At 60.0% G+C, this 57,671-nt stretch carries 53 protein-coding genes and 2 pseudogenes; 23 read left to right on the forward strand and 32 right to left on the reverse strand.

Translation table 11 applies throughout. The annotated features are described in order from the left end of the window. A pseudogene (locus tag P3T21_RS27275) lies at positions 1-239 on the forward strand (tyrosine-type recombinase/integrase); the annotation flags it as partial. Between the two features lie 312 nt (positions 240-551). Next, positions 552-1,019, forward strand: a complete 468-nt coding sequence (locus tag P3T21_RS27280; protein ID WP_429259071.1) for a hypothetical protein — start codon at positions 552-554, stop codon at positions 1,017-1,019. 34 nt (positions 1,020-1,053) lie between these two features. Here P3T21_RS27280 and P3T21_RS27285 read toward each other — a convergent pair whose 3' ends face one another. Then, entirely contained in the window at positions 1,054-1,245 is a 192-nt protein-coding gene (locus tag P3T21_RS27285; RefSeq protein WP_429259072.1) for a DUF4337 family protein, read from the reverse strand. Between the two features lie 1,240 nt (positions 1,246-2,485). Next, complete coding sequence (locus P3T21_RS27290) at positions 2,486-2,857, reverse strand: hypothetical protein (RefSeq protein WP_429259073.1); 372 nt, start codon at positions 2,855-2,857, stop codon at positions 2,486-2,488. A gap of 173 nt (positions 2,858-3,030) precedes the next feature. Here P3T21_RS27290 and P3T21_RS27295 point away from each other — a divergent pair, with 173 nt between their 5' ends. Further along, positions 3,031-3,288, forward strand: a complete 258-nt coding sequence (locus tag P3T21_RS27295; RefSeq protein ID WP_429259074.1) for a hypothetical protein — start codon at positions 3,031-3,033, stop codon at positions 3,286-3,288. Positions 3,289-3,406: 118 nt separating this feature from the next. Here P3T21_RS27295 and P3T21_RS27300 read toward each other — a convergent pair whose 3' ends face one another. From P3T21_RS27300 to P3T21_RS27310, 3 genes are all read right to left on the reverse strand, one after another. Further along, the gene (locus P3T21_RS27300) at positions 3,407-3,802 is read right to left on the reverse strand and encodes a PIN domain-containing protein (protein ID WP_429259075.1); all 396 of its coding nucleotides are present in this window, start codon (positions 3,800-3,802) and stop codon (positions 3,407-3,409) included. Continuing rightward, entirely contained in the window at positions 3,799-4,044 is a 246-nt protein-coding gene (locus P3T21_RS27305; RefSeq protein WP_429259076.1) for an AbrB/MazE/SpoVT family DNA-binding domain-containing protein, read from the reverse strand. The genes P3T21_RS27300 and P3T21_RS27305 overlap by 4 nt, the downstream gene beginning before the upstream one ends. Before the next feature lie 186 nt (positions 4,045-4,230). Further along, a complete protein-coding gene (locus P3T21_RS27310; protein ID WP_429259077.1) occupies positions 4,231-4,593 on the reverse strand; it encodes an SOS response-associated peptidase family protein in 363 nt (120 codons plus the stop codon). An 872-nt stretch (positions 4,594-5,465) separates the two neighbouring features. Here P3T21_RS27310 and P3T21_RS27315 point away from each other — a divergent pair. Then, positions 5,466-7,772, forward strand: coding sequence for a hypothetical protein (locus P3T21_RS27315; RefSeq protein ID WP_429259078.1), 2,307 nt, complete (start codon positions 5,466-5,468; stop codon positions 7,770-7,772). Positions 7,773-7,969: 197 nt separating this feature from the next. On the opposite strand, the gene P3T21_RS27320 is transcribed toward P3T21_RS27315, so the two are convergent. Beyond that, complete coding sequence (locus P3T21_RS27320; protein ID WP_429259079.1) at positions 7,970-8,740, reverse strand: SDR family oxidoreductase; 771 nt, start codon at positions 8,738-8,740, stop codon at positions 7,970-7,972. Positions 8,741-9,317: 577 nt separating this feature from the next. Between P3T21_RS27320 and P3T21_RS27325 the strand changes: the two genes are divergently transcribed. Beyond that, a complete protein-coding gene (locus P3T21_RS27325) occupies positions 9,318-9,992 on the forward strand; it encodes a hypothetical protein (RefSeq protein WP_429259080.1) in 675 nt (224 codons plus the stop codon). Between the two features lie 448 nt (positions 9,993-10,440). Here P3T21_RS27325 and P3T21_RS27330 read toward each other — a convergent pair whose 3' ends face one another. Further along, on the reverse strand, positions 10,441-11,403 hold the full coding sequence (locus P3T21_RS27330) for a LysR family transcriptional regulator (RefSeq protein WP_429259081.1): 963 nt from the start codon (positions 11,401-11,403) through the stop codon (positions 10,441-10,443). 160 nt (positions 11,404-11,563) lie between these two features. Here P3T21_RS27330 and hmgA point away from each other — a divergent pair, with 160 nt between their 5' ends. The 3 genes from hmgA to maiA are packed head-to-tail and all read left to right on the forward strand — an operon-like array spanning position 11,564 to position 14,844. Further along, positions 11,564-12,880: a homogentisate 1,2-dioxygenase gene (gene hmgA, locus P3T21_RS27335; RefSeq protein ID WP_429259082.1), complete on the forward strand. Its 1,317-nt coding sequence runs from the start codon at positions 11,564-11,566 to the stop codon at positions 12,878-12,880. After that, entirely contained in the window at positions 12,877-14,154 is a 1,278-nt protein-coding gene (gene fahA / locus P3T21_RS27340; protein ID WP_429259083.1) for a fumarylacetoacetase, read from the forward strand. Before hmgA ends, fahA begins: the two co-directional genes overlap by 4 nt. A 3-nt stretch (positions 14,155-14,157) precedes the next feature. Continuing rightward, positions 14,158-14,844 carry a maleylacetoacetate isomerase gene (gene maiA, locus P3T21_RS27345; protein WP_429259084.1) on the forward strand — a complete coding sequence of 229 codons (687 nt, stop codon included), beginning with the start codon at positions 14,158-14,160 and terminating at the stop codon, positions 14,842-14,844. Between the two features lie 432 nt (positions 14,845-15,276). Here maiA and P3T21_RS27350 read toward each other — a convergent pair whose 3' ends face one another. The 7 genes from P3T21_RS27350 to P3T21_RS27380 form a co-directional block, all read right to left on the reverse strand. Then, positions 15,277-16,203, reverse strand: coding sequence for a LysR family transcriptional regulator (locus P3T21_RS27350; protein ID WP_429259085.1), 927 nt, complete (start codon positions 16,201-16,203; stop codon positions 15,277-15,279). A gap of 174 nt (positions 16,204-16,377) precedes the next feature. Beyond that, positions 16,378-17,010, reverse strand: a complete 633-nt coding sequence (locus P3T21_RS27355; protein ID WP_429259086.1) for a hypothetical protein — start codon at positions 17,008-17,010, stop codon at positions 16,378-16,380. Between the two features lie 175 nt (positions 17,011-17,185). Continuing rightward, positions 17,186-17,623 (reverse strand): MarR family winged helix-turn-helix transcriptional regulator, encoded by a 438-nt coding sequence (locus P3T21_RS27360; protein ID WP_429259087.1) that lies wholly within the window; start codon positions 17,621-17,623, stop codon positions 17,186-17,188. A gap of 25 nt (positions 17,624-17,648) precedes the next feature. Next, positions 17,649-18,305 carry a TetR family transcriptional regulator gene (locus P3T21_RS27365; RefSeq protein WP_429259088.1) on the reverse strand — a complete coding sequence of 219 codons (657 nt, stop codon included), beginning with the start codon at positions 18,303-18,305 and terminating at the stop codon, positions 17,649-17,651. Positions 18,306-18,317: 12 nt separating this feature from the next. Next, entirely contained in the window at positions 18,318-21,584 is a 3,267-nt protein-coding gene (locus P3T21_RS27370; RefSeq protein ID WP_429259089.1) for an efflux RND transporter permease subunit, read from the reverse strand. A 9-nt stretch (positions 21,585-21,593) separates the two neighbouring features. Next, positions 21,594-22,703 (reverse strand): efflux RND transporter periplasmic adaptor subunit, encoded by a 1,110-nt coding sequence (locus P3T21_RS27375; RefSeq protein WP_429259090.1) that lies wholly within the window; start codon positions 22,701-22,703, stop codon positions 21,594-21,596. 177 nt (positions 22,704-22,880) lie between these two features. Then, positions 22,881-24,314: an efflux transporter outer membrane subunit gene (locus P3T21_RS27380; protein WP_429259091.1), complete on the reverse strand. Its 1,434-nt coding sequence runs from the start codon at positions 24,312-24,314 to the stop codon at positions 22,881-22,883. A 363-nt stretch (positions 24,315-24,677) separates the two neighbouring features. On the opposite strand from P3T21_RS27380, the gene P3T21_RS27385 reads away from it, so the two are divergent. Next, a complete protein-coding gene (locus P3T21_RS27385; RefSeq protein WP_429259189.1) occupies positions 24,678-24,914 on the forward strand; it encodes a LysR family transcriptional regulator in 237 nt (78 codons plus the stop codon). A 350-nt stretch (positions 24,915-25,264) separates the two neighbouring features. Here P3T21_RS27385 and P3T21_RS27390 read toward each other — a convergent pair whose 3' ends face one another. Beyond that, on the reverse strand, positions 25,265-25,801 hold the full coding sequence (locus tag P3T21_RS27390; RefSeq protein ID WP_429259092.1) for a MarR family winged helix-turn-helix transcriptional regulator: 537 nt from the start codon (positions 25,799-25,801) through the stop codon (positions 25,265-25,267). 210 nt (positions 25,802-26,011) lie between these two features. On the opposite strand from P3T21_RS27390, the gene P3T21_RS27395 reads away from it, so the two are divergent. The 3 genes from P3T21_RS27395 to P3T21_RS27405 are packed head-to-tail and all read left to right on the forward strand — an operon-like array spanning position 26,012 to position 30,243. After that, positions 26,012-27,100 (forward strand): HlyD family secretion protein, encoded by a 1,089-nt coding sequence (locus P3T21_RS27395; protein WP_429259093.1) that lies wholly within the window; start codon positions 26,012-26,014, stop codon positions 27,098-27,100. After that, positions 27,097-28,677, forward strand: a complete 1,581-nt coding sequence (locus P3T21_RS27400; protein ID WP_429259094.1) for a DHA2 family efflux MFS transporter permease subunit — start codon at positions 27,097-27,099, stop codon at positions 28,675-28,677. Before P3T21_RS27395 ends, P3T21_RS27400 begins: the two co-directional genes overlap by 4 nt. A 30-nt stretch (positions 28,678-28,707) precedes the next feature. Then, positions 28,708-30,243, forward strand: a complete 1,536-nt coding sequence (locus P3T21_RS27405; protein ID WP_429259095.1) for an efflux transporter outer membrane subunit — start codon at positions 28,708-28,710, stop codon at positions 30,241-30,243. A gap of 11 nt (positions 30,244-30,254) precedes the next feature. On the opposite strand, the gene P3T21_RS27410 is transcribed toward P3T21_RS27405, so the two are convergent. The 9 genes from P3T21_RS27410 to cyoA form a co-directional block, all read right to left on the reverse strand. Continuing rightward, positions 30,255-31,808 (reverse strand): efflux transporter outer membrane subunit, encoded by a 1,554-nt coding sequence (locus P3T21_RS27410; RefSeq protein WP_429259096.1) that lies wholly within the window; start codon positions 31,806-31,808, stop codon positions 30,255-30,257. Next, positions 31,805-32,749: an efflux RND transporter periplasmic adaptor subunit gene (locus tag P3T21_RS27415; RefSeq protein WP_429259097.1), complete on the reverse strand. Its 945-nt coding sequence runs from the start codon at positions 32,747-32,749 to the stop codon at positions 31,805-31,807. Before P3T21_RS27415 ends, P3T21_RS27410 begins: the two co-directional genes overlap by 4 nt. A 144-nt stretch (positions 32,750-32,893) precedes the next feature. Further along, entirely contained in the window at positions 32,894-34,402 is a 1,509-nt protein-coding gene (locus P3T21_RS27420; RefSeq protein WP_429259098.1) for an MFS transporter, read from the reverse strand. Between the two features lie 277 nt (positions 34,403-34,679). Continuing rightward, positions 34,680-35,615 (reverse strand): LysR family transcriptional regulator, encoded by a 936-nt coding sequence (locus P3T21_RS27425; protein WP_429259190.1) that lies wholly within the window; start codon positions 35,613-35,615, stop codon positions 34,680-34,682. A gap of 61 nt (positions 35,616-35,676) precedes the next feature. Then, complete coding sequence (locus tag P3T21_RS27430; protein ID WP_429259099.1) at positions 35,677-36,135, reverse strand: MarR family winged helix-turn-helix transcriptional regulator; 459 nt, start codon at positions 36,133-36,135, stop codon at positions 35,677-35,679. Positions 36,136-36,209: 74 nt separating this feature from the next. After that, positions 36,210-36,542 carry a cytochrome o ubiquinol oxidase subunit IV gene (cyoD, locus tag P3T21_RS27435; RefSeq protein WP_429259100.1) on the reverse strand — a complete coding sequence of 111 codons (333 nt, stop codon included), beginning with the start codon at positions 36,540-36,542 and terminating at the stop codon, positions 36,210-36,212. Next, positions 36,543-37,139, reverse strand: a complete 597-nt coding sequence (gene cyoC / locus P3T21_RS27440) for a cytochrome o ubiquinol oxidase subunit III (protein WP_429259101.1) — start codon at positions 37,137-37,139, stop codon at positions 36,543-36,545. Continuing rightward, entirely contained in the window at positions 37,139-39,145 is a 2,007-nt protein-coding gene (gene cyoB, locus P3T21_RS27445) for a cytochrome o ubiquinol oxidase subunit I (protein WP_429259102.1), read from the reverse strand. Before cyoB ends, cyoC begins: the two co-directional genes overlap by 1 nt. 3 nt (positions 39,146-39,148) lie before the next feature. Further along, positions 39,149-39,994 (reverse strand): ubiquinol oxidase subunit II, encoded by an 846-nt coding sequence (gene cyoA / locus P3T21_RS27450; RefSeq protein ID WP_429259191.1) that lies wholly within the window; start codon positions 39,992-39,994, stop codon positions 39,149-39,151. 166 nt (positions 39,995-40,160) lie between these two features. Between cyoA and P3T21_RS27455 the strand changes: the two genes are divergently transcribed. Beyond that, a complete protein-coding gene (locus tag P3T21_RS27455; protein WP_429259103.1) occupies positions 40,161-41,081 on the forward strand; it encodes a LysR substrate-binding domain-containing protein in 921 nt (306 codons plus the stop codon). On the opposite strand, the gene P3T21_RS27460 is transcribed toward P3T21_RS27455, so the two are convergent. From P3T21_RS27460 to P3T21_RS27475, 4 genes are all read right to left on the reverse strand, one after another. Next, positions 41,075-41,668: an HD domain-containing protein gene (locus P3T21_RS27460; RefSeq protein WP_429259104.1), complete on the reverse strand. Its 594-nt coding sequence runs from the start codon at positions 41,666-41,668 to the stop codon at positions 41,075-41,077. The two genes, P3T21_RS27455 and P3T21_RS27460, sit on opposite strands and share 7 nt — an antisense overlap. Continuing rightward, entirely contained in the window at positions 41,665-42,579 is a 915-nt protein-coding gene (locus P3T21_RS27465) for an NAD(P)-dependent oxidoreductase (protein ID WP_429259105.1), read from the reverse strand. The genes P3T21_RS27460 and P3T21_RS27465 overlap by 4 nt, the downstream gene beginning before the upstream one ends. An 11-nt stretch (positions 42,580-42,590) precedes the next feature. After that, positions 42,591-43,247: a hypothetical protein gene (locus tag P3T21_RS27470; RefSeq protein ID WP_429259106.1), complete on the reverse strand. Its 657-nt coding sequence runs from the start codon at positions 43,245-43,247 to the stop codon at positions 42,591-42,593. 102 nt (positions 43,248-43,349) lie between these two features. Then, positions 43,350-45,725: a cytochrome P450/oxidoreductase gene (locus P3T21_RS27475; protein ID WP_429259107.1), complete on the reverse strand. Its 2,376-nt coding sequence runs from the start codon at positions 45,723-45,725 to the stop codon at positions 43,350-43,352. 90 nt (positions 45,726-45,815) lie between these two features. Between P3T21_RS27475 and P3T21_RS27480 the strand changes: the two genes are divergently transcribed. Then, on the forward strand, positions 45,816-46,661 hold the full coding sequence (locus P3T21_RS27480; protein ID WP_429259108.1) for an IclR family transcriptional regulator: 846 nt from the start codon (positions 45,816-45,818) through the stop codon (positions 46,659-46,661). A gap of 79 nt (positions 46,662-46,740) precedes the next feature. Here the strand turns inward: P3T21_RS27480 and P3T21_RS27485 are convergent, their stop codons facing one another. Further along, entirely contained in the window at positions 46,741-48,192 is a 1,452-nt protein-coding gene (locus tag P3T21_RS27485; RefSeq protein ID WP_429259109.1) for a YncE family protein, read from the reverse strand. Positions 48,193-48,194: 2 nt separating this feature from the next. Beyond that, a pseudogene (locus tag P3T21_RS27490) lies at positions 48,195-48,722 on the reverse strand (DUF305 domain-containing protein). Between the two features lie 542 nt (positions 48,723-49,264). Here P3T21_RS27490 and P3T21_RS27495 point away from each other — a divergent pair. From P3T21_RS27495 to P3T21_RS27530, 8 genes are all read left to right on the forward strand, one after another. Beyond that, complete coding sequence (locus P3T21_RS27495; RefSeq protein ID WP_429259192.1) at positions 49,265-50,047, forward strand: HpcH/HpaI aldolase family protein; 783 nt, start codon at positions 49,265-49,267, stop codon at positions 50,045-50,047. A gap of 52 nt (positions 50,048-50,099) precedes the next feature. After that, positions 50,100-50,648: a cupin domain-containing protein gene (locus P3T21_RS27500; RefSeq protein ID WP_429259110.1), complete on the forward strand. Its 549-nt coding sequence runs from the start codon at positions 50,100-50,102 to the stop codon at positions 50,646-50,648. A 150-nt stretch (positions 50,649-50,798) separates the two neighbouring features. Continuing rightward, positions 50,799-51,731 (forward strand): SphA family protein, encoded by a 933-nt coding sequence (locus P3T21_RS27505; RefSeq protein WP_429259111.1) that lies wholly within the window; start codon positions 50,799-50,801, stop codon positions 51,729-51,731. Between the two features lie 38 nt (positions 51,732-51,769). Continuing rightward, the gene (locus P3T21_RS27510) at positions 51,770-53,173 is read left to right on the forward strand and encodes an MFS transporter (RefSeq protein WP_429259112.1); all 1,404 of its coding nucleotides are present in this window, start codon (positions 51,770-51,772) and stop codon (positions 53,171-53,173) included. A 29-nt stretch (positions 53,174-53,202) separates the two neighbouring features. Continuing rightward, a complete protein-coding gene (locus P3T21_RS27515; RefSeq protein WP_429259113.1) occupies positions 53,203-53,634 on the forward strand; it encodes a GlcG/HbpS family heme-binding protein in 432 nt (143 codons plus the stop codon). Between the two features lie 220 nt (positions 53,635-53,854). Further along, the gene (locus P3T21_RS27520) at positions 53,855-54,760 is read left to right on the forward strand and encodes a hypothetical protein (RefSeq protein ID WP_429259114.1); all 906 of its coding nucleotides are present in this window, start codon (positions 53,855-53,857) and stop codon (positions 54,758-54,760) included. A 63-nt stretch (positions 54,761-54,823) separates the two neighbouring features. Then, positions 54,824-55,006, forward strand: coding sequence for a GlcG/HbpS family heme-binding protein (locus tag P3T21_RS27525; protein ID WP_429259115.1), 183 nt, complete (start codon positions 54,824-54,826; stop codon positions 55,004-55,006). 71 nt (positions 55,007-55,077) lie between these two features. Next, positions 55,078-55,242 carry a heme-binding protein gene (locus P3T21_RS27530; protein WP_429259193.1) on the forward strand — a complete coding sequence of 55 codons (165 nt, stop codon included), beginning with the start codon at positions 55,078-55,080 and terminating at the stop codon, positions 55,240-55,242. Positions 55,243-55,281: 39 nt separating this feature from the next. Here P3T21_RS27530 and P3T21_RS27535 read toward each other — a convergent pair whose 3' ends face one another. Continuing rightward, positions 55,282-55,710, reverse strand: a complete 429-nt coding sequence (locus P3T21_RS27535; protein WP_429259116.1) for a nuclear transport factor 2 family protein — start codon at positions 55,708-55,710, stop codon at positions 55,282-55,284. Positions 55,711-55,801: 91 nt separating this feature from the next. Between P3T21_RS27535 and P3T21_RS27540 the strand changes: the two genes are divergently transcribed. Next, the gene (locus P3T21_RS27540) at positions 55,802-56,602 is read left to right on the forward strand and encodes a FadR/GntR family transcriptional regulator (RefSeq protein ID WP_429259117.1); all 801 of its coding nucleotides are present in this window, start codon (positions 55,802-55,804) and stop codon (positions 56,600-56,602) included. A gap of 152 nt (positions 56,603-56,754) precedes the next feature. Here the strand turns inward: P3T21_RS27540 and P3T21_RS27545 are convergent, their stop codons facing one another. Next, positions 56,755-57,648, reverse strand: coding sequence for a LysR family transcriptional regulator (locus P3T21_RS27545; RefSeq protein WP_429259118.1), 894 nt, complete (start codon positions 57,646-57,648; stop codon positions 56,755-56,757). Positions 57,649-57,671: the final 23 nt, after the last annotated feature.

Consider the following 57,671-nt stretch of genomic DNA (forward strand, 5'->3'; position numbering starts at 1 on the left):
TTGCGCTGCTGTTGGGCACGGGCATCGCTGCGGGCGAGATCCGCGTAGCACGCGTTGGCCACCTCGTGATCGACGCAGTACGGCCGCACATCCTCATTCCGAAGCGCGGTGCGAGAGCGGAGCGCAAGGTGACGTTGCAGGGATTCGCGATCGCCGCGCTGGAGCGCTGGTTGCTAGTGTCCCAATGCGACGAGGCGGAGCAACTGCTGTTTCCGCTCCGAAGGCCGGAAAGCCGATGAATGACATGCTTTTAGGGATCATCGTCCGCGAGGCATTGGAGGCCGTCGACTTCCGCGCGCCTGACATGAGTCCGCGCATATTGCGGAATACGTACGCGCGTCGACAGTTACTCAGCGGCCGCAGCAATGAAGACGTGAGTCGACTGCTCGGTCTTGTCAGCCAGCGCACGATGGTTCGGCTGCGAGCGACCATCCAACCCGTCGCGATCGAAAGTTCGGATACCTCTCTATCGACTTGACTTCTCGTACCGCTCCGTAGGCTGGTTTTGCCGGTTCGACCGAATCGGCATCATCAACCACTCAGGAGCGTTTATGTCGTTTCGAAGCCCATTTGCGGATGTCGTCTATCCCGACGAATCCGGCCTGCCTTGCGCACTACAATACCGGGGCGCAATCACCGACACACCTGACCGGCTGGCGGTGATTCATCTGCGTCACACGGATCAGACGTTCACCGGTCCCGCCGACTCGGCGATCGCCCGGGATCACATTCTCAATCGTATTGCCGAAAGCGCGTTGCACGGCATTCCCGTTAAGGCACTCCGACTTGTCGTCGAGGATCTGCGCGGCGTTGCGGAGTACTCTATCGAGGCGGATATCGACGACTACATTCGTCGCGGGAATCCGTACGAGTCGACCCATGTTAGGGCAGCTGGATCGCGTGTCCGAGAGAACATTTCTATCAGGTCTGAGCGCATCATCGCGGGGCGGACTCGAGTACAGACGACACACGCCACTCCGGAGCCCATATCGACAGAAGTAGCAAACGCACTCGCCTGATCGTTCCGTCGCAACCGTGAAACGTTGCGACGGTCTACCACGACAGGAGCGCAGCAACACCCAGAGACACGCCGCATACTGCCACTCCAAGTGACATAACCTGAAGCCACCGCTTTCGCGTGAGCAGCGTTATCGCAGCGAGCGCGGCCCATGCGCCCATAACCTCCTGCGCAATCGTCAATCTCGTGTTGAGCGATGATCGGGAAAATTCCCGGCGTCGTTGCATTGCATTGCGCCACTCGACCCGTCTTGGGGTCACGAACAACCGCCGGTGATAAACATCCGGCAAGCATCAGTGCGACAACGATGATCGATGATAGGTTTCGTGCCGCTACGAGGATTCTGCCTCGCGTTTCCTTGCGTTAGGCGCGTGGCAATCGCGTCACTCCTGAGTTGCGGTATAGCAACTCGGCGCCGTTTTTGCTGGTGGGGTGCCTTGCCAACAACGCTTCATTTCGCCCGTGTTCGTATCTAATCTCCACGCATTGCCGCCGCTATCCACAGCCAGTTGGTAGTGGCCAGCTGCCGTGGGCGAAGCATCATGCGATGCTTGGCCGCAACCAGTGAGGATCAGGGATAGCGCAATAGGGATGAGTTTCATATGGCTTTTCCAATGCAACGAAGGTCGACGGTCGATGCCTCTGCAGCCTACTGCGTAGGCGAGGGTGTGCAAGGTGAAACCGGAATCAACACCCTACGATCTGTCGACGTGACCGCGATCGGTCGGCCCCCTTTTGTGTAGAGCAACTGAAGGGAGCCACGTGGACCGTGGCCGCTGTCGATGTCGGCCGCCAGATTAGCGCCCGCTGGAATCCCCCCGACGCTCAGTCCCGACATCATTGCCGGACGACGTTGCGGATCTTGCCAATTGACATTGGCAACCTGCACGTAGAAGTTTGGCAGCGTGCCATGGCTATAGAGGGTCCCCAGCGTCTGCGTCAACCTGATCGCACACGTGGCGCACGGTGCAGGACGGTTCGCCGACATCAGTTGTTGGCCGACGCGCTGCACCTCAGCTTGGCATGACACAGGGCCTTGCACTTGCGCATGCGCGGGGAATGCGTGAAAAGCGGCCAACGCGCAGACCAAATCCACAGCCCGCCAAAGAGTCGCTAGGCGCCGGCGCGGCGCATTGAAAGAGGTACGGGATCCGATCAAGGTCATAGTGAAGTCTCCAAAGTGGGGGAGCGTTGCGATTTCTCCGAGTGTCCGTCCGGGACGGGGCACACTAGCGTCTCACGCTTCTGCGGCTCCCGGCCGGTGTACTGGGCGCTCGCGCTGCAGATGCTTTTCCTAACTATTGAAGAAGCGCCCGAATTGTTATGCCGAGGCGAACCATTGCCGAAGTTGCGTTGGCGAATTGAGCAGGAGATCGCGAGGATAGACCGGATATTTCGTAATGCGCCGATGAGCGAGACCGAGAAGAAACGGGTCACGCGGTCGTGAATCATCGCTCTAGCCTCTCTTCACTTTCTTCTTTTGGCATTTCGCCGGCCCACGCCGACTTGCGTGGAGTGCTCTATCTCGTGGCGCTCCATAAGCCGAGCGTCGGAATCGTATTTCTCGGAGGCTTCGCGTTGGCGCGTGTAGCTTGGGCGCGATTTGTACGCGAAAAACGCCCAAACGACAGAAGTCGTCATGATCACAGCTCCAAGGCCGCTGGCGTGAATCTGAACTCCCGCGGCACTGATCAAGGTTTGATCCTGTCCTGTAACCCCATAAAGCAACACAACTAGACCGATGACGAGCGCGAGCATCCCGCCGGCGGCAAGGGCGAGGCAAAGCTTTGTCTTCGCATTGATGAAGGCGATGTCGATGTCGGCTCTTGAAGGTTCCATCAATTCCGTCTCCTGAAACCCGCATATATGATGTCAGCGGCGGCAGCCGAACTGAACGTCCGATGGTACGCCAGTACGTCCGCTCCGAGCGGCCCGCTTCCTCTCGGCTTGTGAGCATCAGGTTCCGCAGACTGAATGTACACAAACGTCCAGGTTTTACGCCTAGGCGATGCATGACCGCCAATACACAGATGATCGCCGACAATTATGTTTGTGAACACCGTTCCAGACAAATCAATCAGATGGGGTTGGTCATCGGCCGCCCGACGTTTGTACATTACGAGATCGCCGCAACACGGCTCGACAAATTTGTTTGTGAAAATGCAGCGCCGCCAAGTAGGTTGCCGCTGCCGAGCAGCCCTTCAAGGGCGGCACGCATGGGAGGGAACAAGCACACCACGCGCGATTTCACATACATGCCTAGCTTTTAACAAACATATTTGTAAATTTACAAACATAATTGTCGGCGTTCAGCCTCACTCGGCCCACGATTCGGATATTTATGCCTAGTGCTTTTCCGATCAGTTCTCAGACCTTAGCTTTTCCGCTTTACTTGATTAACCGCAAGTCAGCCGACTTAGCGGCCTTCGCGTCAAACGTCGCCGTGTACTCGCAATGTGCATCATGGCAAACGCGCTCGATTAGGCAGTCCGCGAAATCGGCCTTCGAGGAAGTGAACACGCGAAGGGCTTTCCAAACTGTCCCGGCAGCTTCGACGCTCAATTCCTTAGTCCGAAGAAGACCCTCAACCACCTTTGTAATCTGATCACGATCTGCCGCGTACAAGCTAGAGAGAACCCACACGACTTCGACCAGAGCAACCTGCGTTACGTAACCGGGCTCGTCAGCCGTCAGCGACTCGATTAGCGCACTCGCCCTCGGAGACTGTGCTACGTCATCCTGGGCGATGTAGCGGACGAGCACGTTTGTATCAAGACCGATCATTGAGCACCGGCTCCGCGCGCAGCGATGGCGGCATTCATATCTTCAACGGATACAGGCTTGGCCGGCTTCCCTACGAGCCCTTTGAGCGATTCCACCGATTTTGTCGCGGGCACTAACTCGTAGCGACCGGTGGACTCGTTGAGGACGAATTCGATTCTGTCGCCGGTTCCCAACCCCAAATCGCTCCGAACGCCGATCGGGATCGTGACTTGGCCTTTCGACGTAATTGTCGCGGACGCCATGATATTCTCCTTGATTTCACAATTCCTTACTTTAAGGTAAGGGCGAAAGGAAATCAAGGTCTGAATTCGGATTTTTGGACACCGGGATCGCCAGCCGCCGGTTTTCCTTACATGCATCGACGGCAGGCCAGGTGCGCCGCGGCCACGCCTCGCGTCACTCCAGCAATGGCCCGCTCGCGGCTTCCTTTACCGGTTTGCGTGGCGGCAACGGATACGGCCCGGCCGCCATTTCTTCCGCGGGTACAGGTTCAGGAACGAACGCGCCTCGTCGGTGCTGCGACAACCCAGCCAGTCGTCGTATGCGGACGGCGACACGATGACGACCGAGCGCTTCTCATCGCCTGGCTTGTGGAAGCGCTGCATGAGCGGATAGTTCTGCGCATTGACCGTCCGCATCGTGAACGACGGCGTAACGCCGGCTGGCTCCTCCCACGCACGCCACAAGCCGGCGATCGCGAGCTGCGCACCGGACGCCATGCCGATCTTCCAGCGCACCGGCTTGCCCGTCTCGTAGTTCGGCTCGTAGAAGCTCCAGCAAGGTAACGGCATGATGCACCCCATGGACGCGTACTCCGCTAGATGCGGGTGTGGACACGCAGCGTTGCGGATACAACTGGCAACGGCCGTTGTTGTCGACCCAGAGGCCTTTTCTTGTCTTGTACGCTGAATGGCAGTTCACGGACTTGCTTCAGTCCTTCGAGGCAATTGCGTAAGCAGCGTCAGCTTCCAATGGTCAGAACGCCCCACCCCGTGACCATATGGCAGCCGGATAAATCGCGGATAACTTCGTCATGCCGCGGCACCGCCCTCCTCGCGACTGTCGCAGCGGCGCCTTTCGGTACCCCGAGAATATCTATCCGGATATGTGTGGGCTACCTAACACTTCCGACGCCGGTCTGTAAGACTATCTTCTATAGTTCGAACGGCGCACCCGAGTCCACTATTGAATGATCTTAGGAAGTTCGAGCTTCTAAGCGTTTTCGTCAGTAATCGACCGTTTTTGGCCTAGGCTGTGTGAAAACGCATGCCGAACCTGGCGTTCAAAAAAATCGACCCTTCAGATCGCGCCATATCGACTTGGCAGCACCTCGGCAAGGGTAAAGCGACACCCGAAAACCGAGTAGTTTTGCGTTTTCGGACAGCCTCGGCCGAGTTCGGCTGAACGCGTTACGCGGCACAAGAGCGGCTCGTGTTTCGCTCGGAGGGCAACAAGCGACCTGAGCGGCTACCCGATTCTTCGAAACGGTCATTGCACTGGGGTTGTTGGCGCGCCTCCCGCGAGCCGATCTTTCGAGTCCAGCTCACGGCTAGATGCTTGGCAACCCGTATTGCATACATTACCCAATGTGTCCATTTCTTGACGGACGGCGCGGAACACCAAGGCATGCTTGTACTCTTTCACTGGTAGAGGCGAGGACATTATGGTTGACGACCCCGCTGTGCAGTGGCGGCAGGCCACGCAATGGACTATCCAGATAGACGCGGGCAATGACTATTGGGAAACTGGGCGCATCAACGATGTCGCCATCACTTTCCGCGGAACATTGCTCGTCGGCGCAGACACAGGTGGCGTGTGGTCTGTGGCGGCCGACGGGGCCTCGGCGCTCCCGTTGTCAGATAGCTGGGACAACCCCGACATACGGTGCGTCAGACTAGGTCAAGACGGAGACGATCACGTTTTCGCAGGTGGTGGAGGTCTGCACGTCACCGACCCCTCCGCTCCAGTACCCCTTTTCGCCTGGCATGAGATCGCTTCGGTTCAGAAGCTAAAGCCGGGAACGATATACTCCATCGCCTTGCTGCGCGGCCCCCGCCGCATCGTCGTCGCGTGTGACGCAGGGCTGCTCTGGGCCGAAGTCCCTCCCGCTGGACCACCTCCTCTTGGCTGTCTTGCTGCACTTGTGGGGCTCGGCAGCAACGCTGCATGGAAGGATGAGTTCAAGTGGAAGGCTGCGGTCGACGGCGATGGCACGTTCAACGGCGCCATGTTTTCAGTTGTCGTCGGTAGCGCAGACCGCGAGCATCAAGGATCTCCCGAAGGGCTGAACGGCACCACCGTAGTCGCAGGCGCCAAAGGGAGTGACAGCTCGCGAGGCCTTTTCGTGGGCGAGTGGAACGCGTCCGGCGATCTCGTGATGGGTAGGGCGCATCTGACCGGAGCAAACGATCTTGCGCAGCTGACGATGGCTTCGGTTTCCCTGGACGTGTGCACCTCGCGCCCCTCGCGAATGTACGCGGCATGCAGTGACGAGAATGGCCATCTCATGACGGTGCTTCGGTCCGATGACGGGGGGCGCCTGTGGGACCTGTGCGGTACCAAGCTCATCGGCGGTACTGTCGGCAATCTGACCAAGAACGCTGGCGAGCAGGGCGGCGACGGTTGGAACAATTGCGTTGGCGTTTCACCGTTCGATCCGGAACTGGTAGCGGTCGGCTGGCAGTTTGGCCCGTTCGTTTCCGCTGACGGTGGCGCAACTTGGTATCAGGCTGAAGGTGGCAATCACGCCGATCACCACGCCACGATCTGGGATCCGCGGATCGCCATCTCAGTAACGGGAGCGACTGGTGAACGCCTCTACGTTTGCTCTGACGGCGGCATCGTCTCCACAGACGACCGGGGGAAAACATTCAACGGTGGATATAACAAGCACATTCACGTTCTGCAGTGCTACTCGGGCGACGCCGGCCGGGAATCCTGGGGATCGGTCGGCGCCTGCGGCGCGATGCCCAACGTGTTTGGTGCGGGCACTCAGGACAACGGCAATATTTACGCGCTTGTCGGGCCGAGCGCCGGCCCGTTCGTTCGTCTTGATGGCGCGGACGGTGGCTTCAACTGCTTTCTGCCCAATGGATGGGTCCTCCATGATATCGGCCTACAGTCTTCGCCACGGCCGGTACTCGCTTCGCGCTGGGACCCGGGATCCCAAACGTTTGTCGATACGCGGACACCTCCGATTGCCGTGCCTAAACCAGGAGGCAAGAAGGACCCAGGCGGGCTCACTGGTGTATATAGCCTCGAACCAGTACAACATCCGAAGTTTCGTCGCGGCCGGGAAATGCTCTATTCCGTCGCTGGTGTTTCCGATGGCCGCAGTGGCGGAGACATGTACGGTCTTTTCATCGCCAACGACGTCACCGTCATGGAATGGCGGTATCTCGGATCGGTCGAAGGCACTCCGTGGTCAGTCGCCTCAGTCGATGGAACGGCAATATTCGTTGGCACCGACCATCGTCGCATTTTCAACCTTGACCCTCTCAACGGCGCTGCGGTCGAATATCTTTACGACGCAAGCCTGAACGCTACTGGCACCATCCTGCGCATCGTCGCCTATTCCAACGACCGCGCCTATGCTATCCAGAACTGGAACAGCAGCGGAGACATCATCGCGCTGCGCGGTCTGGTGTGGTCTCCCGCCCGCAACGGGATCCCGAAGGCAGAAGGAACATTCTGGGGATTGACGGCCGCCCGCAATATCGACAACGACACACTGATTGCCGTCACCGACGCACATGCATGGATCTCCTATGACGAAGCCCGTAGCTGGCAGCGCGCGTCCAAGGGTTTGCCGGTTCGGCCACATTGCGCCGACATCCGCTTCGGTCGCAACGCTGACGGGAGCCAGCGATTGCACTTAGGGACGTACGGTCGATCCGCCTGGATCGCCGACCTGTTACCTGATGTGGAGGGGCAGGTTGGAGTACCGGGCACGCCAGGACTCCACGGGTAGCAATTTGCTTAGCGCCGAAAACGCGCGCCCCTGGGTTTCCGCGTCGTGTTAACGTCGCGATCTACATGAGATTCAGTAAGCTCTGGGGCAGAGACCTGCGGTCTGCGTCCGGTTGTGGCCGAACGCCGCCTCATGCGATGTGCATATGCGTCCCCCGCATAGGGCAAGAATCGGTACCACTTTGTGCCAGGTTGCTTTCAATCGTCCGTCTTTCGGGGTCTCATTGCAGCCGCAGGCCACCCGCCCGAAAAGTCAATTACAGCGCCAGTCAGGAACCGGGACTGTGTCGATGCGAGGAAGCAGATCAGTTCGCCGATCTCTTCCGGCCTGCCTAGCCGACCCGCCGGCACCGAAGACCTGACATAGTCACGACCCTCCGGCTGGTCTATGAAAATAGCGCGTGGATAATAAGCCTCGCTATACAGGAAGTTCGGTGCCACTGCGTTGACGGCAATGTTAAGTGGCGCAAGTTCGACGGAAAACGATCGAACCAATGCATTCGCAGCATCCCTCGCGGCATCAGGAATGGCGCCTCCGTGCATTGGCAGCTTTGTCCGGCACGATGTCACTAATACGAGATTCCCGCCGCCCTGATGTCTCATACGCGGGATTGCCGCCTTTACCAAAGCGAAAGGACCGACCACCAGCTTTTCTAGCGTCTGCCGCAGGTCGTCCAGTGATGCATCCACAGTGGGCCGATGGATAGCGGGAAAGTGGTCGTTACTGACAATGGCATCAACCCGCCCAGTGACGGCCCATGCGGCTTCGACCAGCAGCTCAACACTTTTGCCGCTCACACGCTCGACACTGCCATTCGCGTTCGAAAAGTGCTCCCACGCGATGTCGTCCACGAAGGAATCATCGTGGGCAAGCACGCGGAATCCCGCATCCAGCAGTGCTGCTACGGCAGGCGGGCCGGCATAGTCCGACGCATTCGTCACAAGTGCAACCTGTTGCTCTTTCTTCACAGCCGCTCCTCCTGGTGGTTCCGAAGCCGCGCGATCCGATGGACACCAGCGATCGCGCCTCCCTCGCGTCTGGCTATGGCGAATCCCGATGTTCGGCTCAGCGCTCCATACTCGACGTCCGGCCCGTTTCGACATCGCCTTCAGCGAATCGCGTCACGAGTTTCCCCCTGTCCACGCGTTGAAACAGTTTAGGCGTTCAATGCGCGGCGCTCGCATCTTGAATCTGGCGTTACCCTTTTCTCCCCGACCTATGCCTTATCCGTCACTGGTTCCAATCGATCACCATCGACCTACGGCGGCGCATCTAGTTTCTGGCCGAAGCTTGCCGATTGAGCGAGCGAACGGTGGTGGCCATGACCCACAGACCCTGTCTACTTACGAAGCGAACCGGCCCTGAATATCTTGCGCGCCGCCCCTCGCTCTGGTCCGGCTGCTGCCCTGGATCAACATATTTTGTCAAGATACTCACCGCCGTACTGAAGCGATTGTGGGGAATACACACAACGCCAATTTTGCTCCGATTACTGCGCAAACGATTGCTTATACTCTCTGCACCTCTTTCTCCGAGGCGCAACGTATGCGGCAGGAATGGCTTGAATATCTCCAGCGAGTCGACTGGAACACTCCGGTGACTTTGGCGCTGACATCAGCGGCAGTCGGTTCTGTCATAACGCTCACCTGGATTTCAGCGAGGGATGCCAGGGAGCGCAAGCGTCAGCGACGCGACACTGCACTGGAACTAGCGTTATCGCTGGAAAGCTACGCCCGAACCTGCCGGACAATGATGCATAAGGCCACCTGGGCAGCAGCGGAGCCAGTCGGCCATATGAACCGCGAAGCCAGTAAAGGCGTTTCCATTCCCGCCTTTGCCTACCCGGACACGCTTCACTGGCATGTCTTGAGCCGCAAAGTTATCTCCGAGCTCCGTGAGTATCCGGCGACAGTGCACGCCGCTCGGGAGTATGTGGAAGCGTTTCGCGAATTCGGCGAGCCAATCGACCTTTGTGGTCAGGTTGAATACGAATGTGCGAAGGCTGCGATGGCAGCGCTAGCACTTGCTCGGGCCACGCGCCGGCGGCACGGAGCCGCGAGGTGGAAGCCGGGCGCCAAAGACTCAGCCTTGGAGCGCGAACTGTCCGACTTCATCGCGAACGCTGAAGAAAAGCGCAAGGAGTCGCTCGAGCGTCAAATGGAGTCTTCAGTCGGTCGACGAGTTGACGCGCAACGGTTCAAACAGGCGCTAAGCGCCTGAAACAGAACTCGGATCCCCCCGCGCGGATAGTTTCCGTAACCGACCCACTTCTGCCGGTCAATCCGATGTCCCCTCAACGGCAGTTTCCCCTCGTTGCGGTCGTTCAGCATCGAAACCCGCAACAAGTTGACTGTCATAGATACAACTTGGCCGCTACACGTGGCCCAGCGCTCGAGCCGGTTTCTGGATCGCATAGCATCGACTGGAACGCTCTGTCCCGTGGATTGGCGGCGACCGATACATGCAGATTTCCATGATGGGATCACCGGCGATCGGACCGGGGCAAGGGTCGACAGGCCTGTGCGGTTCTGATATTGAGTGAATGGCGTAACGAACTCTAGTCGCAACCGAAAAGGCGGCGGACTCTGATCCAGGTCGAGGCGTGCGAGTATTCCGAAATCAATCTGCTGCACGGCTCCCGAAGCAACGCTGGCCGGCTCTCGCAGGCCTAAGCGCCATCAGGCGACCGCCTTTTCACCGGGACGTAAGCGGTAGTACGTTCCGCGAAGAGTTCGGCGATTACCCGGCGTAACCACGCCAAGCCGGGATCCGCGAGGCTTCTTCGATGCCAGAAGGAGTGTGTTTCCAGCTCTGGCAATCGGATCGGCGGTCGAATCGAACGCAACGCCAATGGCACTGCGAACTGCTCAGCCAACTTGATGGGTACAGTGACGACGTAGTCGGATGTCGCGACAATGAATGGCACCGTGAGAAAACTGGAAACCTGATCATTGGCCGACATGCGGATCCCTGCTTTCTCCATGCGATGCTGGATCTCGACGTATGGACTGGCTGGGTTCGAGACGAAGAGATGCCTCGCCTCCCGGTACTTGGCCAACGACGTCGGTGGGTGAAATGCGAATGGGTGGGTGGCTCGAAACAGACTGACACAGTGCTGCTTGAACAGGTGAAGCTGCAGCAGACTGTCCGACATATCCTCGTGAGGACCAAGTGCCAGGTCAATGCCCCCATCTTGTAAACCGTTACGCAGCGCGGTGCCGCTCGCATAGGAGACCTCGAGTCGCACATTGGGTGCGTGTTGTGCACAATATGCCAATAGTCTCGGCATGAAATAGACTTCGCCAACGTCGGTCATCGCGATGACGAAGCGCCGCGCATCGTTAGCAGGGTCGAAAGATTCTCTACGACTCAGCGCAGCCTGCAGAAGCGCGGTACCTTCGGCGACATCGTGCGCAATCAGTTCTCCTAGCCGCGTGGGCTGCATCGTCTGCCCGGAACGCACCAGCAACTCGTCACCCACTGTCGCACGCAGTCGCGCCAGGGCGTTACTCGCCGCTGGCTGCGACATATTCAGGCGTCGCGCCGTAGCCGATATGTTTCGGGTTTCCATGATGTCTTTGAAGATCACCAGGAGATTCAGGTCAATATCACGAAGCCTGCGAGTGCTCATTTCGCCTATTCACGCGCTGAATGGAATCTATTCATTGTAGATCGTTGTGGTGATAGTTGCTAATGCCGACAATCATGTCTGCCTCGAACTGCGGTGGCCATTTCCGCAGATTTCGTCATCGACATTGGCTATTGTTGTCACTAGCGTCAGGAGACGTTGCATGGCTCATCATGAACAAGAGCTCGAGTATTTGACCGGATTCGCAAACGAATGGGCCAGTGAGGCACTACCAGGTGCCCTGCCAGTCGGCCAGAACTCTCCGCAAATCTGCCCCTACGGCCTGCACGCCGAGCAAATTTCGGGCACGGCCTTCACCGCGCCGCGTCACGCCAACCGTCGCTCCTGGTTCTATCGCATCCGCCCCGGCGCCGCGCACACGCCGTTCGAGCACATCAGCAACGGTCGAATCAGCCAGGACTACCTGGAGATCCCGACGACGCCCAATCAACTGCGTTGGGATCCGCTCCCCTTGCCATCCGGCCCGGAAACAGTGGACTTCATCGACGGCCTCATCAGCGTGGCCGGCAATGGCGACCCACATATGCAGTGTGGCGCAGCCATCTATCTGTACGCCATCAATCGCTCGATGCGGGAGCGTTTCTTCTATAGCGCCGACGGTGAGATGCTGATTGTGCTGCAGCAAGGGCGACTTCGCTTTGCAACCGAATTCGGCCTGATTGACGCCGAACCGCAAGAAATCGTGGTGATCCCGCGTGGCGTTCGCTTTCGCGTCGAGCTGCTTGATGTAACCGCTCGTGGCTACATCTGCGAGAGCTACGGCGCACCGTTTCGGTTGCCCGACTTGGGCGTAATCGGCTCCAACGGTTTGGCCAATCCTCGCGATTTCCAGACGCCGGTGGCGTGGTGCGAAGACATTGAAGGTGATTTCGAGCTGATCGCCAAGTTCATGGGCAACCTCCACCGAGCCAAACTGGATCACTCGCCACTCGATGTGGTCGCTTGGCATGGCAACTACGCGCCCTACAAATACGACTTGCGCCGATTTAACACAATTGGCTCGATTAGCTACGACCATTCCGACCCATCGATCTTTCTGGTACTGCAATCGGTCTCAGACACGCCGGGCGTCGACACTATCGACTTTGTAATCTTCCCCCCGCGCTGGCTGGCCGCAGAAAACACGTTCCGCCCCCCGTGGTTCCATCGAAATATTGCCAGCGAGTTCATGGGCCTGATCCACGGCGAGTACGACGCCAAGGCCGAAGGCTTCAAGCCGGGCGGTGCCAGCCTGCATAACTGCATGAGCGGTCACGGTCCCGACGCCGTGACATTCGAAAAGGCGAGCAAGGCGGACGTTACGACGCCACACAAAGTCGATGCAACGATGGCCTTCATGTTCGAGACGCGCCATGTCATCCGTCCGACCAAGGCTGCGCTGGCATCCGCGCAATTGCAGGCGAACTACCACCAATGCTGGCTGGACGTCAAAAAGCACTTCAATCCGGAAAAGAAATGAGCTTGACTAACGAAACGCACACCCCCTCACTGCGCAGTTGGGTCGAGTCCGCCAATGTTTGCAACGCCGATTTCCCCATCCAGAATCTGCCATTCGGTCGTTATCGTTTCGTTGGCTCCGATGAGGGCTTCAAGATTGGTGTCGCCATCGGTGACCAGATCTTGGATCTACATGGGGCCGGCCTGATTGACAGCCATGACATGAATGCACTGATGGCTCTCGATGCCGGAGAGCGTTTGCATTTGCGTCGTGCCATTTCCCAAGGGCTGGCGCATGGCAGCTCGAAACAGCAAGCATGGTCGAAGCTGGTTACCCCCCAATGCGAATCTGAGATGGCGGTTCCTTGCCAGATCGGTGACTACACCGACTTCTACACGGGCATTCATCACGCGACTTCGGTCGGGAAGCTCTTCCGACCGGATCTACCGCTGATGCCGAACTACAAATGGGTGCCAATTGGCTACCATGGCCGCGCATCGTCCATTCGCGTGAGCGGCCAGACGTTCCGGCGGCCCCAAGGCCAGACCAAGGCACCCGATGCCGCGCAGCCCAGCTTCGGCTCCTCCCGACGCGTGGACTATGAACTGGAACTCGGCTATTTCGTCGGACGCGGTAACGAACTCGGGCAACCCGTGTCCATCGAAGGTGCTGAGGACCATTTTTTCGGTGTAACGCTGCTAAACGACTGGTCGGCTCGTGATATTCAGGCCTGGGAGTACCAGCCGCTAGGCCCGTTCTTGTCGAAGAACTTCGCGTCGACTATCTCGCCGTGGTTGGTCACGACAGAGGCCCTGGCGCCTTTTCGCGCGCCATTCGTTCGGCCAGACTGCGACCCGCAGCCGCTGCCTTACCTGGATAGCGAGTTCAATCGCAAGGCGGGTGTGTTGGACATTACGCTTGAAGTCCTGGTCCAGACCCAGCGCATGGCCGAGTCCGGCATCGCGCCTGAGCGGCTGACTCTGGGCGGCGCGCGGACCGCAGCATACTGGACGGCTGCACAACTGATCGCGCACCACACTGTCAACGGCTGCAACCTCCAGTCCGGCGACCTGCTCGGCTCCGGCACGTTGTCAGGTCCCGTACAAAACGAAGCCGGTTCGCTGCTCGAACTGACCGAGGGCGGCAAGAAACCCATCAGGCTCACCAGCGGCGAACAGCGGACTTTCCTGGAGGACGGCGACACGTTGATTCTGCGTGGTTGGTGCGAACGTCCCGGAGCCACGCGTATTGGCCTGGGCGAAGCACGCGGCACCGTGTTACCACACGAAGTTTGAGCCATGACAGAGCCCACGGACGAGAACGTCTCCACGGCGGACCGTACGCTCTACACGTACTTCCGCAGCTCAGCAGCGTACCGGGTGCGCATCGCCCTCAATCTGAAGCGATTGGACTATCGCTCCGTGCCCGTCCACTTGCTTCGCGACGGAGGACAGCAGGACCAACCGGAATACCGTGCGATCAACCCCTTTGGGCTTGTGCCTAGCTACCGTGAGAACGGACGGATCGTGAGACAGTCGTTGGCCATCATCGAATACCTGGACGAATCCTGCCCGGAGCCGCCGCTGCTCCCATCCACACCTTTTGCGCGAGCAGAGGTGAGGCAGTTCGCAATGTCCGTTGCTTGTGACATCCACCCAATTAATAACCCGAGAATTCTCAAGTATCTGGAGCGCGAGCTCCATGCCGATGAAGGAATGCGGCTGCAATGGATGCGCCACTGGATGCAGGTTGGCCTCGAGGCACTGGAGGCTTTGCTGGCAGGAACCGGGGCGTCGGGACGTTTCTGTCACGGTAATCAGCCGACGTTGGCCGACTGCTGTCTGGTGCCCCAATTGTTCAACGCCAGTCGCTTCGAAGTTGACCTCTCTGGATGCCCGCGACTGCAGGACATTGACGCGGCGTGCCAGGAGCTGACGGGATTCCAGGAGGCACATCCAAACCGGCAGCCAGACGCGGCGAGCTGATACGACCGTCGCAGCTCGCGCATTTTCGTGCGGTGAAGAAGCAACACGTGCGTAACGACTTCCCGGCATCGAGGATTCTCGCTGTGGCGGCACTGGTGCGCCCCGATCACGAACCCCGCAGCCTCGCGGCTGCAAGCAGCATTCGACGCCTTCGAGGTCCACCTGCGCAAGCAGCAGGTCGAACCGGGGTCACCGCACGTCCTTCGGGGTGGCCCGGAGATTGTCCTCGATTGACGCACTGCTCACGTGCATCTATCAAAAGTTGGCATTGCGCGACCACATAAGATGACGGCAAACGAGCCCCCACGCAAAAGTCGCAACTCTACGCGCCCCCTGTTCGCAAGCCTTCGCTGCCGGCTACCGACGTTGACGCCGTCACGAAGACGACAGACTACGCGAACCCACCGGCATATGCGTGTTGAGCATGGCCGTTCACGATTTCAGTTCGTTCTCGTGCTCCTCGATCATTTGCGGTAGTGCCGCTTGAAGAAATTCGACGAGCGTCCGTTTCTTGGCGTCGAGATAACGCCGGGACGAATAAAGCGCGTAGACATTGACGGCACGCAACCGGAAGTCGGGAAGCACTTGTCTCAGCGTCCGGTCATGCAGTCCCCTCAATGCGGTGGGTATTGGCAGCATGCCGATACCCATTCCCGCGCGAATAGCCTCTGCCATCGCCTCGGGTACATTGACGGTGAACGGCGCCAGCGCGGGAGGGAAAAAGAGTTCCGTCTCAGGATCGTCGAAGACCCATGGTGCGCAAGACATATCGGGCATCGCAAATTGAAGGCATCGATGATTCCGAAGTTCGGCCGCGTCAACCGGCGCGCCGGATCTCGCGAGATACTCGGCGGACGCGCAAAGTATGGCACGAACGGTGCCGAGACGCTGAGAAACGAGCGACGAGCTCTTCAGTTGCGTGGCAACGGTGATTAACATGTCGAAATTTTCTTCGATCAGATCCGGCACGCGTTGACTGAGGACAAGATCGACCGACACGCCTGGAAACTGCTGTATATAAACCGCGATCAGCGGCGTCAGGTAATGCTGCCCGAAGCTTGTCGGCGCGTGAATGCGAAGTCGCCCTGACGGCTGCGCGGCGGAATCCGTGACTTCGGATTCGGCCATGTCGATCTGGGCGAGAATTTGTTCGCAATGTTGAAGATAACGTCGGCCCGGGTCGGTCAGTGACATACGCCGCGTCGTCCGGTTTATCAGGCGCGCTTGCAGACGCGACTCCAGTTCCGTGATGGCACGCGACACGGCGGCTGTCGTGATGCCCGCGCGAACTGCCGCGCGCGCAAATCCCCCGGTCGTGGCAACGCGAACAAACAGGCGCATGGAGTCAAGCTTGTCCATTGACACTTCCCGTTAACGATGAGTAGAGTACCCGGCCTTCCGGATGCCGGAGCCCACGCGGTGCAACGCACGGCCCGGAGCTGGCGAGGTCTCGCGAAGTAAAAGTGCGATGCAACATCGCCTAGAGCGAGGAGCGCCTTCTTGAGCTTTTTCTCGTTCGACTCGATCGCCCACTCAATGACTTCCTTGCCCTTCGGCGTGAGTGCAACAAGCGACAGTCGCCGGTCTTCCCGATGGCCAACTGATCGCATCAGCCCGTCTTGTTCCAGTGTGATCATCATCGCGAAGACAGCTGGCCGCGCGAGTCAGCTCCAGCGATTCACTGACACGCTGCAAGGCGCCTTGCGTCCGGTTCAAGCCCGAAGTGACCGAGCGGTACAGCTGAAGGCCCAAGCCCCCGCTCACTACCACTGCCACGGCGATACAGGCCATGAGCAGCCAGAAGGCCTGCGAGTAAGGAGCGTTGTTCTGGTCGCGCAGATCATGGCCGAGTTTGACGTTGTAGGCAACGTGACTAGCGAGATGCTGGTCGATGACTTTGGCGAGGGCTTCCATCTCTTGCTGGATTGCAGCTCTGCCGGCGTCATCGGTGCTCAAGAGATATTGGAAGTTCAGTCGGAGGTAGCCGTCACCATCAATCCTGGCCTCTTCAAGCTCCTTGACGCCGGGAATGATATTGTCCTGGACGTACTCGAAGCGCTGTCGCGCCTCGAAGAGCCGCCACAAGCCGTAACCACCGACGAAGATCAGGGCTACCTGGGCGACAGACAGCGTGAAGAGAAGGCGTCTGGCGAGGGTCATGTGCATTTTTGAACTCGTGATGGATGGCTATTGTTTGTCGTCAACTACTTGTTCTGCGATCGCGAAACGGGCGCCTTGACTTGGGCGGCCGGATTCGTCGTGCTTCCTTTCGGGTGATGGGGTTTCGGTCGGAGGAACGGCCTATTTGTCTGAAACATCAGATAAATGCGCAAATAAAAATTCACTGATCCAACAATTTCTTCAAGAGACGACTCAGCGCGTTCGATTCCGTGTCGGAGAGCAACGCTAGCCGCCGGTTCTCCACCATCATCAGGATCGGGGCGCCGTGTACCGCCATCTCGCGTCCCGGCCCCGTCAGCGCCAGTCTCAGTGCACGGCGGTCGTCGAGGCGTCGGTAGCGGCGTAGTAGCTCTTTCTTTTCGAGCCCGTCCAGCGCGCGCGTCATCTGCCCGGTGTCGATGTCGAGCAACTTCGCGAGCGCTCCGGGCGAATTAGCGCGTTCATGGGCGAGCTCAAGCAGGATTCGCATCTGCTTGGCATCGACACCGAATTGCCTGAGCGCGTCGTTGATTTCCGCGGTGAGAATCTTGCGCGCGCGGTTCAGCGCCAGTATCAGGCGCCGAGTCGACGCGAAGTCGTAGGTGATCTTGCTGTCCATCGTGCTCTTTACTGATCTGGTCCAATCACCGCTCAATTGCGCGACGGTCGACGCCATGCCTGCCGGTGTCGTGCCCGCCGCCAATCCCCGACAGAATTTGCGAAGCAATCAGCCGCGCGACGGCTCTAGTTGCGGCCAGCGGCGGTTCGCGCAGACTTCTGACGATCAACCCTGTCACGGTCGAGTGGATAAATGTTGCCGCGAGGTATGGGTCCAGCTCGGCACTCAGCTGGTTGTGAGCGATGGCTGCCCTCAGGGCGCGTGCAATCTGGTGCTCGGCGCAGAGCCAGATGGCATGCAAGCGACTCCAGATCCATTCGGTTTCAGTGGACATCTCACAGCGCATCAGCATGATCGAGTAAAAGCTCCGCGAGGGACCGGCCGATAGCACCGTGGCCAGAAGCCTGGCCAGCCTTCTTTCCAGGTGCCCGAGCGGATCGCGCTCCCCCTCGGTCCACGACATGACAAACGGGTCGTCCGCCAGCGAAGCATCCTCGAACAAGGCTTCGAGCAACGCCATCTTGTCCTTGAAGTGCCAGTAGACCGCGCCACGGGTGACGCCCGCCAGATCGGCAATTTCAGCGAGAGAGGCGCGCGACACACCACGCGCGACAAAGACTTGTTCTGCGGCCTTCAATATTTGCGCTCGCGTTTCGAGCGCTTCTCTCCTAGTGCGCTTCATTGCCCACCGTCATCAGGAATCGGCTACCGCATCGGCGCTCTCGACATGACGTAGCTTGCGCGTGACTTCATCGAGCTTGTCGCCGAGCAGGCGCCGCACCGTCACATAGAACATCGGAATCAGCAAGAGACCGAAGAACGTGGCAAACAACATGCCACCGATCACGCCAGTGCCGATCTCATGACGGGACGCGGCACCGGCCCCGCTGGACAGCACAAGCGGCACCACGCCGACGATGAAAGCCATCGACGTCATCAGAATGGGCCTGAAACGTTGCTTCGCCGCATCCATGACCGCCTCGAAAAGCGTCATGCCCCGCGCCTGCCCGTCGATGGCGAACTCGACAATCAGAATCGCGTTTTTTGCGGCAAGCCCGATCACTGTGACCATGCCGATCTTGAAGTAGATATCGTTGGGCATCTTGAACAGATGGCAGAACACCGACATTCCCAGCAGGCCCAGCGGCACGGTCAACAGCACCGCAACGGGGATGGACCAGCTTTCGTAAAGCGCCGCCAGACAAAGGAACACCACCACAATCGACAACGCCATCAACGCCATCGCCGAATTCCCTGCCAGGATTTCCTGGTAGGACTGCCCGGTCCAGTCCGAGGCAAAGCCTGCCGGCAACGACTTGTCGACCGTGTTGTCGAGGATCCGCATCGCCTGGCCGGTGGAGTATCCTGGCGCCGGCATGCCCACAATCTCGACTGCCGAATAGCCGTTGTAGCGCGAGAGCGCCTGCGGGCCGACATCCCACTTTGCCTTCACCACACTCGAGAGCGGCACCATGTTGTACGGACTGATGGCGCTGTTGCTCACCGATGGATTGACGGGGCGCAACGCACCGCTCGGCGATGTTCCCGCACCGCTCACGCCGGCAGTGCCGCCGCTGGAACCAGACGACGTGCCCGTCACGCCGCTCGGCGTGTAGATGTGCCCCAGGGAGTCGAGCCCCATCCGGAATGGCGCATCAGCCTGGAGGAAAACGCGCTTCACACGTCCGTCGTACGTGAATTCATTCACGTAGACGGGCGCCAGATCCATTTGAATGCTGTTATAGACATCAGGCAACGACAGACCCATCGATTGCGCCTGAACCCGGTCCACGGCCAGTTGAAGCTGTGGTGCCTCCGGGAGCGAGTTGGGCCGAATGCCAAAAAGCTTCGGGTTTTGGCCCGCCTCCGCCAGCAACTTGCCCTCCGCCTGCGTGAGCTCGGCCCTCGATTGGCCATTGCGCGCCTGCAGGTACATATCGACGCCGGCAAACTGGCTCAGTCCACGTATGGTGGGCAGATTGACGATGAAGATCCTCGCGCCGTCGACGCCGTGCAATATCTTGTTGGCCTGCGGGATCAACTGCATCGCGCTTTGCGAACGTTTGCTCCAATCGGTGAGCTTGATGTACGCCATGCCGACGTTTTCGCTTTGGCCGACGAAGCTGAAGCCTTCGAATGCCAGGACGCCATCGATATCCTTACCGATCGGGCTCTTCTTGAGCCTGCCGCCGATTTCGTCCATGACCTCTTGTGTACGCGACAGCGTCGCGCCGGAAGGCAGATTGACAATCGCCAGCATGAAGCCCTGGTCCTCATCGGGGACGAACGCCGTCGGCAGGCGCGTGTAAAAAACGCCGGCTAATACGGAAAGGGTGACGAACAGAATCATCCAGCGCGGCGTGCGTCGGACAATCCGGCCGACGCTGCCCACATATAAGCTGCCGAACCGGTCGAACCCGCGGTTGAACCATTGAAAGACGACGTTCGAGCTTGCATGATGCGAAGGCTTGAGGAACGCAGCACACAGCGATGGCGTGAAGGACAACGCGAGGAATGCCGAGAACACCATCGATACGGCGATGGTCAACGCGAACTGCGAATAGATCATGCCGGTCGCGCCCGGCTGCAGCGCGGACGGTACGAACACCGCAGCGAGCACCACCGTAATCGCGACGATCGCCCCCGAGATCTGGCCCATGGCCTTACGCGTGGCCGCTCTCGGATTGAGACCTTCCTCGCGCATGAGGCGCTCCACGTTCTCGATCACGACGATCGCATCGTCCACCACGATGCCGATGGCGAGAACCATCCCGAACAGGTCGAGCTGGTTCAGCGAGAAGTGCATCGCCGCCAGGCCGATAAACGTGCCGAGCAACGCGACCGGAATGACGAGCGTCGGAATGATGGTGGCTCGGACATTCTGCAGGAAGAGCAGCATCACGAAGAACACGACAATGATCGCCTCAACGAGCGTATGCACGACGTCGGTAATCGAGGCCGTGATGAACGGCGTCGTATCGTACGGCACGGTCCATGTGACGCCGGGAGGGAAATCGCGAGACAGTGTCGCCATTTCGGCTTTGACGGCCTTGGCCACGTCGAGCGCATTCGCACCTGGCAGCAGGTAGACGGCGAGGCTGCCCGCAACCTTGCCGTTGTACGCGGCGGAGGTGCCGTAGCTTTGCGCCCCGAAGCTGATGCGCGCGACGTCGCTCAGGCGAACCACGCTGCCATCAGTATTCGTCCGCAGGATGATGTCGCGAAACTGCTGCTGCGAGGAAAACAACCTATCGCCCGATACCGTTGCCGTGAAGACCTGGCCATTGACCGCCGGATCCGCGCCGACCGAACCCGTGGCGAACTCAGCGTTCTGAGCCTGGACGGCGCTCATCACTTGCGAAGTCGAAAGACCGTAGCCTTGCAGCTTGTCGGGATTGAGCCAGATCCGCAAAGCGTATTCCGAGCCCAGCATGAAAGTATTGCCCACACCGCTGATACGGCCAACGACGGGCTGTATCCGCGAGGCAATGATGTCGCTCAAGCGCGCCGTATCGACGGCAGGGTTGCTCGATTGCAAGCTGACGGCCATCAGAATGTCGGGACTTGCCTTCGCCACGACGATGCCCTCCTGCGTCACCTCGGACGGCAGCAGCGGCTGCGCGAGCGCCACCTTGTTCTGCACCTGCACTTGTGCAATGTCCGCGTTGGTTCCAGGCGCAAAGGTCAGCGTGACGGTGGCCGTCCCGTTGCCATTGGATGTCGAGCTGAAGTACAGCAGGTTATCAATGCCGGTCAGCTGCTGCTCGATCACCTGCGTGACCGTTGATTCCATCGTCGAGGCACTTGCGCCTGGATAGGTCGCCGTTACGGTCACCTGGGGTGGAGCAATGTCCGGATAAGAATCAACCCCGAGGTGCTGCAGCGAGATCGCACCGAACAAACAGATCAGAATGGGAATCACCCAGGCAAAGACAGGCCGATCGATAAAGAAACGTGACATGAGATACCCCTACGATTTACTGCCGGAACGATGGCCGCTCGGTGACGAAGCCGGGCCGGACTGTGACAACCTCGTGTTTTGGTCGGTACCTCGCCAGGGTGTGGTTTTGGCGAGCATCCCCTCACGTACGCCCTGTACACCTGCGACGATCACTCGATCGCCGGGCGCCAGCCCCCCTGTCACAATCCAGTCGCTACGGTAGCTATCGTTGGTATCGACATCCTTGCGGACCACTTTGCCATCAGCGCCCACCACCATCGCGTAGGAACCGACCGTGTCGCGCTGTATGGCTTGTTGGGGCACCAGGTACACATCGTTACGCTGGCCAAGATCAACATTGAGCGATACGTACATTCCCGGCAGCAGTTGATGCCGCGGGTTGGGTATCTGCGCGCGCAGGCTGACCGCACCGGTAGTCGAGTTCACGGAAACATCGGTGAAATCCAGCGTGCCGAGCTGGTCGTATGGCGTGCCATTGGGCAGCATGACCTGGACGGTGGTCTTGTTTTGCGCGGCGAGCGCGACATCACCTTTGCTCTGGGCCTGCTTCAGCGTGATCAGATCGGCGGCGCTGATCGTGAAGTTCACATAGAGCGAATCGACCTGTTCGACCGTGGCAAGCAATGTCCCACCGGAACCCGCATCGGTCGTACCGTTCCCGACGACGGCACCGCCGGTCACCTGTTGCTGACCGGCAATACCGGTAATGGGCGAGGTCACCTTCGTATAGCCGAGATTTACGCGCGCGCCTTCGACGGCGGCTTCGTCTGCCTTGACCTTGGCGGCGGCACTGCGTTCAGCCGCGTCGGCATCGTCCACCGTTTGTTGCGATACGGAGCCGATCGGCAACAGCTTGTGATAACGCTCGGCAGTGATGCGATCGTTGACGAAGGTCGCCTGGTCCTGGGTGAGCGTGGCAAGATCGTTGTCGAGCACCGTCTGGTAGTAGGTGGGATCGATCTGGAACAGCGTTTGTCCTGCCTTGACTTCACTGCCCTCCGTGTAGAGGCGCTTCGTCAGCACGCCCGAAACCCGCGCTGTGACATTAGCGCTGTAATAGGCCGACAAGCGTCCGACGAAGCTGTGATTCAGCGGTACGTTGCTGGGTTCGGCTTCCATGACGCCGACCTGCGGCGCTGGCGGCGCCGGCGGTGGATCGTTTTTGCCGCAGCCGAACAACGAGAGAAGGCCGATAGAGACAATGGATAGGCGTGAGCGTAGAAGTAGTGACATTATCGAAACCGTGTGATCAAGATCGAGGAACGGGAACAGCGCGCAAGCTTGCCGGGCATGCTGTCAGCGGCTGCTCCCGGAAAAGGCGGCGACGTCGGCAGGAGCCTCCTTTGGTTCGTCCCATCGCCATCCTCCACCCAGGCTTTTGATCAGGGTCACGCTGCTTAACGTCAGCGACGCCCGCGTGTCCGCGAGGTTCTGTTGCGCCAGCAGCAACGTGAGTTGCTGGGTCAAAAGACTTTGTTGGCTTGCGGTGCCGAACCGCACCTGCGCCTGCTCGCTCTCGAAAAGCCGCTCGTTGCGCTGATAGATATCCGCGAACGCACGTTCCTGTTGTGCGAGATGGTTCCAGGAGGAGAGACTGTCCTCGACGCTCCCGAATGCGGACAGCACCGCCTGGCGATACGCCGCCACCGCTCCGTCGTACGTCGCGCGCGCTTCGTGCACGGCGGCCGTTCGGGCGCCCCCGTCAAAAATCGTCCCCGCCAGCTCGGGGCCGAGAGTCCAGAAGCGGTTTGGCACAGAGAAGAGATTGGCGAGCGAGCTATGCTGGAATCCGCCTTGTGCCGACAGTGTCAGGTTCGGGAAGAACGCCGCCTTGGCCACGCCGATCCTCGCGTTCGCCGATGCCACGGTCCGCTCGGCGCTCACGACGTCATAACGCCGTTCGAGCAATTGCGAAGGCAATGAAAGTGGAACGACTGGGGCGACGAACGCATAGTGCGGTTCGGACGCCATCGAAAACTTGCCGGGCGGCACGCCGGTTAGGACCGCGATGGCATGCTCATACTGTTCGCGTGACGTTTGCGTCGACTGGAGGTCGGCGACGATGACCTCGAGCGTGTCCTGCGCGGCCAGCACGCTGTCGTTCGACGACTCGCCTTGTGCGTAACTCGCCCGCGTCATATCCAGAATGCTGGCATCGATCCGCTGTTGTTGCTCGAGCAGGTCGATATCCACGTCCGCCCGGCGAAGTTCGAAGTAATCGGTCACGACGCTTGCGGCAATCGACAGACGCTGCCCGGCCAATTGCGCGTCGCTAGCCTGCGCACTCGCCTTGCTCGATTCGATCTCGCGGCGGATTTGCCCCCATAGATCGAGCTCCCAGCTCGCGGCGACGTCCGCAGTGACGGTGTTGTGCACTCCGGAATTCAAAGCGCTGCCATTTGCCGCGCCTGCGCCAGAACCCGCTCCCGCACGCGACCCTGAGATACCGGCCGAGATCGTCGGAAAGAGGCTCGCGGTATTGGCGGCCACGGTGGCCTGCGCCAACCGGTACGCCGCTTCAGCTTGCGCGATCGATTGATTGGCCACGAGCGCCTCTTCCACTAGATGCGTCAGCGTATCGTCGTGATAGTCGCGCCACCACGTGCTCGAAAGCGTTGCCTGCGGGTCAGCCTGTGCCCGTTGCCATTCGACGCTGCCCTCCTTGAAGCTTGGGGGGATATCGATCGTCGGCTCGCGGTAGTCCGGCCCCACGGCGCAACCCGCGGTCATTAGCGTCGCGGCAACCGTGCAACCGCAAAGCACGACACGCCGGAAAGCGCGCCAGCGGCATCGCGGCGCGCCATCGCGCAAGCTGCAAAGAACGTTCATGTTTAGCCTATTGGTAAGGGTCGCCCGAAGGGCGAGTTGGCGCAACCAGCGAGTCCGGGAACCACAACGATGCCCGGTATGCCTTCATTGGCCGTTATGACCAATGCAAACCCGAGCCGCGAGGATGTGTCACGCACGCTCGCCGACGAGCGAGCCCGCCTTCACCGTCATGAGTTTTCAAGCGACAGGTTCGCCTGTTCGAAGGTCGAAGTAAAATAGATTGAATTTACTGATCGATCAGTTAATCTGATCACGTAGGGCAACATAGATCTTCGCCATCTACGCCATTTCGTTGCCGTGACAGAAGAAGAGCTGTTTGGACGCGCCGCAAATCGCTTCCAAATCGTGCAGCCCGCGTTGAGCACGCAGATTCCTTCGATGGAGGGGGACCTGCAAGCCGAACGATTCATCCTTCCCGTGTCCGAGAAAGATGAGGACGAATCCACGGCGCTGGTGTGCGGCAGCAGATCTCTTCGATCAGATCCGGCACGCGTTGACTGAGGACGAGATCGATCGCGATACGTCCGAAAACTGCTGGGTATAGAGTGCGATCAACGGCGTCAAGTAATACTTCCCGAAGCTTGTCGGCGCGTGAATGCGAAGACGCCCAGATGGCAGCGCGGCGAATCCGCGACTTCGGATTCGACCGTCTCGACCTTATCTATATTTATTCGCAATGCTTACTATATAGTCGATCCGGCCCGGTCGGCACCACGTGTCGCTTCATCCAGTTTATGAGTTGGGCTTTTCAGATGTCAGGGTGAAAGCGTTGCAACACGCGGCCGGGCCTTGGCGACGCCTCACAAAACAAGAATGCGGCGCAACCTCGCCTTGAACGAGGAGTGACTGGATCAAGGCAGTACGTTCTCCTGGGCGAAACTGGCATAGCTATTCTTGATACGCATCAACAGGGTTTGGAACAACTTGAGCTCTTCGCGCGACAGACCCGAGAGCACCTTCTTGAGCCTTTTCTCGTTCGACTCGATCGCGCGCTCAATGACTTCCTTGCCCTTCGGCGTGAGTGTAGCGAGCAACCGCCGCCGGTCTTCCTGATCGCCCACTGAGCGCACCAGCCCGTCTTGTTCCAGCGCGAACATCATTGCGGAGACGGCTGCCCGCGTGACCTGCAGCGTCGCGATGATCTGCTGATGCGGGACCAGGCGGTCCCCGGCTCCCCAAAGTAATGCAAGCACCTGAAATCTTGCTGGCGAACCTGCCGTCCCTTCCAGCCATACGTTCATCACATTAGTGACCTGTTGTGTCGTCGCTTTCAGTGCGAACACTGTTTCCAGTCGCTCTACGGCAGCCGCCGGAAATCGGCGAAGGTATGCGTCGCGCAGATACGGCGGAGGAAAAATCATTTCGTCTGCGGAATGTGTCTTGTCCAAAGCTGCTCACCTCTCGATCTGCCTATCAGGCACAAAACAGTATGGTACATGACAAAGTACCGCTCAAATTAGTATGAACAAAAACTATATATCTAGAATATTGTCAATCACTTGACAAACGTATTTGCGAAAAATAGGATGTGTGCCTAGACGGTCGTATTCGCGGCTTGCGGTGGGCGCAAGCCGGTTTCCCGTTCAGGAGTTGCAAACATGACCGACGTACAGACGCGGGAGGACGTTCAGGCGCAAGCTACGCGCGCACCTCGCATCCGCAAGCACAAGATCGTTGTCGCGGCGATAGCCGGTGCCATTCTGGCCGCCGGTGGCATCGCGTACTCTTTCACGAGCGGCAACAAGGTTTCAACTGACGACGCCTACACCGACGGGCGGGCCATTACCGTCGCTCCCCACGTAGCTGGCTATGTCGCTGCGCTCAATGTGGCCGACAATCAGTTCGTCCATCAAGGGCAGGTCCTCATTCAGGTTCAATGCACCGACTACATGGCGGCGCGCGCGCATGCGCAAGGCGATCTCGAATCGACTGAAGGACAACTGGCCTCGGCGCAATCGGAACTAGAGCTCGCCAAGATCAGTTATCCCGCACGGTTTGATGAAGCGCAGGCAACGCTCGCCACGCAGCGCGCCAACCTTTTCAAGGCGCAGTCGGAATTCCTTCGTCAGCACGAGATCCCCAAAGAAGCCACGACATCGCACGATGTCGACTACGCCACTGCTGAACGAAACGCGGCTGACGGGCAGCTAGCGGTGGCTCAGGCAGCGAAGCGCATCGCTGAGCCTGTCAGCCTCAACATTGCCGACGCCAAGGCACATGTCGAGCAACTCCAAGGGGCGCTCAAGCGCGCCCAGGCCGACCTCGACGGGGCAAATCTCAACGTGGGCTGGTGTGACGTCAGGGCGCCGCAAGACGGATGGGTCACCAAGCGGCAAGTGGAGAAAGGGGACTACGTGCAGGTGGGACAACAATTGTTCTCCATCGTCAGCCCCGAGGTTTGGGTCACGGCGAACTTCAAAGAGACCGAACTCACGCACATGCGTCCGGGGCAACAAGTATCGATTGCCGTCGATGCGTATTCCAATCTAAAGCTGAAGGGGCATGTCGATAGCATACAGCTCGGTTCAGGCGGCAAGTTCACTGCGTTCCCAGCCGAAAACGCCACGGGCAATTTCGTCAAGATCGTTCAGCGGGTTCCGGTCAAGATTGTGATCGACTCCGGCACGGATCCAAACAGGCCCCTTCCTCTTAATCTTTCGGTCGAGCCGACAGTTGAGTTGCGATGAACACGATAGCCGAAGCCCAAGCCGCGGCCTGGAAGCCGCGCGCCAATCCCTGGTTGATCGCGGTCGTCGTGACGATTGCCGCGTTCATGGAAATCCTCGATACGACCATCGTTAATGTCGCCTTGCCTCATATCGCGGGCAGTCTGTCGATCAGCTCCGACGACGCCACATGGGCGCTCACGTCATATCTGGTCGCCAACGGAATCGTGCTCACCATCTCGGGATGGTTGGGATCAGTGTTCGGGAGAAAGCGATACTTCCTCATTTGTATCGCGATGTTCACGGTTTGCTCGCTGCTATGTGGTCTTGCACAGAGCTTGCCGCAACTGATCGTGTTCCGGCTGCTGCAAGGCTTTTTCGGGGGCGGCTTGCAACCGAATCAGCAAGCGATTGTGCTGGACTCGTTCAAGCCCGAAAAACGCGGGGCGGCCTTTGCGATCACGGCAATCGCAACCATTGTGGCCCCCGTGCTCGGCCCGGTCCTTGGCGGCTACATCACGGACCATGCCTCGTGGCGTTGGATATTTTTCATCAATATTCCGGTAGGCATTTTTGCCTGCTTTGCGGTCGGCGCTCTCGTGGAAGATCCCCCTTGGGCAGTCAAGCAGAGGCGATCAGTCGACTACGTAGGCTTGTCGTTAATCACGCTCGGGCTGGGCTGCATGCAGGTCATGATGGACCGTGGCGAAGACGAGGGATGGTTTGGGTCACCTCTCATCGTTCGCTTGACAATCCTTTCGGGTCTCGGGATCGCAGGCGCCATCATCTGGTTATTGAGCGTAAAGAAGCCGGTCGTCGATCTCCGCGTGTTCAAGGATCGCAACTTCGCAATCAGTTCGATCCTGATTATCGGCATGAGCGTCATCCTGTATGGGTCCTCGGTGCTCATACCGCAGTTCGCCCAGCAGACGTTGGGGTATACCGCGACGTGGGCCGGACTGGTTCTCGCGCCTGGGGGCGTTGCGATCATGCTGCTCATTCCGCCGGTCGGCCGTCTCATGAAAGTCGTGCAATTGCGCTATGTGATCGCAGTGGGTTTTGGAATCATGATGCTCGCGCTTTGGTATAGCAATACGATCGTGCCTTCGATCGACTTCCGCACGCTTGCGATGATGCGTTGCATCCAAAGCGCTGCATTGGGATTTTTGTTCGTCCCGATCAGTATCATGTCGTTTCACAGCGTGCCCAAATCGCTAAGTGCCGACGCGGCGGCACTGTTCGTGATGTTCCGCAACGTGTCCGGCTCAATCGGCATTTCGGTCTCCACTGCGCTCGTCACGGAGCGTACGCAGGCTCGCCAGGCTCATTTGTCGACCTGGTTGACGCCACTCAATAAGTCTTTCAATGAACTCGTCGCCCAGAACGAGGCGACACTCCGTTCTCTCGGCTGGGCCGCAAGCAGATTACATAACGAAGCGGTCTCGCTCGTGTTTAGTAACCTCCAGCTTCAATCTGCCGTGCTGGCGTACGCCGACGTTTTCATCTACGGCGCTGTCGTTGCTGCCGCAATGATTCCGCTGGCAACGCTGCTTTCGCCAGTCAAAGATAGCGGCCGCCAGTCCACGCCGATGCATTGATGGCATTTCCCACTATCGAGAGTCGACGTCATGAAACTCCTTAAGCTTCAAATTGCCGCGGCCGCCGTGCTGCTGGCCGGATGTACCGTAGGACCCAACTTTAGGCTGCCGGAAGCCAAGCTGCCGACGAACTGGTGCGCATCGGCATGTCAAGCGAACGAGGCCGGCCAGAGTCGCGTGACCTCGCAGCCTGTCAATTCGTCCTGGTGGACCTCGTTCAACGATCCAGAATTGCTAAACCTGGAGAATGCTGTTGCTGGTGCCAACCTTGATCTCAAGGTTGCATCACTCAGGCTTGCCGAGAGCCGCGCGACGCGCACCGTCACGGCGGCGGACCGGTATCCTTCCGTCGAGGCCAATGCCGGCGTCACCCGCGAACGCTCGAGTGCCAATGGCATTTTGAGTTCCGCGGGTACGCTGGCTCAAACGCCCAATCCGGCTACGGCTGCAAACGGGAATAACGGGCCGACGGTAACCCCCAATCGGGGTAGTAATGCGTCTTCCTTTAACGTCTTCCAGGTGGGTTTTGACTCGTCGTGGGAACTGGACCTCTGGGGCCGGGTGAGTCGAGAAGTCGAAGCTGCCGACGCATCCGTCGAGATTCAGGCCGATGCGCGTCGCGACCTGTTGCTGTCGACCATGGCCGAAGTCGCACGCGACTATATCCAGCTACGCGGCATTCAATCCGACTACACCATCACGCTCGAGAACCTGCACGCCGCCAAAGACATTGAAAGGGTCACACGCGAGCGGAATGCTCACGGACTCGCGACCGAGTTGGATATCGCTCAAGCAGCGTCTCAAGTATCGAGAGAGGCCGCTCTTGTGCCTCAACTGAAACAGCGGGAGGAAGAGACCATCAATCGCCTTAGCTTCCTGCTTGGCGAAGCCCCTGGTGCGCTGCGAGCTGAGCTTGAATCCCGCAAGCCGGTGCCACCAACGCCACCGGTGGTCCCTATCGGCATCCCGTCAGAACTGGCGCAGCGCCGGCCGGACATTCGAGAGGCGGAGGCAACGCTGCATCAGGCAACCGCGGAAGTTGGCGTCGCAACGGCAGACTTCTATCCGAGAATCACCCTTTCGGGCAGTGCCAGTCTGCAGGCACTCCAGTTCAGTCAACTGGGAGATTGGGCGTCTCATCAGTTTGCAATCGGTCCATCGATTACGGTGCCGATCTTTGAGGGTGGGCGATTGAAGGGTACGCTCAACCTTCGCAAATTGCAGCAGCAGGAAGCAGCAGTGACTTACCAGAGGGTCGTGCTATCTGCGTGGCACGAGATCGACAACGCCCTGACGCAATATTCATCGCAACAGCTCCGCCGCGACCAACTGGAAGCAGCCGTCAAGGACGATCAAAGGGCACTCCGCCTGGCTCAGGCGCAATACGTTGCCGGTACAGGCCCATTCCTTCAGGTGCTCGATGCACAGCGTAACCTCCTTTCGGGGCAACAGGATCTGAGCGATAACATCACCGGCATCTCCACGACGCTGGCCTCTCTTTACAAGGCGCTTGGCGGCGGGTGGGAATCGACTTATCCCGAAGCGGCTTCTGCGAACGTGCAATGAATGAAGACTCATCATCGTTCATCCAGATCTGACGCTGTCATGGAGGACCGCGAAACACTGTCATCGATCGAGGCGCGGTTCCCAGTGCGCAACGGGCTGTCGCGCTTCACCGAAGACGCCACCGGGAAGGAGGTCTCCCACCCGCCACCGAGTGCCTTGAAAAGGCCGACGAGCGCGAGCGAAACTTCTGTGGTGCTGACGGCTCTCGCCTGCTGGGTATCCAACAGATCCCGCTGGACCGTGAGGACGTTCAGGAAGTCCGTAGCGCCCGCAACGTATTGAAGGCGAGCGTTCTCAAGCGCCACTTGATCCTGTACTACCGCGGTGTCGAGCTTCACCTGCCTGGCCTGACGTGTGTCGTAATCGCTCATCGCGTCGTCGACCTCGTGCCAGGCATTGAGCACGACACGCTGGTATTCGATCATTGTCTCTCGCTGTTGCGCCTTGCGCAGCTCGAGTTGCCCTTTCAGCCGGCCTCCCTCGAATATCGGCACGGTCAGCGCCGGACCGACGCCGAACATGTGCGAACTCCATTCGTCGAGACCGTCGAAATGCATGGCCTGAAGACTCAGGTTCGCCGAGAGCGTGATCCGTGGATAGAAGTCTCCGACCGCCGCGCCGACATCGGCCGTCGCCGCATGCAAACGCGCTTCCGCCTCCCTGATATCCGGACGACGCTCGGCCAGTTGTGAAGGGAGTCCAACGGGCACGCGAGGCGGCACGGGAGGAATGGGATGTACGGTATCAAGTTCGCGCTCCAGCGTTCGCGGCGGTTCGCCAAGCAGGAAGCTCAGCGCGTTGACCAGATGGACGCGCTGGTTTTCCAGCGCCGGCAGGCGTGCCTCAATTTCACTCACCTGCGCTGCAGCCTCTGCGGTTTCGAGGTGCGTTGCCACCCCGTCAGCGAAGCGAATCTGCGTGAGCGCCAAGCTCTGGCGTGCGATCTCGAGGTTTTGCCGAACGATGGCCTGTTGTGCCTGCACCCCCCGCAGCTGGATGTAATCGCACGCCGTCTCGGCCATCGCCGACAGCAACACGCCGCGACGCAGGTCAGCACTCGCCTGCACCGACGCGTCAGCCGATTCGATCTCGCGGCGCACGCGTCCCCAAACATCAAGCTCCCATGAAGCGTCGATTCCCGGCTGCCAGACGTTATAGTCACTCTTGCCGTTCAACCCGGAGATGTCCACAAGCCCATTCTGGCTCGAACGCGCGTGCTGATACGACGCGGAGCCCTGCAGCGCGGGCAGTGCGTCGGCACCGGTCATGCCACGGGCCGCTCGCGCCTGCATGAACCGTTGCGTGGCGACCTTGACATCGAGGTTCGCGCCCGCTACGCGCTCGACGAGTGAGGAAAGCTCCGCGTCCGAGAACGCTGTCCACCAGCGCGCGTCGACATCGTCCGGTATCGTGAGGCTGCGATCGACCGTGAAAGCCTGGGTCGCGTGGTCGGTCCACTGTGCTGGCAGCACGGCCTTTGGCTCGTGATAGTCCGGACCGACGGTACACCCGGCAAGTGCCGTCAAAAGTGCCCCTGCGGCGATTCGTGCCCTGAGCATGCTCATCGTGCGACGCCCTCCTCGCCTTCGTCCACATGCGAGCCTCCCATGTGAATGGTCGCCTCGACCGACATGCCCACGCGAAGTCTCCGCAACGCAGGCTGCCCGGGACGCAGTACGATCTTCACCGGAATGCGCTGGACCACCTTGGTGAAGTTGCCTGTCGCGTTGTCGGGTGCGATGGCGGCAAAAGTTACGCCGGTGGCCGGCGCCAGGGTGTCCACCGTTCCGTGCAGCACAACGCCTGGGAAGGAATCCACGTGAATATCGGTCGCCTCTCCGCGATGCACCGAAGTTAGCTGTGTTTCCTGGAAATTGGCGATAACGAAGGCTTGCTGCAGCGGGACCACCGCAAGCAGTGGCGTTCCCGCTGTGACATAGGCCCCGAGGCGCACCGCGCGTTGGCCAACCATGCCGTCGACCGGCGCCACGATACGCGTCCACGACAGGTTCAGACGGGCGGTGTCCAGTGCCGCCAGTGCTTGTCCGAGGGCCGCTTGCGCCCGCTCCCGGTCGGACTGCAGAACCGCGATCTGCTGCCGTGCGGCCTTTACTGTGGCTTCGTTGCGGGAAACATCCGCCTGCGCGGTATCGATGCGCGATTGTGCCTGCTGCGCGTTCTGGACGCTTCCCGCGCCGTGACTCGCCAGGTCCGTGTAGCGGTTGTAGTCAGCCCGGGCAAAGGTATAGTTCGCGCGAGCCGCGGTCAACGCGGCATTCGCCTGTTCGATGACGGACTGCTGCTGGACGATACTCGCCGACGCATTGTCGATAGCGGCTTTCGCCATTGCGACATTCGCCTCCGCGGAAGCAACCGCCGCCTTGTAGTCCCGGTCGTCGATCTGGGCGAGCAGCTGGCCCTGGTGGACAACCTGATTGTCATCGACCGAGAGGACCGTGACCTGGCCGGCCACGCGCGGCGAAACTACGGTGAAATCGGCGGTCACATAGGCATCGTTGGTCGTCTGAGATGACGACGAAAAGACAAATCTTGCGACTACTCCCGACACCACAATCACGATCAGAACGGCGGCGGCAGCGATATAAAGCTTTCTTCTTTGCATGGATTCAGACATGACTAAAACGAAACGTTATCGGGTCGAGTTGCTGGCGATGGCACGGGGCGGATAAACACGCGGAGCGATCAAGGGAATCAGCACGATCAGCGCAACGGCAACGAGCGCCATCAACCGGAAAACATCGGCCGAAGCGAGAACCATCGCCTGCTCCCGCATCCGCTCGTCGAGAAGCAGCAGAAAGGCGTGGTGAGGTAGTCCTGTCGCCCGGGCAAACCCGTCGTTTGCCATGGCCAGCGCATGCGGCCGGTTACCCAGCTGGTCAACGAGCACGTTCGAATGAAAATGTTCACGCATGGCGAAAAACCCTTCGGTCACGCCTGCGCCCACAACAGAAGCGAGCCCCTTGATCGTGTTGAACCATGCGGAGGCGAACGGCCCCTCGGCCGGCGCCATTCCGTTGGTGGCCAGCATGAGAAGCGGAATGACCGCCATCGGTTGCGCGAAGATCTGAATGATCTGCAATACGTAGAAGTTGTCACGCACCCAGTCCGACGTGAGGTAGCTGCCGACCCCGCACGTCAACACGATCAGACCGATGCCCGTGGCCAGAATCCAGCGGCAGTCAATCGCGCGAATGTTGCACAAGGCGGCGACCAAAGGCAGCGCCAGCAGTTGGGGCAACGCCACGCACAATGAAAGGGGTGCGCTCTGCAAGGGCCGATAACCCTTCACTTCGGCAAGATAGGCTGCGGGAACGCTCGCAACCGCGACGAATATGAGCAGGACACCGCCGAGTGTGATCAGAGCATGGGTCAGGTTCATCCGTGCCAGCAACTGGATCTTCAAGAACGGCAATGGATGGAACCATTCGTTCACCAGAAACAGCACGAACATGATCGCGGCCCCAATGAGCAGAATGCAGATCAGCGGCGAGTCCGTCCAGCCCAGCCGCGTGCCCTGACCCAGCGCGGCGACAAACATTCCGACCGCAGGAAAGCCGAATAACACCCCGCGCCAGTCAAACTGCCTGCAGCGCTCAAGACGCAGAGGATCCTGCGGAAGCCCCCAGGCGATCATCAGAATGGAAAGCAAGCCGAGGGGCGCTATCTCCCAGAACAGGAATCGCCAGTTAACGTATTCAGTCCACCACGCTGCGAGCGGCGTGCCAAGATTCGGGGCGAACGTAGCGGTCAACGCGTATGCGCCAAGCCCATACAGCTTGATCCCCGGGGGCAGGAAACGTAGCGCGACCGTCATCAGCATGGGCGGAAGGCAACCACCGGCGAAGCCCTGCAGCACGCGCAATACGTAAAGCGCGCTGGTGGAGAAGGCAAACGGAAAGACGAGCCCGAGCACGGCAAACACCGCAACCGCACCGATCGTGAAGCGCCTGAGGGAGAAGGTCATCGCGCACCAGGGAGCAAACATCATTGCCGACACCTGGGTCACCTGATAAAGCGTGGATAGCCAGGAGGCATCGTCATGGCTGATCCCCATGGCGCCGCGGATATCGCCCATCGCGATTTCGGTCACGTGGTCGTTGATCTGCGCGATCACAACAGCGAGGAGAATGCCGCCCATGCCGACGAGAATTCGCGCACCAAACGCCGGAGGCGAAGCGGCATTGGCGGGAGCTTTCGAAGGAGACTCGGTCTGCCGGAGCGCAAGCGCGACATTGTTCATGTCCGCCACCACGTTACGACCCGCCACAGCATGGACGCCACAACGGCGTCGATCGGCATGAGCATAGACTTCACCGTTCCCCTTCTGCAGACCACATATCAATGCGGCAAGTCTAGGTACGGCGGATCAATACGAAAATTGAAATCTTTGCACTACTGCCGTGCGCCAAACGCACTCATTGCGCAGGCAACATAACGCCGGATGCGCCGTTCACGTGACCGGCGCACAGTTCGCGAATGATGCGTCGGAGCCACTGATGCGCACTATCGCTCTGAAACCGCGGATGCCACGCCTGGACAACGACCACCGTCTCGAGCGGCAACGGCAGCTCGAACGACCGCGCTCGCAAACCCATCCGCCGTACCGCCCACGCAACGTGCTCGGGTACGGTCAGGATCAAGTCCGAACTTCCGAGCATGAAAACGCCGGAGTGAAACGTCGGAGCCACGAGGGACACCCGCCGCGATAGGCCCAACCGCTGCAGGGCCACATCGATCGGGCCGTTCGGGCGCCCACGCCGCGACACGCTGATCTGTTCGTATCGAGCAAAGCGTTCCGGCGTGATCTCGTGATCGAAGATGGGGTGCGCGTCCCGCGCCATCCCCACGAATTTCGTCGTGAATAGAGATTGGACGTGAACGTCCGTACCCATCGGACGCATAGCGCTGATGTACAGGTCGACCTTGCCGTCCTCCAGCACCGTGTCCTCCCGGTCCTGCTCTGGAGAAAAGCGCAGCAGCACGTGCGGCGCCTCGGCACAAAGCCGCTCCATCAGGGCCTGACCGAACGCGCTAATGAAGACATCGTTCGCGTGCAGATTGAAATCTCGTTTGAGAGACGGCAGATCGACTTCCCGCTCGGGCTCCAGCAGCCGGCGTGCACTCTGCACCGACTGATGGACCTGTTCTCGCAACGTCAGTGCGCGCGGCGTGGGGACCATCTTGCGCCCGACCTTGACGAAAATGGGGTCGCCGATTGTCTCGCGAATGCGCGCCAGCGTGCGGCTCATCGCCGGCGCGCTCAGGTTCATGCGGCGCGCGGCGGCCACGACTGATCCCTCTTCGAGCAGCACGTCAAGGGCAAAGAGAAGATTGAGGTCAGGAAATTGCATCACAGAGGAGTGTAGTCGCTGCGAGAAGCGGTTCAACGCGCAACCGGGCCCTGACGATGCCTCATGAAGCAAGAAGACGCCGCAACATCGCCTTGAAGAAGGCATGCTCATCCGGGCTGAAGTCGGCCAGCACTTCGTTGTAGACATCCGTGAATATCGCTGGCATCTGGTCAGCTACGGCTTGGCCTTGCGGCGTCAGGACGAGTCGAATCATGCGCCGGTCCAGCACGCAACGTGCTCGTGTGAGGAAGCCGTTTCTGACGAGACGGTCGATCAGGCGTGTGATCGCGGTTGGGTGGATATTACATTCGCGCGCAATTTCGCCGGCATGCGAAAGCCCATACCGATCGACCAGATACAGCAAACGCCCTTGCATCGCCGTGACATTGAGCGCTTGCATCGCGCGCCGCGAGATCGAGTTTGCCAGCACGGCATTTGCTCGGGAAACGAGGTAAAAAAAATCGCTGCCGATTTCGGCATTGTCGAAATGGGCCCGTGATGTCGTATTGGGAGTTGCCATTGTCTTTCACGTATTCAACACGCCGTTCGTCTCAGGCAATATGAGCCCCAAGACGGCGAGCGTAACGAAGCGGCCTAGCGCGACATCATGTTCAAGCTGGCGTTGTGCATGACCCAGAGCGAGCCGACGATGACGATGGCCGCCACAAGTACCGTGAAACTGAATGCAAGCACATTCCAGCGCTGGCTCGACGAGCCGTTCATATGAAGAAAGTAAATGAGGTGTACGACGATCTGCACGAACGCGAGCGCAGCGAGTGAAACGAGCTCGGTGCGCGGCGGCAGTAAGCCGCCCAGCACGAGCCCAAACGACGCAGCCGTCAGCAATACGGAGAGAACGAACCCAGCGATATAGTCGCCGACGCTGCCATGAGCATCGTCACCATTAGAAACATGCGATTGAGCCATTTAGATGACGCTCACGAGATAGACAAAGGTAAACACGCAAATCCAGACGATATCCAGGAAGTGCCAGAAAAGGCTCAAGCATGTCAGGCGTCGGATGTCGCGCTCGGTCAGTGTCGGGCGCCGGAACATTTGTACCGCGAGGACTACCATCCACAGCAGGCCCAGCGCCACGTGCAAGCCGTGCGTGCCGACCAGCGTGAAGAACGACGACAAAAACGCGCTGCGGCCCGGGCCTGCGCCTTCCGCGATCAGACGCGAAAACTCGCGTAGCTCCATTTCGAGAAACGCCGCGCCGCACACGAACGTCACCGCGAGCCAGCCGAGCACCGCGCCGCGCTTTTGCCGATGCGCGCCGAGCATCGCGAAGCCGAAGGTGATGCTGCTCAAGAGCAGCGCCGCCGTCTCGATCAGGACGCCCGGAATGTCGAACAGCGCCGTCGCGTCCGGGCCGCCTGCGTATTGGCGGCCTTGCACCGCGAACGTCGCGAAAAGCGCCGCGAAGATCACGCAGTCGGTCATCAGGTACAGCCAGAAACCGAATACCGAATGCGACGGTGGATGATCGCGCAGGTTCGCGCTCAACGTTTTCTGCAACATCAGCTAGCCTCCCGTTCCACTTCCTGTGCGCGCGCGACCACACGCTTGCCGCGGTCCTTCTCCTCGATCCCGCGCACCGTCGATGCGGGGATGTAATAGCCGTCGTTGTCGCGCGAGCTGTAGATCACGAGCGTCGCGACGATCCCACCGAGGCCGGCGATCGCCATCCACCAGATGTGCCACACGAGCGCAAAGCCGAGCACGAGGCTGAAGACACCGATCACAAGGCCGGCGCAGGTGTTCGACGGCATATGAATGTCACGGTACGTCACCCATTTCGACAGGCGCTCGCCGCTGGCCCGCATGTCGGCGTGAGCGTCCAGCGCACGCACCAGCGGAATCATCGCAAAGTTGTACACGGGCGGCGGTGACGTGGTCGCCCATTCGAGCGTGCGGCCACCCCACGGGTCGCCAGTCGTATCGCGGTATTGCGGCAGATTCCGATTGCGGATGCTGACGACGAGCTGCAGAAGCTGGCACGCGATGCCGATCGCGATCAGCACCGCACCGCCCGCAGCGACGATCAGCCATGGATGCCATGCGGGGTTGTCGTAGTGGTTCAGACGCCGCGTCATCCCCATGAAGCCGAGCACATAGAGCGGCACGAACGCGACGAAGAAGCCAACCTGCCAGAACCAGAACGCTGTCTTGCCGAGCTTCTCGTTCAGCTTGAAACCGAACGCTTTCGGGAACCAGTAGTTGAAGCCCGCGAGATAGCCGAACAGCACGCCGCCGATGATCACGTTATGAAAATGCGCGATGAGGAACAGGCTGTTATGCAAGACGAAGTCCGCGCCGGGGATCGCCATCATCACGCCCGTCATGCCGCCAATCGTGAACGTCACCATGAAGCCGATCGTCCAGAGCACCGGCGTCGAGAACTCGAGCCGGCCGCGATAGATCGTGAACAGCCAGTTGAACACCTTCACACCAGTCGGGATCGCGATGATCATCGTCGCGATCCCGAAGAAGGCATTCACGTCGGCACCCGAGCCCATCGTGAAGAAGTGATGCAGCCAGACGAGAAACGACAGCACCGTGATCGCGCAGCTCGCATAGACCATCGTCTTGTAGCCGAACAGCGGCTTCCTGGCGTAGGTCGCGACGACTTCGGAGAAAATCCCGAACGCGGGCAGGATCAGGATGTACACCTCCGGATGGCCCCATGTCCAGATCAGATTCACGTAAAGCATCGGATTGCCGCCCGCGTCGTTCGTGAAGAAGTGCATCCCGAGATAGCGGTCGAGACCGAGCAGCGCGAGCGTCACGGTCAGGATCGGAAACGACGCCATGATCAGCACGTTCGTGCAAAGCGCCGTCCACGTGAACACCGGCATCTTCATGAACGTCATGCCCGGTGCGCGCATCCGCACGATCGTCACGAAGAAGTTGATGCCTGTGAGCAGCGTGCCGACACCCGAAAGCTGCAGACTCCAGATGTAGTAGTCAACGCCGACTCCGGGACTGAACTGCAGCTCCGAGAGCGGCGGATAGGCAAGCCATCCGGTCTGCGCAAACTCGCCGACGACCAGCGAGATGTTGACAAGGATCGCGCTCACCGCCGTCATCCAGAAGGAGAGCGAGTTCAGGAACGGAAACGCGACGTCACGCGCGCCGATCTGCAACGGCACGACCAGGTTCATCAGGCCGACCATGAAGGTCATCGCCATGAAGAAGATCATGATGACGCCGTGCGCCGAGAACACCTGATCGTAGTGATGCGGCGGAAGATAGCCGGGCGCGCGATAGGCAAGTGCAAGCTGCGTGCGCATCATGATCGCGTCCGTGAAGCCGCGCAGCAGCATGATGAGCGCGACGATGACGTACATGACGCCGAGCTTCTTATGGTCGACCGTCGTGAGCCACTCGGTCCATAGCCACTTCCAGCGCTTCGTATAGGTGATCGTGCCGAGCACGACCAGCACGACGAGTCCCATGAAGGCGCCCGCGCCCATGACGATGGGCTGGTCGAACGGAATCTCCGACAGTGTCAGTTTGCCAAACATCCCTTACTCCTGTGTGCCGCACGAGCTGTCCTGCGGATCGAGGACGTTGCCGTTGTTGTACTTCGCGACGATGTTGTGGAAGAGCCGCGGATCGACCGATGAGAAATAGCGCACCGGCACCTTCTCGCTAGGCGCGCCCACGGTGTTGTACGTGTCCATGTCGAGGTGATCGGACGACGTGCGCACCTTCGCGACCCAAGCGTTGAACGCGTCAGGCGATGTCGCCAGCACACGGAACTTCATGTCCGAAAAGCCTCGCCCGCTGAAGTTCGCCGACTCGCCGCCGTAGTCGCCAGGCTTGTCGGCAATCAGGTGCAGCCGCGTCTGCATGCCCGCCATCGAGTACACCTGGCTGCCGAGTTGCGGGATGAAGAACGAGTTCATCACCGAGTCGGACGTGATGCGGAAGTTCACGGGCGTGCCGACGGGAATCGAGAGCTGGTTGATCGATGCAATGCCGAGATCCGGGTAGATGAAGAGCCACTTCCAGTCGAGCGAAACGACCTCGATATCGAGCGGTTTGACCTGTAATTGGAACGGACGATAGGGATCGAGCTCGTGCGTGGTCTTCCAGGTCAGGATGCCGAGATACAGAATGATGAGCGACGGGATCGCCCAGATCACGACCTCGATGGCAGTCGAATGCGCCCACGTCGGTGCATACGTCGCGCTCAAATTCGACGCGCGATATCGCCACGCGAACCAGAGCGTGAGCACGATGACGGGCACCACGACGATCAGCATGACCCACGTCGACGTCGCGATCAGCGATTTCTCCGCAACACCCACGCGGCCCTTCGGATCGAGCACGCCCTGGGTGCATCCTGAAAGAAACGAGATCGCTAACATGGCGATGGTGACGCACGAAGTTCGTGCAGCATGGTGAGCTTTCATAGCTTCTGCCCGGTTGTCGAAATTCAATGAGTTTTCGAGCGACAGGTTCGCCTGTTTGCAGGTGGATGTAAAATAGATTGAATTGACAGATTGATCAGCTTATCTGATCGCGGGAATTGACATGGACCTTCGCCATCTACGCTATTTCGTTGCCGTCGCAGAAGAAGAGCATTTCGGACGCGCGGCAGAACGCCTCCACATCGTGCAGCCTGCGTTGAGCATGCAGATTCGTTCGCTGGAGGAGGAACTCGGCGGGCCGCTTTTCCAGCGCACCAGCAGGCGCGTGGTACTGACCGAGGCCGGCGGCATTTTGCTTGCGGATGCGCGGCGTCTGCTCGCGCAAGCCGACCGGGTGCGTTCGGACGTCCAGCGTTCGCTGAAGGGCGAAATCGGCAGTGTGCGAATCGGCTTTGTTGGATCCGCCGTCTACGGCGGCGAACTGATAGACGACTTGCGGCGCTTTCGTCAGCTTTACCCGGAAGTGGAAGTGCACCTGGACGAAGTCGCGCCACAACAACTGGCCGAAGCATTGCTCAACGGCGAATTGGACGTCACCTATAGTCCGAGCGTCTTGCTGGCTAGTGATTCGCGATTTCGTGCAGAGCGCGTGGGGCGCTGGCCGCTCGCCGTCGCGATGGCGGACGACCATCCGCTCGCTTCGAAACGGCGTGTCTCGGCGCGGGACCTGCGAGCCGAGCAAATCATCCTCCCCGTGACCGAGAAAGATGGGGAGGGATCCGTGGCGCTGGTGCGTGCGATCCTGGGTGACGATGTTCGCATCATCGAAAGCGCATCAAGCACGAACGCTCTGTTCGCCATGGTGGCTGCCGGACTGGGAGTCGCGGTGATTCCCGCTGTGCTCTCCCGGATGGCGATGCCCGGATTGAGCATGCGGCCCCTCTCCGGCGTCTCCAATTTCGCAGAACTCGTCCGACTCAGTCGAGCCGACGAGACGAGCGGCACAGTCCGTGCCTATATGGACTGTGCACGCAGCCTGAAAGGCGCCCCCGCGTTCAAGCCTCGCACGACTTCGGATCACTGACCGCCCGGCTGCATCCTTGCGTACACGCCGGAGTTTTTTGGCTTCGCGAAGACCCGGCGCAGCATAGGTTCGAACGCCTCCAGCGGCATGCACTCCAGATCGGGATTGAAGGCTGCACCGTCGTAGAGCGCGCAAAACTCGGCGGTCTGCTTGAAGTACGGACTGTCACGATGCTCGTCGCGCATGTTCTTGTCCAGGCCCAAATGATGGAAGAAGTAGTATCCCTGGAAAATTCCGTGGTGCTTGACCATCCAATGGTTCGCCTCGGACACGAACGGTTGAAGAACGACCGCTGCAAAGTCAGGGTGATTGAAGGATCCCAGAAGGTCACCCAGGTCGTGCAGCAAGGCGCAGACAACGTATTCTTCGTCACGCCCATCGCGAGAGGCGAGCGTAGCGGTCTGCAGCGAGTGGGTAAGGCGGTCCACGGGAAAGCCGCCGAAGTCGCCCGCCATCAACCGCATGTGCGCCATGATCCGATCGGGCAATCGGGAGACGTGATCGTTGTAATGCGCCATCAGGGCGCGCCAGTCTTCGGCCGTGGAATGACCGATGTGCGTAAACGTGGGCTGATGGTCGTTGATCATGATGCCTTCCGCGAAGATTCAGATGTGGGCTGCTGCCCGGCGGCATTCACCGCCTCGATGAAGTAAGGCGTCAAGGACGCGACATCTCGCGAGGCATAGCCTTGGCCTATCGCCTGCATTACCTGAGCCATGGCCGCTTGCATCCCGGGAATCGGCACGTCAAGGGCTGCAGCTTCGGCGGCAATCGCGTGCATATCCTTGTAGAGGCCGGCCACGTCGAATGCTGCGGTCGAATTCCCTCCCAGGACGACCTCTTTTTTGGCCGGCAACATGGCAAGCGCGGCCGGGCTGTCGATCACTGCCTCGAGCATGAGTTCGCGCGGCAGGCCACTACGCTCGGCCAACGCCAGGCTCTCGCCAAGCAGTTGCCAGTAGCTGCAAAGAATCAAGTTCAGCGACAACTTCATCGCCGCGCCCAACCCTACCGATCCCAGCCACCACTGTTTGCGGGAGAAGGCCTTGAGAACCGGTCCCAGTAACGGCTCGTCACTCGCCGGCGCACCAACCATACTGACCAACTGGCCGGCTCGAGCCGGCCCGACGGTTCCAATAACAGGCGCGTCGGTATAAACGCCCCCATGTCGCTCGACGATGCCCGCTACCTGGCGGTGCGTGCTTGGCCGCACCGTGCTCATTTCGAGAAATCGACGGCCATCTGCCACCAGTGCAAGGCGCGCATATAGGTCGAGCACGCTTGCGTCATCATGAAGCATGGTGAACACGAGATCGCTGGTGCGTACGAGCGCTTCGGGGGTTTCCGCAAACGTGGCGCCCGCCGCAATGACGGGCTCACACCGCGAGGCGGTACGGTTCCATACCGTGACGCTGAAACCGGCACCCAGAAGCCGCGGCACGATTGCTTGGCCCATGCGCCCGAGGCCGATGAAGCCGACGTGTTGGATAGTGTTCATTTTCAATGCCCCTATCGCAGACTGACGACCCGCTGCTCCAAGGGCTTCCACTCGGCATATTTGGCCTTGGCCCCTTCAATCCATGTCGCCGTCTCGCCGTAGATCAAATACTCCGGAGGAAGAATCATTCCGCGCAGAAAGGTGGTTTTCGCCCCGTCCCGCACCGTCGAAACAAGCGGATAAGCACCTTCCTCGTACCAGACATCCCCTCGTCTGGTGTTGACCGTGTTCTCCCCTTTTTCTGATTCGGTCCGAAGGTCGCCTTCGATCAAGCAGCGAATTCCCGAACCGGGATGGGAGTGCAGTCCGGTTGTTCCTTCGAACCCGACGATGCAATCGAGTCGGAATAGCCATTTCGAGGTAGGCATCATCTCGAACATTTTTACGCGGCGTGCCATTCGCAGTCTGGACAACACACCCGTACCGCTCAACAACCCGAGGCCGCCGTCCTCGTGAACCAGCCCCCATCGCCACAATTCTGCACCGATGTTGCCCGCTTCAACGGTCAGGATTTCCTCGGCATAGCAGGCCTTGCCCGCGGCTAGTTCCACGCCATTTACCAGAGCCGAGCCCGACGCGATATAGACCATCGAGTGTTGCGCGGGTACCTCCGGAATCGTCTTCGCGCCGGGAAGCAGTTGATCGGCCCATTTCATCAGTTTATACATTACGGCATCCTTACCAATAGTTGTGAACGTTCCCCCGGAACTGGGATTTCCAGATCGTGGGACTCGCCCGTATGCGCCGGCAGTCTTAAACCGGCGGCGCGTTTACAGTTCGAGCACGAGCCGCTCACCGCCGCACGAGCGCGAGCAGCAGATCATCATGCGGTTGTGCGCTTCGCGCTCGGCGCGCGTGAGCACCATGTCGCGATGATCCACTTTGCCTGCCAGCACCCGTACTTCGCACGATCCGCACAGGCCTTCTCGGCAGTCACTCTGTACGTCGATGTTTGCCTGCTGCAGCGCCGCGAGCACCGTCTGATCCGCGGCGACCGGAATCACAAGGCCGGAGTCTTTCAGTTCGATCTCGAACGCATGTTCCTTCGACGGGTCGAGGGTGGTCTTCGTCGATACGAAACGCTCTACGCGCAGCGCGTCTTCCGGCCAATGCGCGCAGCTCGCCTCCACCGCTTCGAGCATCCCCGCCGGGCCGCATGCATAAATGTGCGTGTGCTCGTCCGGTTGCGCGAAGAGTGACGTGAAATCGTTGAGTGAGCCTTCTTCCAATACGTGCACATGGAAGCGTTCGCCGTGCAACGCGGCCAGCTCGTCGAGCAGCGCCATCGACGCGCGGCGCCGCCCGCTGTAATGAATCGTGTAGTCGATACCCCGAGCCTTTGCTTCTCGCGCCATCGCGCTGATCGGTGTGATGCCAATGCCACCCGCGATAAAGATCGCCCTGCGCGCATCGGCAGCGAAATGGAAGTGATTGCGCGGGCCGCGAATCTTCAGTACATCGCCTGCCTTGACGTTGGCATGGATCCAGGCCGATCCGCCGCGGCTCTCCGGCTCTCGCAGCACCGCGATCTCGAAGGCACCGCGATCCCGCGGATCGCCACAAAGCGAATACTGGCGTGAGAGTCCAGGGTCGCCGCAGATAACATCGATATGTGAACCCGGCGCCCAGCGCGGCAATGGCTTGCCATCTGGGGAGACGAGCCTTACACGCACGATACGATCCGCGCACGCCGACACGCTCTCGACGATCACCGCGCGGCTCACCGCATGCGACGATGGCTCACCGATCCGCACCGTTGCGCACGGCTTCAGCACGGATGGATCGTGCTGCTCGGGATTCTGTACAGGATCCCATTCCACATAGAGATGCTCCGGCCCGCGAAACGACGTGTTCGGCACGTACGTGAAGCGCTGTTCGGCAAGCCGCATGTGTGGCAGCCGGCGTGTGAACTCGTCGAGAAAGACCTGCATCTCCATGCGCGCAAGGTTCTTGCCCATACACTGATGCGAGCCATAACCGAAGGTGAGCTGACCGCTGGCGTTCTCGCGGCGGATATCGAAGAGGTCGGCATCCGCGAACTGGTGCTCATCATGATTGGCCGACGACGTCACGATGAGCAGCTTCGAACCCGCCGGGATGTCGATCCCGCCGATGGTGACGTCTTTCGTCGCAAGCCGACGCCACGCGGCGACCGATCCGTTGTGACGCAGACATTCCTCGACGGCGTTGGGAATAAGGCTCGGGTCCTCGCAGATGTCGTGCCATGCCTGCGGGTGCTGCAAGAGCAGTTTCATCGCATTGGCGGTCGCGTTGGCCGTCGTCTCATGCGCGGCGACGATGCCCGCCATCATCATCGAGTGCAGATAGGAATCCGTCACCACGTCGGGCAGTTCCTTCTGCTTGCGGATGCCGTACTGCATCCAGCCCGGGCCGGACGGGTCTTCGCGCATCTTGTCTAGCACCTTGCCCGCGAACTGCCAGAACTTGCCGACCGCGTGCGCGACCTCGACCTGCTCCTCCGGCCTCGGGCGACCCCACGTGTTCACCGTATGTGCGATCGAATATTCGCGCAACGTGTCCATGTCCTCTTCCGGCACGCCAAGAAAATGCAGCGCAACCGTGAGCGGCACTTCCCACAGCATCTGATCAACAAGGTCGGCGCGGCCGTGGTTGATGAACCGATCTACGTACTCGCGCGCGAGCTCGCGCACCATCGGTTCATGGTGCTTAAGCGCCTCGGGTGTGAACGGATCCATCAACGCACGACGGCGCGGCATGTGCGCTGGCTCGTCTTCGTTCACAAGCGTGCGGTTCATCGCGTAGCCATACGACTCCAGCACCGCGTTCGCCTCGGGGCCGGTCGGCGTGATTTTCTCGAGCGCGATCGACGGGCTGAAGGTGATGTTGTCGCGAAAGATCGCCTTGATGTCGTCGTAACGCGTGACGACCCAATAGCCGAGCTTTGGGCTGTAAAAAACCGGCTCCTGCTCACGGGCCCAGCGCACGTATTCGGGCGGGTCCTGCTGATAGCCGTCCTCAAACGGATCGAACGCAGCGGCGCGTGCGCTCACCGGGCAACCGCCGGGGGAAAGCGCGGCGTCAGACGCCGCGCCATGGAAAGGACACTTCGATACACCGAGATCAGGTGCGACTGCGGCCATGTTCTTCTCCAGATGTGATGTCATTTGCGTAACTATAATACGCAATGCGTAATCGAGTGATCCGGGTAAACCTTGCCATATCGGCTGCCGCTCCCGATCGGCTAAGATGACGAAATGGAAAATAATTCTCAAAAGCAGGCGGGTGACCGCGCTGCGCGGGACCGCCGGCAACGCGTGCAGTCTGCGTCCATCGGGATGCTCGTACTCAAAGAACTGGCCGCCCTTGGGGGACGTGCGACGCTGACCGCCCTGGCCGCCCATCTGCACGAGAATCCGGCGAAAGTCCATCGCTACCTGGCGAGCCTGATGGAAGAGTCTTTCGTTACTCAGGACGGGGCGACGCAGCAGTACTGCCTGGGACCCCAGTGCATTTCCATCGGTCTTGCAGCAATGCGCGTGGCGGACCCCATTCGCTTGTCCGAACCGTCGTTGGTGCGCTTACGCGAGAGCCTGGAAGTGACGTGCTTCATTGCCGTAATGGGCAATCACGGACCGACGATCATCCGCTTTGAGGAGCCGGGGTTACCTGTCACGGTGAATGTGCGTGCGGGCTCGGTCATGTCGTTACTCTGGTCCGCTACAGGGCGACTCTTTCTCGCCTTACTCGATGAGTCGCGAGTTCGAAAACTGGCGAAGGAAGAACTCGCGCGCGCCCCCGCCGACTTGCGCGCGCAACTCGATCCAACCGATCCGATAGGACAGCTGCAACGCGAGGTTCGCGCAATGGGCTGCGCCACGGTCAAAGATACGAATCTGAAGGGAATAAGCGCAGTCGCCGCGCCGCTTTTCGATGCCAATCGGCACCTTTGCGCGTCGCTCACTGCGCTGGGGGCGACGGGTGGGTTCGACTCCTCGATTGACGGTCCGATTGCGACAGCCTTGCGCAAGGAAGCTGAAACGATCAGCGCCGCGCTCGGCTATGTGCCGGATCACGCCAACGCATTTTCTGGTTGTGTCTGATACGTGTCCATGTTGGACCTGGACTGTCCCCGAAGATTGGATTCTTCCTTGGGCCGGTGACGCACGCATCGAGATTGACCTACGGCGCGAGCAGCGCCTGCACCTGTACCGGGGCTCCCGGCTTGCCTGAAACTTGCGGCGCAATCACGAGGTAGCGGTGCCTGTCGCCAGCAGTGCCCACGCCGGGCGTGACCAACTGGCGGATCTGGCCGAGCGCATTCACGATCGCGGAGCCGGCTGGATTGGTCATGAAGTTCGCCAGCGCTTCTATGTTGCCGGTGCCGTCAGAATTGTCTGCGAGGCCCAGTACATACGGTTGCTTTGGCTGCAGGCCAGTGACGGCCGCCTGAAGGACCTGCACGAGACCCTGGTCGAACAATGCGACACTCGTGGGTGCGCTGGCGACGTCCACGGACTTGCCCAATCCCACGGGAACCAGGACCAGGTGCGTACTCTGCCCGGCGAGAGCGAGCGGCTGCGTATTTTGCGTGCCGTCTCCTTCCGGGACCGCATTCGGTACATAGGTGACAGCCTGCGGCGCCTGGCCGATGGGCACGGTCGCGATTACCCTGTTCGTCAGCGTATCGATGGCGGTCATCGCGTCGGCGTTTTCAAGGCCGACGTAGATACGGCTGCCGTCACCGGACGGCCATAGCCCATGCGGCAGGTTGCCGACGGAAATCGTCGAAACCTGCGAGAAGTCGTCGGTTCGGAACACCTTGACCTGGTTCAGGCCTCCGACGGTCACATAGGCGAACGTACCGTTAGCGTTATGCACGATGTTCACATGGTTCGTAATCGGACCCGTGTCGAGCGTCCTGATCAGCCCGAATGGCGGTCGCGCGTCGAACACCTGGGTCTTGCCCACATCCTTGAGCGTAAACCATATCTGCTTGCCGTCCGGGGTCGCAGTGATGTCCGGGCAGAAGGGGCTTGCCTGCGTCACCGTGCCGACAATCTTGTGGTCAGCAACCGAGATGACCTCCGTTTCGGGGTTGAACGATGAACACACGTAGCCATACTTCCCGTCTGGCGAGAAGATCTGCATGCCCGGGCCGGCCGGCACGGTGATCCGGGTTTTTTCTTCATACGTTGTACCGTCAAGCACGGCCACATAGTTTTCGCCGCGCACAGTCACCCAAACCTCCTTGCCGTCAGGCGTAAAGAAGGCTTCGTGAGGCGAGCGGCCAACGTATGTGACGTGCTTGACTGCATTCGTCTGCGTATCGATGAAGGAGACCGAGTTCGAGCCGATGGACACCACAGCAATTGTGCGGTGATCGGGCGAATACCCCATGCCGTGTACGAGCAACTGGCCTTTGTACAACGGGCTGAAGTTGCCTGGCGACGGGTCTCCCAGACGAATCACCCCGACCACCCTGTTGTCCGCCGGATCGATAGCGGAGACGGTGTTCGAGAATTGCTCGGCGGCATAGACGCGGTCATGGTGGCTGACCGGAATATCCGGGTCGGACGACGAACCAGGGGCCTGTCCAGCCCATGCGAACTGGGCTGCGATCAGTGCTGCCATGGTCAGCGCCGAAGTAAGAAGGGACGTGTGTTTGATTGCGGCTCCTTTTGCGTGTGGGTCTGTATATTCATCTGCATGCCGTGATGGGACATCGAGTGTGCGTCCCCCGCGGATGAGGAAGCAGGCTCTTGCTGGTCTGGTGCGGGTGTCGACGGCGGCAGGGGCTGACCAAGCGCGAGGTGCATCGCAACAATCTCCTACTGTTGCTCGACGACGATTTCCTGCGCGATGCGACGCAATTGCTCGTTGCGTCCATAGCGCAATTCGGCCTGTGCCATATCAATGGCGCCCTGGTGGTGAGGGACCATCATCGCGACGAAATCCCGGTCAACATCGCCCGTCGGCCTGATCGACATGTCGTCCATCATCTTCGTCATCGCGGCGTCATTCTCTTGAAGAAACGGCGCCTCGTCTGAGCTTGCGGCCTGCAGTCCAGCGGCGAACGACGGGAGTATTCCAACTCCAGACATGGCAAGTGCGACGGCTGCCCTCAGTACCGCTGGGACAGACAGACGGATCGAGACTGGCATAAGGGTGTCCCTCCTCCTTCGTGTTGGCACATGCTTCAATGGAGTGAACCCATCGGGCGCCGACTTATTCCGAACGTCGAGAACTAATTTTGTTGTTCAGCAAATTTTTCGTCCGACGACGCATGGCGCTAGAAGCGACATTTCACCTACCCCTCCAGCGAAGCCCCCTCCCGACGCAAAAAACAATGCGCTCGCCCCACGGCGCTCTCACCGCAAGCCCGCCCGAGCAAAGCCAGTGCGTTAATCGAGCAGATCCTAGCGCTGGGTGAGGTCGGTTTTTCTGCAAAGAAATCGCACGACCGTGTTGGCTTCTCGCACGTCGCTGGTCGGATGACACCCGCAATCGCATCGTCCTCCGCAATTCATCGTTTACCCCATCCGTCGTTTAATTCCCGTTCTTGGGTGATATAGTCACCTGGTGACTTGGTATTTAGGCAAAACGCCGCCGGACCATTCGCACCTTCAAATTACGCAGGAGATATCTGATGTTCATGCGAAACCGTCTGTTGGAAATGCTGGAGCGCAATGAGATCCCGCTCGGCATGCAGTGTTTTACGGGCGATCCGGCGCTTATCGAAGTGATGGGCCTGACCGGCTTCGACTTCGTCATGATCGACGGCGAGCACTCGGGCAATGACGTGCGCGCGCTGGAAAACAGCGTGCGCATTGCCGAGCGCGCGGGCCTCGCGCCCTTCGTGCGCGTGCCGGACCGCTGCGACGAAACCGGCATTCGTCGTGCCCTCGAGGCAGGCGCCATGGGCATCTTTTTGCCGATGGTTCGCTCGGCGAAAGACGTCAAGGAAGCCGCGACGTTTGCCTTTTTCCCTCCGATCGGCGAGCGCGGCATTTGCCCGGCAACCCGCGCGGCCCGTTACGCGTTCAGGAACTTCGACGAGTACACCGCCTGGAACAATGCGGAAGTCGCGCTTATTCCAATGATCGAGCATCCCGAGGCGGTGGCGAACATCGACGAAATCTGCGCGCTCGACGCAGTGAAGATCATCGCCTTCGGCGCGGGCGATCTTGCCTACGCGATGAACGAAGGCACGTTGATGATGAAAAGCCCGCGCGTTCAGGAGGCCTACCGGACAGTGCTGCGGTCGGCGCAAAAGCACGGAGTCGCGGTGATCGGCGGACCGGTTCTCGATCCTTCGCCCGCCGCCTGCCGCAAGTCGCTCGACGACGGGGTGCGAATTTTCTGCCTCGGCCTCGACACGCTTGGGTTCCGGCGCTTCTGCGAGCAGACCGTCGCCTCGCTCAATGCCGGCATTGAAGGGTCGGCTTTCAAACGCCCGCCTGCGCCGGTCAGCGCCTTTCCCGACTGATACCAGCACCGCCGGTTGCATCCCGGCACAGACCCGATCAAGGAGAACCTGAATGACCAAATGGAACTGGAAGCGTTATGTCGTAGGTCCGAATGTGGACGGCAAATCAGCCGTACTGCTGGACGAAGCCACCAATGTCCAGCACAACCCGGGGATTTTCTATCGTGCAACGCTGTGGAGCGCGCGCGAGGTCCCGGTGGACAACAGCATTGAATGGGACCGCGCAAACGAGGTGACAACGCGTGAGCCTTTCCCTGGCGGCCTGCTGTTTCGCGCGCTCGAGATTCCGCCCGATACCGCGGATAAGGGACATCACGTCGAACAACTCAGGAAGCTGAACCTCGAAGTGCAGCAGAAGCATCAGCCGAGCGCGGAAGACCTGGCTTGCCACCCGAGCATGCACCGCACCGACACCCTCGACTGCATCACCTGCATCAAGGGTGAGATCTATCTGGTGACGGACGTCGACGAAGTACTGATGCAGCCAGGCGACACCGTCGTGATCCGCGGCACCAATCACGCGTGGAGCAATCGTTCGAACGAACCGTGTCTGTTGTGCGGTTGCATGATCGACGCCACGCAGCGCGAGCAGATCCGCTAACACAGCCATTCAGGCGCACGAGGCCCGCGTCGGCCCCGATGCCGGCGCCGGGTCGCGCCAGCGATACCGACACCGCGCCCGCCGCACGGCAAGTCGGCACGAGACAAGAAGCCGCTCGATAAGAAGCAGGCCGATACGGAGGAGACATTCATGCAATCACGTAAATATGCCTGGAGCGTTGCGCTCGCAGGGGCCGCCATGATGGGCGGCAAGTCAGCGCACGCCTACGAAGCCGGCTACCCTGGCTGGTCGATGCCACCCGGAGTGGTTTTGGGCATGACCGCCGCCACGCCCGCGCCCGGCTTCTACAGCTTCAACGAGGTCTATACAGCCCAGGCACACCGTTACGGTCCTGGCGATCCCAGCAGTGCGACGCCGATCCGCGTGGCGTCAGTGGTCACGGGCGTCCTCTGGACGCCTGGCTGGACCTTTTTCGGCGCCCGCTACGAAGCCCTGATTGTGCAGCCGTTCACAATGGCCGACGCCGGCGCTCCATTGAACGTGCAAAGCGGTGGCGTGCGCAACACTTTCATCGCGCCTATGCAATTGAGCTGGGCACTGGGCAATACCGGGCTCTTCGTGAAGACCGGTATTGGCGTCACCGTTCCGGACGGCACCATCTCCGGGCCCAACGGGCTCGGTGATCCGGGTGCGCCCTGGTGGATCGTACAGCCGCTGCTCGCATTCTCATATCTGAAAGACGGGTGGAATCTGACGGCCAATTTCTCGCTTGAAATGAACACGCCGAATACAAAAACCGAATACCGCACCGGCGATATTCTTCACGCGGATTTCGTCGCCACGAAAGCCTTCGGGAAATGGCGGGTCGGTCCGGTCGCGTCGTATGTCGGCCAGGTGACCAACGATACGTCGAGCGCGTTCTATCACAACGCGATCAACGTAAGCAGCTACAACCTTTTCGCGGTGGGCGGCCTGGTCGGCTACGACTTCGGGCCGGTCGTGCTGAATCTCTGGGCGACCAAAGACGTGAGCGCGAGCGCGTCGGGCGGCAATCCTGGGCCGAATCGCGCCACGATTCCGAATGGATACAAAGTATTCGCCAATCTGAACTTCCGCTTCTGATGTCCGCGACCGGATGTCGTCCGTTTATGGAGCAATACATGCAACCGACAGGCAAACTGGATCTCGAATCCATCATCGACGAAGGGCGGGTGACGGGTCTGCAGATCATCATTTTTCTACTGTGCGGACTGGTGGCGATGGTGGACGGTTTCGATACCCAAGCCATTGCGTTCGTCGCACCGCAAATCATCGGCGCGTGGCACGTGGCGCCGGCAGCGTTCGGACGCGTGTTCGGGGCTGGCCTTCTGGGCGGCCTTGTAGGAGCGCTCGCGCTGGGTGCCGCGGGCGATCGATTGGGCAGGAAGGCAACCATGTCGAGCGCCGTGCTGACCTTTGCGGCCGCATCACTGTCGACGCCCTTTGCGCAAACGATTGGGGAACTGACCGCGCTAAGGTTCGTAACCGGAATCGGACTCGGAGGCGCGTTACCGGCTTTCATCTCGCTCACGTCGGAGTATGCTCCCGCGCGGCTCAGGAGCACGCTTGTCGGCATGATGTTCTGCGGCTTTCCGCTTGGCGCCGTGGTCGGAGGCGTAGCATCGGCTGCGATTATCCAAGCGTTTGGCTGGAAGATGGTGTTTTCCGTCGGGGGCGCACTGCCTCTGTTCATACTCCCGGTCTTCCTCGCTGTCGTGCCTGAGTCGGTGAGATATCTTGCGCTGTGCGGCGACCGCGAAGCGATCGCGCGCGTTTTGCACCGTCTGAACGCGCAGGCGCAATGGAACGGAAAATTGACCCTTTTCGCCAAGGAATCGCACTCGCCGGTGTCGAGCCTGTTCAGGAATGGGCGTGGGCCGACCACGCTGCTTCTTTGGACCGCATTCTTTCTCAGTCTGCTCTTGACGTATTTCCTCATCAACTGGATTCCCGTCGTGGCTCGCGGCAATGGCCTCAATATCGACCAGGCCGTGCTCGCGGTATCCATGCTGAATCTCGGCGCTGTCGCGGGCTGTGTCGTGCTAGGCCGTCTTTCCGATCGCTTCGGCGCCCCCGGCGTAATTGGCGCGGCCTATCTCGCAGGCTCATTGGCCATCGTGGCCATTGGCTTCGTCGGCCGGTCGCCGACGCTGCTCTACGTCACGACCTTCGTCGCTGGTGCGTTCAGCATCGGTGCGCAGATGTGTACCGTCGCACTTTGCGCGGTGTACTACGACACGTTTCTGCGGGCAACAGGTATCGGCTGGGCGATGGGTATCGGCCGCATTGGGGCAATCGTCGGACCCGTGCTAGGCGGCGTTTTGCTCGGCGCGGGCGTCACGGCGGAAACGCTGTTTCTGGTGGCGGGCACGACGTCTGCCGGCGCCGCGGTTGCCGTGCTGATACTGGGACGGTTCGTCCGCAGGAAAGCCGATCACAACGAAGGCGGTCGCGCGGTGGGTCGCGCCCAAGGTCCATCGTCCGAAAGTCCCGATTCGCCTACCTGTACGACTAGCCCTCATTGATCGATCATTTGACTCAAGGAAAACGCAACATGCACTCACTTTCTCTCGAACAAGCCGCAGCAATCGTTGACTCGGCACTTGAAAAAGCACGCCAGACAGCTTGCGCACCCATGACTGTCGCGGTGCTCGACGCCGGTGGCCATCTCGTCGCGTTCAAGCGGGAGGACGACAGCGGTATCCTGCGCCCGCAGATTGCGCAGGCAAAGGCCTGGGGTGTACTCGGCATGGGCGCGGGCGGACGCGCGCTTGAGCAGCGTGCGAGTGCAGCGCCAGCCTTCTTCACCGCGCTGACGGACATCTCGCAAGGACGTATCGCGCCCGTCGCGGGGGGCGTGCTGATTCGCGATAGCGAAGGCCGCGTAGTAGGTGCAGTTGGAGTGAGCGGCGATCACCCCGAAAAGGACGAAGCCTGCGCGGTATACGGCATCGAAGGGGCATGCCTGAGGGCAGATGTTGGCTGAAGCTCTTGCCGACTAGATCAATCTTTTAAGCTCACGGCCAGTTCGCAGCGGATCTGGTGGTGGGCAGCAGTGCCGGCCCCTTGTTCACTATCGCCGAATTTATTTCACGCGGCAGCGCGCCCGCGATGCTCGCAGTACGCCATTTTGGCTGTTCGCTCGCGTCTGATCTGGGACAGGCAATCTAAACGCGAGACGACATACACCCTGAGAGGAGCTCAAGATGAAGATCGTTCCATTCGACCCTAGCAACTGGAAGAAAGACCATCCGACCGGCGCCATTGCCTTTCAGCACATGCTAAAGGGGGATGACCCGACCTCACCCGAAAATTTCATGTATATCCTCGCGAGGCAGGATGCCGACTTTCGTATGCCTCGACATCGCCACAATTTCGAACAGATTCGTCTTCCATTGAAGGGACCGTATCACGTCCAGCCGGGCCTGACTCTGGAGGAAGGGCAGATCGGCTACTTTCCGGAAGGCCTGGCGTATGGGCCGCAGGAGGACCCGATTACAGAGCAGACCCCGGCGGGTCGTCTCTTGCTCACGTTGCAGTTCGGCGGATCGTCGACGTACGGGTTCATGAGTATCGAGCAGCGGCGTCAAGCATGGAAGGAACTCGAGAAGAGCGGGCGATTTGACGGCCCCTTTTACGTCCGCCCGGACGGCAAACGCGAGTGGGGGCTCAATGCCGTATGGAAGCAAGTTTTCGGAGTCAGGCTGAAGTATCCTCATCCGCGCTACAAGAAGGTGATTGTGGCGGATCCCAAGCAGTTCAACTGGCTGATGTTGAAAGGATCGCCTGGTGTCGATCACAAATTCATGGGGAGCTTTTCGGAACGCGGTGTGTGGATTGAGATGGTACGCCTGCGCGGTGAGGCCAGTTGGTCTTCGGTGGACGAGTCTTCACAGCGTTTGTTTGTTATCCTATCTGGTGAAGGGACCGTAGACGGTAATCCTTTGACTCCCTTGACCGCGTTGCAGGTATATCCGGGGGAGAAACTCGGAATCGAGGCGTCGTCGACAATGGAACTGTTTCTGGTCGGATTGCCACCCATCGAACAGCCGGTTGTTGAGTCGGATCAGTTCGCCGAGGAGGAAATGAGGCCGGAAGACCAGCTTGAGTAATTGCATTCAGGCGCATAACGATACGTGCGCCTGCTTCATGACTCTTCGGTACGAGACACGCCTATGCAAACCTTATCATTCGCTCAAGCGTCCGGAATTGTGGACGCCGCACTCAAGACGGCACGGTCGCTTGGCTGTAAGCCCCTTGCGGTCGCGGTGCTCGACGCCGGCGGCCATCTCGTCGCATTCAAGCGGAAGGACGACAGCGGTATCCTGCGGCCGCAGATTGCGCAGGCAAAGGCCTGAGGTGTACTCGGCATGGGCGCGGGCGGTCGCGCGCTTGCGCAGCGCCAGCCTTCTTCACCGCGCTGACGGACATCTCCGCGGGCCGGATCGTCCCAGTTGCCGGGGGTGTGCTGGTTCGCGATTCTGACGGCCATGTGATCGGCGCGGTGGGAGTCAGCGGCGATCACCCGGAGAAAGATGAAGTCTGCGCAGCGGCGGGTATTGCCCGTGCGGGGTTGAAGGCGGATGTCGGATAAAGCGGTCCGGCCGGCCAGACTGCTTCTCTTGTCGGCCGGCTATTGGTGCTGCAGTTCCAGCGCCATTTCACAACGAATGTGGCGGCTGACAAACCGCCATTCGCCGGACGCGCCCTTGCGCAGTTCGTCGATGACATCATTCACGCGCAAGCGGGCCGGCGTATCATCGCCGGAGGTTTCGAATGTCAACTGGATAGCCGTGGTTCTCGCAATGTCGGCGGTCGGCATCTCCACACGCAGATTCGACCACATGTGGCGGGTTTTGCGATCGGACGCGGCAAAGCGTTTGCGGCAGTCGGCAGCAATGTTGTCGCTGCCCGCCGACTCGCGGCCGCCCACGGACAACACGCCGCCCGGCATAAACAGGTTCGCCAGCGCTTCGGCGTCGCACCGGTCGGCAAACCAGGCGAAATCGCTGAAAAGCCGCTCGATGGATTGCAGTTCGTTCTGGATGACAGGGTCGCTCATTCTTCGTCCGCACCAACATTAACAAAGTCACAAGGTGACTTGTAGAGTATAGTAATGCCAGACGCAGGTCCAGCAAAAAAGGAATGCACCCATGCAAACACCAACTGAACCCTCCTGGCAGCCAACACGTCGACTTGCCCGCGGCAATGCCGCCGAACAGATTCTCGAAGACTTGCGAAGCCGGATTCTCGACGGCGAACTCACCCGCGGCACGAAGCTGCCAACCGAGAAGCAGCTCGCGGAAGGTTATGGCGTGAGCGGCCCGACGATCCGGGAAGCCATTCGCGGCTTGACGACGGCGCAGCTGGTCGAAGTACGGCATGGCAGCGGCGCGTATGTGACGGCTGACGCCGACCAGCTCATCGGCGTATCGCTTCTTTCGATGATGCAACTCGAACGCGTCGGCATTGCGGAAGTGTTGGGCGTGATGGGTGCGCTCAACGGCTATGCCGCGGAACTCGCCGCCAGGCGAGCCACCGAGGAGGACCTTCAGGCGATGCGCGAGGCACTACGTCAGATCAACGAAGGAACAGATTCCGAAGCGGTGGCGGATGGTCTGCGACTGTTTATCGATATGCTCGCCAAAGCGTCGGGCAATGTACTGCTTGCCGCGCTTTGCAGATTTCTCGCCAGTGTTCAGATCGGCTTCGCAAGAGAACTCACTGGCGGCTCATTCGAGAACTGGCGAAAGATCACAAAACGCATGGCCAAACATCGTCAACATCTGGTCGACGCCATTGCGAGCCATGACACCGCTGCTGCGCGCGAGGCTGCCCGCTCGCATATCGAACAATCCGCCAAGGTGATTTCGTCGCTGCCGGACGCAGGCGAGAAGATGCTGTCCGAACCCGCTCTGGCGAGACTTCTGGGATCGATGTTGCAAAGGGACTAGCTCCGCCGCCCTCGCCGAATGTCGCAAGTCAGGCCAGAAAGAGTCGGTCAGAAGTTTCGCCCGAACGACCGGTGATGGCCATGCCGAAGTGACTCCAGATCCATCGTCCGGCTCATGATGCCACGGGCGCGGGGCGGGTATGCCGAGCCCGCTCAGACACGGCTCAATGTACGCGCGACCGTGTCGCAAAACCATTGCTGGGCGGCCGAGTCTTCCGTGTGCGGATACCAGTACAGATTGACCTCGAAGGTCGGCGTCGGAAACGGTAGTGGCAAGACGCGCATCCTGCCGTCGCTTGCGAACGCGCGCGCGATGCGGGTCGGCAGCGTCAGCAGCAGATCGGTCGACTCGATCACCGCAACCAGGCTCGTGAAGTGCGGCACACGCAGCGTAATCCGCCGCGTCAGCCCCATCTCCGACAGCACGTCCTCGACGAGGTGGTGACCGGTAAACGGCGCCACGACCACGTGATTGGCCGACACGTAGTCGTCGAGCAGCAGCGCGTCGCGGATCGACGGGTGCGACGCGCCGAGCAGGCAAGAATAGCTTTCGGTGAACAGCGTCCTCTTGCGCGTCTGGCCCCCGACGGACCGCAGGTTTCCGACTGCCGCATCGACGCTGCCGGTTTGCAGCCATCCGGCGATGCGCTCGCTGTCGAGTTGCACGATCTCCAATCCGACCGACGGCGCACTCGCCTGCAATTCGCGAACGAGCGGAGGCAAGAACTGCAGCTCGCCCAGGTCGGATAACGCGAGACGAAAACTGCGGCTCGATTGCCGCGGGTCGAACTGCCGCGTCGCCACGATGGCCGCACCTATGTCGTCGAGCGCGCGCTTGAACGCATCGAACAATTGCGTCGCGTTGAATGTCGGCACCATGCCGCCACGCGTGCGAGTAAACAGCGGATCCTGCAGCAGGTCGCGCAGCCGGCTCAGCGAGTAACTCACGGACGGCTGCGTAATGTTCAGCCGCTTCGCCGCGGCGCTCACGCTGCGCGTTTCGTAGATGGCCACGAAGGTTCGGATCAGGTTCAGGTCGGTCGTCATGTCGGCATCAAAATATAGACAAC

It is taken from the genome of Paraburkholderia sp. GAS334 (genome assembly GCF_050436625.1).
Classification (GTDB): Bacteria; Pseudomonadota; Gammaproteobacteria; order Burkholderiales; family Burkholderiaceae; genus Paraburkholderia.

Bases quoted from the DNA above. Each gene is read 5' to 3' on its own strand.
- P3T21_RS27280 (WP_429259071.1), top strand. From the start codon at position 552: ATGTCGTTTCGAAGCCCATTTGCGGATGTCGTCTATCCCGACGAATCC.
- P3T21_RS27285 (WP_429259072.1), bottom strand. From the start codon at position 1,245: ATGCAACGACGCCGGGAATTTTCCCGATCATCGCTCAACACGAGATTG.
- P3T21_RS27290 (WP_429259073.1), bottom strand. From the start codon at position 2,857: ATGGAACCTTCAAGAGCCGACATCGACATCGCCTTCATCAATGCGAAG.
- P3T21_RS27295 (WP_429259074.1), top strand. From the start codon at position 3,031: ATGACCGCCAATACACAGATGATCGCCGACAATTATGTTTGTGAACAC.
- P3T21_RS27300 (WP_429259075.1), bottom strand. From the start codon at position 3,802: ATGATCGGTCTTGATACAAACGTGCTCGTCCGCTACATCGCCCAGGAT.
- P3T21_RS27305 (WP_429259076.1), bottom strand. From the start codon at position 4,044: ATGGCGTCCGCGACAATTACGTCGAAAGGCCAAGTCACGATCCCGATC.
- P3T21_RS27310 (WP_429259077.1), bottom strand. From the start codon at position 4,593: ATGCCGTTACCTTGCTGGAGCTTCTACGAGCCGAACTACGAGACGGGC.
- P3T21_RS27315 (WP_429259078.1), top strand. From the start codon at position 5,466: ATGGTTGACGACCCCGCTGTGCAGTGGCGGCAGGCCACGCAATGGACT.
- P3T21_RS27325 (WP_429259080.1), top strand. From the start codon at position 9,318: ATGCGGCAGGAATGGCTTGAATATCTCCAGCGAGTCGACTGGAACACT.
- P3T21_RS27330 (WP_429259081.1), bottom strand. From the start codon at position 11,403: ATGAGCACTCGCAGGCTTCGTGATATTGACCTGAATCTCCTGGTGATC.
- hmgA (WP_429259082.1), top strand. From the start codon at position 11,564: ATGGCTCATCATGAACAAGAGCTCGAGTATTTGACCGGATTCGCAAAC.
- fahA (WP_429259083.1), top strand. From the start codon at position 12,877: ATGAGCTTGACTAACGAAACGCACACCCCCTCACTGCGCAGTTGGGTC.
- maiA (WP_429259084.1), top strand. From the start codon at position 14,158: ATGACAGAGCCCACGGACGAGAACGTCTCCACGGCGGACCGTACGCTC.
- P3T21_RS27350 (WP_429259085.1), bottom strand. From the start codon at position 16,203: ATGGACAAGCTTGACTCCATGCGCCTGTTTGTTCGCGTTGCCACGACC.
- P3T21_RS27355 (WP_429259086.1), bottom strand. From the start codon at position 17,010: ATGCACATGACCCTCGCCAGACGCCTTCTCTTCACGCTGTCTGTCGCC.
- P3T21_RS27360 (WP_429259087.1), bottom strand. From the start codon at position 17,623: ATGGACAGCAAGATCACCTACGACTTCGCGTCGACTCGGCGCCTGATA.
- P3T21_RS27365 (WP_429259088.1), bottom strand. From the start codon at position 18,305: ATGAAGCGCACTAGGAGAGAAGCGCTCGAAACGCGAGCGCAAATATTG.
- P3T21_RS27370 (WP_429259089.1), bottom strand. From the start codon at position 21,584: ATGTCACGTTTCTTTATCGATCGGCCTGTCTTTGCCTGGGTGATTCCC.
- P3T21_RS27375 (WP_429259090.1), bottom strand. From the start codon at position 22,703: ATGGAAGCCGAACCCAGCAACGTACCGCTGAATCACAGCTTCGTCGGA.
- P3T21_RS27380 (WP_429259091.1), bottom strand. From the start codon at position 24,314: ATGACCGCGGGTTGCGCCGTGGGGCCGGACTACCGCGAGCCGACGATC.
- P3T21_RS27395 (WP_429259093.1), top strand. From the start codon at position 26,012: ATGACCGACGTACAGACGCGGGAGGACGTTCAGGCGCAAGCTACGCGC.
- P3T21_RS27400 (WP_429259094.1), top strand. From the start codon at position 27,097: ATGAACACGATAGCCGAAGCCCAAGCCGCGGCCTGGAAGCCGCGCGCC.
- P3T21_RS27405 (WP_429259095.1), top strand. From the start codon at position 28,708: ATGAAACTCCTTAAGCTTCAAATTGCCGCGGCCGCCGTGCTGCTGGCC.
- P3T21_RS27410 (WP_429259096.1), bottom strand. From the start codon at position 31,808: ATGAGCATGCTCAGGGCACGAATCGCCGCAGGGGCACTTTTGACGGCA.
- P3T21_RS27420 (WP_429259098.1), bottom strand. From the start codon at position 34,402: ATGGGCGGCATTCTCCTCGCTGTTGTGATCGCGCAGATCAACGACCAC.
- P3T21_RS27425 (WP_429259190.1), bottom strand. From the start codon at position 35,615: ATGCAATTTCCTGACCTCAATCTTCTCTTTGCCCTTGACGTGCTGCTC.
- P3T21_RS27430 (WP_429259099.1), bottom strand. From the start codon at position 36,135: ATGGCAACTCCCAATACGACATCACGGGCCCATTTCGACAATGCCGAA.
- cyoD (WP_429259100.1), bottom strand. From the start codon at position 36,542: ATGGCTCAATCGCATGTTTCTAATGGTGACGATGCTCATGGCAGCGTC.
- cyoC (WP_429259101.1), bottom strand. From the start codon at position 37,139: ATGTTGCAGAAAACGTTGAGCGCGAACCTGCGCGATCATCCACCGTCG.
- cyoB (WP_429259102.1), bottom strand. From the start codon at position 39,145: ATGTTTGGCAAACTGACACTGTCGGAGATTCCGTTCGACCAGCCCATC.
- cyoA (WP_429259191.1), bottom strand. From the start codon at position 39,994: ATGTTAGCGATCTCGTTTCTTTCAGGATGCACCCAGGGCGTGCTCGAT.
- P3T21_RS27455 (WP_429259103.1), top strand. From the start codon at position 40,161: ATGGACCTTCGCCATCTACGCTATTTCGTTGCCGTCGCAGAAGAAGAG.
- P3T21_RS27460 (WP_429259104.1), bottom strand. From the start codon at position 41,668: ATGATCAACGACCATCAGCCCACGTTTACGCACATCGGTCATTCCACG.
- P3T21_RS27465 (WP_429259105.1), bottom strand. From the start codon at position 42,579: ATGAACACTATCCAACACGTCGGCTTCATCGGCCTCGGGCGCATGGGC.
- P3T21_RS27470 (WP_429259106.1), bottom strand. From the start codon at position 43,247: ATGTATAAACTGATGAAATGGGCCGATCAACTGCTTCCCGGCGCGAAG.
- P3T21_RS27475 (WP_429259107.1), bottom strand. From the start codon at position 45,725: ATGACATCACATCTGGAGAAGAACATGGCCGCAGTCGCACCTGATCTC.
- P3T21_RS27480 (WP_429259108.1), top strand. From the start codon at position 45,816: ATGGAAAATAATTCTCAAAAGCAGGCGGGTGACCGCGCTGCGCGGGAC.
- P3T21_RS27485 (WP_429259109.1), bottom strand. From the start codon at position 48,192: ATGGCAGCACTGATCGCAGCCCAGTTCGCATGGGCTGGACAGGCCCCT.
- P3T21_RS27495 (WP_429259192.1), top strand. From the start codon at position 49,265: ATGCAGTGTTTTACGGGCGATCCGGCGCTTATCGAAGTGATGGGCCTG.
- P3T21_RS27500 (WP_429259110.1), top strand. From the start codon at position 50,100: ATGACCAAATGGAACTGGAAGCGTTATGTCGTAGGTCCGAATGTGGAC.
- P3T21_RS27505 (WP_429259111.1), top strand. From the start codon at position 50,799: ATGCAATCACGTAAATATGCCTGGAGCGTTGCGCTCGCAGGGGCCGCC.
- P3T21_RS27510 (WP_429259112.1), top strand. From the start codon at position 51,770: ATGCAACCGACAGGCAAACTGGATCTCGAATCCATCATCGACGAAGGG.
- P3T21_RS27515 (WP_429259113.1), top strand. From the start codon at position 53,203: ATGCACTCACTTTCTCTCGAACAAGCCGCAGCAATCGTTGACTCGGCA.
- P3T21_RS27520 (WP_429259114.1), top strand. From the start codon at position 53,855: ATGAAGATCGTTCCATTCGACCCTAGCAACTGGAAGAAAGACCATCCG.
- P3T21_RS27525 (WP_429259115.1), top strand. From the start codon at position 54,824: ATGCAAACCTTATCATTCGCTCAAGCGTCCGGAATTGTGGACGCCGCA.
- P3T21_RS27535 (WP_429259116.1), bottom strand. From the start codon at position 55,710: ATGAGCGACCCTGTCATCCAGAACGAACTGCAATCCATCGAGCGGCTT.
- P3T21_RS27540 (WP_429259117.1), top strand. From the start codon at position 55,802: ATGCAAACACCAACTGAACCCTCCTGGCAGCCAACACGTCGACTTGCC.
- P3T21_RS27545 (WP_429259118.1), bottom strand. From the start codon at position 57,648: ATGACGACCGACCTGAACCTGATCCGAACCTTCGTGGCCATCTACGAA.